Raw genomic sequence first — 54,387 nt, 5'->3', positions numbered from 1 at the left:
CGCACGCGGGCTTCGATGGTCGCCCGGCCGGATGCCGGTATCGATCCGTCCGGGCGTGACGCCGAGCTCGACGAGCTGCTGGCGGAGTTCTTCGCCAACCTTGGGAAGACGCTCAAACCCCGCGGGAATAGGATTGCTGGCGCGTTGCCGCACCCGGCCACGGTCGGTCACCAGCGGCCGGTCGACCGCATGGTCGAGCGCGTCCGCCAGCCGCACCGCCGCCGGCCTGGTCGCTTGGGCGATCTTGAACGCCGCGCGCTCGCGCAGGATCAGCGCGAGGTTGATCGCCTGCGCCGCGAACAGCGCGATCGCCAGCAGCAGCGCAAGCTGCCCCGACAGGTTGCGAGGAAAGCGCAGGATCACTGGCGGGTCACAGCCGCGTCACTTCCGCGGCGAGCGTATAACCGCCGCCCCACACCGTCTTGATGAGCTGCGGATTGCGCGGATCAGCCTCGATTTTCTTGCGCAGGCGGCTGACCTGATTGTCGATCGCGCGATCGAACGCCGCCGCCTCGCGACCCTGCGTCAGGTCGAGCAGCTGGTCACGGGTCAGCACCTGGCGTGGCCGGGTGACGAGCGCGTGAAGCAGGTTGTATTCGCCGGTCGACAGCGGCACGGCCACGCCCTCGCGGTCGACAAGCGTTCGCTCGCCGGTCTTCAGGATCCAGTCGGCAAAGGCGTAAGCGCCTGCCTCCGGCGCATGCTGGCGCGCGCCGCCTGCCTGCACACGCCGCAGGACCACCTTGATCCGGGCAGCAAGCTCACGCGGGGAGAAGGGCTTCACCATATAATCGTCGGCGCCCATCTCCAGCCCGACGATCCGGTCGGTTTCCTCGCTCTTGGCGGTGAGCAGGATCACGGGGATGTCGCTGGTCGCGCGGATATGGCGGCACAGGCTCAGCCCGTCCTCGCCCGGCATCATGATGTCGAGGATGACGAGATCGATCGCATAGGCGCCCAGCCGCATCCGCGCAGCCTCGGCATCGCCGACCTGCGTGACGCGAAACCCCTGTTTGACCAGATATTGCGCCAGCGGCTCGCGGATTGACCGCTCGTCGTCGACGAGCAGCAGGTGGGGCGTATCGACCATGATGTCGGCATCTAGCATGTCATGCTCCGCCGGAAAGGGCCGGGCGACATGATCGTCGCCCGGCTCCGGTCATCGGTTGCGCGCACGGCGCGGGCTCAGCGCGCCGGGCGAGCCTCGCCGTTCGGGGCACCGCGCATCTTGATCGCGCCGCGGGCGGCCTGCCGCTCGGCCGCGTCGATGCGGCCATCGCGGTTGGTGTCGACGCGGTCGAACATGGCGCCGGCCGCTGCAACGGCTTCGGCCTTGGTCAGCACGCCGTCGCGGTTGGCATCGGCACCCATCATCATGCCCATGCCGCCGCCGCCATGACGACCGCCGCGCTTGCCCTTCCACTTGTCGCGCATCGCCTGGCGCTCGGCCGCATCGATGCGGCCATCCTTGTTCGCGTCCATGCGATCAAAGCGCTGGCCGGCACGTTCACGGAACTGCTCGCGGGTTACCTCCGCCTCAGCGCCGCCACGGCGACCGCGGTGCTCGCCAGCGGTCAGCTTGCCGTTCTTGTCCGCATCGAGCCGGTCGAAGCGGGCATCAGCAGCGGCCAGCGCCTCGGCACGGGTCACCACACCGTCGCGGTTGGTGTCGGCAGCGCCGGGACCACGCTGCGCGGCAGCGGCGGGGGCGGCAGTCTGGGCGATGGCCGCACCGGAGATTGCGGTACCAGCGAGGGCGGCTGCAAAGATAAAGCGTTTCATTGACTTACGGGTCCTTCCTGAAAGAGAAGCTCTTGCTTCCCGTCATGGGACCCATATGCGCACCGATTGTCGCGCGTGTTTGTCAGCGCGCCGCAAAAGTGTCGCAAATTGTCACGGTGCTGCCGCTGCTCCGGCTCACTCGATCAGTCGTTGGCGCAGCGCCTCGCGGCGTGCTGCATCCACGCCCAGCACCGCCTCGGCATATTGCTCGACCGATCCGTGACGCTCCTCGATCGAGCGCGTCGCGGCGTGCAGGTAATCCGCATCGACACCCATCAACGTCACGATCGCGCCGTCGGTGATCTGGTCGCCATAGCGTTCACGGATCGAATCGCCCGCGGCTGCGATCCGGCGCGCCTGATTGCCCGCGACGTTGGTGAGGAGGTAATCCGCCATCACGTCATCCTCGTGGACGCCGAGCAGGCGGTGGAGCAGCGCCGCCGCAAGCCCGGTGCGGTCCTTGCCCGCCAGGCAGTGCAGAAGGCTGGGTCCCTCGCGGGTGGCCAGCGCGTCGAAATACAGGCTCAGCGAGCGGACCAGCACTTCGCGATAGGGCATGTTGACGTAGAGCCGCGTCATCGCCTCCTTCGCCTCCGCCGCCGTCGCGATGCCGCGCCCGGCCTCTTCGTGCGGCGCCAGTTCGGAGCCGACGGTCTCGCCCGCCGCGAACAGCACGACGGCATCGAACGGCTCGGGCCGCAGGCAGGGCATCGACTGCCGCTCGCTGTCGCCACGCAGGTCGATCACCGTCGACAGGCCGATCTGCGCCACGCCGGCGAGGTCGTCGGGGGTGGCGGCGCCATGCTGGCCGGACCGCCAGAGGATCCCGCTCCTCAGCCGGCCATCGCGCGCCGCATAGCCGCCATAGTCACGGAAATTGTGGATGCCTTCGAAGGTACGGACGCGTTCGTTCATGCCCGCCGCGCTACCCCATTTCGATGACAATGTCGCGTCGTTTAATGAAGATGGCTTAGCTGAACGAGCGGCAGTGTTCCCCGCCGATCGTCACGCGGGGTCGCCATCCTTGTACTTCATCTCGAGGAAGCGGCCGCGCGTTTCGAGCGAATCGAGATCACCGCGGGCAAGCTCCTCGCTCATCTGGCCGATCTCGCGCTCGATAAGTTCCAGCCCCTCGATCAGCTGGCGGTCGGGCGTCTTGCCGTTGCGCTCGGTAGCGCGCAGTTCGGGCGGCACGCGTTGATAGTCGCGGACGAAATCGGGCAGCTGTTCGCCGACCAGCCGGCGGATGTCGGCACCGGCGGGCGTTTCGTCGCCGACCGTCTGCAACTGCTTGCCCAGCGTGTCGAGCCGGAGGCCGATTCGGTCGGCGATCTGGACGGCAGGCGCGGGCAGGGCCGGTCGCTGCGCATCGAGCCAGCGCGTCGTCTGCATCGGCAGCGCCTTCAGGTCGCTGCGCGCCAGCTTTTCATGAGTCACCGGGCGGGGGCCGGGTGCAAAGGCGATCGCGAGCGTCACTGCCGCCATCATCATCAGCACCGCCAACGCGCCGAACAGCCCGATCGGCATTATCGCGATGCCGATGATCGCCGCGGCAAACAGGATCGCGGCATTGGCCACGCCGATCGCCGCGACGCGCTTCGCCACGCTGCGCCGTTGCCGCGGCCGCCGGCTGACCGCGCGCGTGCCCGGCAGCGTGTCGAACGATTGCAGCCGCACGCGATCGAGCGTGTTGCGCGCGCTCGACAGCGCCTGATCGGTCTCGTGCGAGGTCACAGCGACTCCAGCTTGAAGGTCTCGGGCGAATTGCCCAGCCGGTTCTGCGCTGCGCCTTCCGCCCGGGCGATATAGCCGCGCGATTTCTCGACCTCGCCCGACAGCGTGTCGACGGTGGTCTTCATCGAATCCAGCGCCTTCAGCTTGAACGTGTCGATCGCGTCCATCGTCTCGTAGATGTTCTGGAACGCGCGCTGCAGCGTCTCAAGCGGGATGGCGGAGCTCGCCGCCTGCTCATGGATGCGCGCGGTGTTGGACCGCAGCAGCTTGCCGGTCGAATCGATGATGTTGGCGGTCGTGGTGTTGAGCTGCGTGATCTGTTCCAGCACCAGTTTCTGGTTGGTCATCGCCTGCGCCACCGTCACCGCGGTGCGCAGCGCCGCGACCGTGGTGGTCGATGCGCGATCGACGCCCTTGATCAGCTCCACATTGTTCTTCTTGACCAGGTCTAGCGCCAGATAGCCCTGCACCGTGACCGCCATCTGGGTCAGCAGGTCCTGTGTCCGCTGCCGGGCGTAGAACAGGGCGGTCTCGCGGATCGCCTTCGCCTTGGCCGGATCGGTCGCGTCCAGCTCGTTCGCCTTGTCCTCCAGCTTCTGGTCCAGCATCTTCGACAGCTGGATCATCTGTTCCAGCTTCCCCATCGCGCTCCACAGATTGGCGCGTTCGGTGTCGATCGACGCATTGTCCATCAACAGCTCGTCCTTGCCCGACGCCAGGCTCTTCAGGATCGAGGCGATGTGCGTCTGGCTGGATTTGTAGCTGTCGAAATAATTGCGCATCTTGTTGCCGAACGGGATGATCCCGAAAAGCTTCTGCGGCGCGGTCAGATTGCCCTTCTTGCCGGGGTCGAGATCCTCGACCACGCGGCGCAGCTGGGCGAGATCCTTGCCGACGCCGGTTTCCTGATCCATCGCCCGAACGGGTCGATCGAGGAAGCGGTTGGACTGGCCCGCCGCATCGCGGATTTCCTTGGCGCCCATGTTGGTGATCGCATCGACCACCTTGCCGAATTCCGGGCTGTTGGCGTCGCGCTCCATCAGCTGCTGAACGGCGTAATCGGCGCGTTCCTCCAGCTTCGATTTCACGCCTTCCTCGACCGGTACAAGTCCCGCGGCCTTCTCCGCCGTCACGGTGGGCACCGGGTCGGGCGGCGTCAGCTTCAGCGCCGTGTCCGTCGCGGTGATCGTTTCAGGGGTGGTCGCCATCTACATCCTCCAGCGTCAGCCTCCACGATGGCGGCTGACGGTGCTTCGTTCAAGTGTACCAGTGATATAATACGCTGGTCGGACACGCGCAAACGTGCCTGATTTCACGCGCTGTCTTTCGATTGGCACGGAAAAGTAACGAAGCTGCCACGACAGGGGCCTAGCGGCCGCTCACCACAGCCAGAACATTCGGGGGAATATCATGAACCGCGCCTTCTCGGGCGGCGTCGTCGCAACGCTGCTCGCCTGTTCTTCGACGGCCGCACTCGCCCAGGCTCAGGTGCCGGGAGATGATGGCGATATCGTCGTCACCGCGCAGAAGGTGGAGCAAAGGATCGAGGACGTGCCGCTCGCGGTCACCGCCGTCACGCAGGAACGGATGCGCGAGATCGGCGTCAATTCGCTTGCCGAGGTGGCGTTGTTCGTCCCGGGCCTGCGCGTGCAGGAGCAGAGCGCGAACAACCCCGGCTTCGTGATCCGCGGCATCACCTCGGACTCCGGCTCCTCGCAGCAGGGCGCGCGCGTCACGCTCTACTATAACGGCGTCGACATCAGCCGGTCTCGCGGGGCGTATCAGGACCTCTTCGATCTCGAGCGGCTCGAGGTGGTCAAGGGCCCGCAGGCGACGCTGTTCGGCACCGCCGCCGCAATCGGCGCGGTCAGCATCGTCTCGGCGAAGCCGCAGCCGGGCTTTTCGGGTGAATTGCTCGCGAGCTATGGCAATTACGATCGCGCGCAGGTGTCGGGCTTCCTCAACGCCGGGAACGATACGCTCGCGGCGCGCCTCGCCTTCGCGTACAAATATCGCGACGGCTATGTCCGCAACATCGCCGGCGATCCGGATGTGCCGAACCAGAACCAGGGCCGTGTCGATCAGGATGATCTGAACGGCCAGGATCAGCGCGGCATCCGCGGCTCGCTGCGCTGGACGCCGTCGGACGCCGTCACCGCCGATCTCGTCCTCACCTATGACGGGCAGCGCAATCCCGGCACCGCCTTCAAGAGCCGTGTGTTCGCGCCCACCGGCGGGCAGACCGGCGACTTCGGCTATGCAGAGCTTTCCGGATCGCCGTTCAGCCAGGAGGTGCTCGGCAAGCGCAAGCTCGGGCTCGACCGCGACGTCTATGACGCGAACCTGACGATCAACGTCGATGTCGCGCCCGGCGTCACCTTCACCACCGTCAACGGCTATCGTCGCTTCAACGCGCTGGAGACGTTCGACGCCGATGGCGGTCCGGCCTGGTACCTCGAATTCGCCGAGGATGCGAAGGGCGACCAGTGGAGCCACGAAGGCCGCTTCAACTTCACCGGGGAGCGCTATCGCGCCTCGTTCGGCTGGAACGCCTTTTTCGAAAACGGCTATCAGCGCGTACCCTTTTCGACCGAGGAGGGCACGTACATCGCCTGTTCCATCGCCGCGCCTTATGCGCAGGTGCGCGCCGCGCTGAACGCCGCTGGCCTGCCGATCGGCACCAACTGCATCGCGCCCAACGGCACCATCCTGGCCGCGCAGGCCACGCAGATCCTGTCCCGCGGTGCCGCGACGGTCGTGCCCTACAGTTCCGAATTCACCAATTATGGCAACAACGACACTTATTCGGTGTTTGCCGACGCCACCTGGATCCCGACCGACGCGCTTGAGGTGACCGCCGGCGCGCGCGTGCTGATCGAGGATCGCCAGTCGGGCTACAGCGCGATCCAGCCCAATTCGGTGCTGCTCGCCCCGCTCGGCGTGCGCACCAGCCTGCTCGGCACGGTCGGCACCGGCGGTGCGAAGTTCGTGGCGGAGCGCAGCTTCGCCGCGGTGCTCCCGCGCGTGAACGCGCTCTACCGTGTGACCAACGACCTCAACGTCTTCGCCACCGTCAGCAAGGGACGTCGCTCGCCCGTGGTGCAGCTCGGCTCCGCCGCCGGCCCGGCCGGTGCGATCCCCGCGCTGCAGATCGTGCCGGAGGAAACCGTCTGGAACTACGAAGCCGGCATCAAGGCGGGCAGCCGCACGTTGTCTGGTACGCTGTCGGTCTTCTACCAGACCTATGACGACTTCCAGGTCAGCGTCACCGATCCCGACGGCCGCGTGACCACGCAAAGCGCCGGCACCGCCAACAACCTTGGCGTCGAGCTGGAGGGCACCTGGCGCCCGACCCGCTTCCTCAGCGTCTTCGGCAGCTTCGGCTATATCGACGGCGGGATCAGCGACAAGCCGCTGCCCGGCGGTGGCACCAACGCCTTCGCCGGCAACCGCTTCCGCCTCCAGCCGGAGGTGATCGCGGCGGGCGGCGCATCGCTTCGCCTGCCGCTGGCGGACGGCGTCACCTTCTACGCCACGCCCTCGGCGAGCTATCAGAGCAAGGTGTTCTTCGAACTGCCCAACCGGGAGGAGATCAGCCAGGACGGCTATACGCTGGTCAACGTGCGTGCCGGGGTGGAGTTTGCTGACGGCCGCTACCGGATCGGCGGTTTTGCCCGCAACCTCACCAACGAACGCTATCTGATCGACGCGGGCAACACCGGTGGCACGTTCGGCACGCCGACCTATATCGCCGGCGAACCGCGCTTCTACGGCATAGAGCTGTACGGCCGTTTCTGATGAGATGATCGGCCGGGCAGGGAACTACATCTCTGCCCGGCTGTTCTGCCGGCTCTAGCCGCAGCGCAGCAAATAGGCTAACGGCGCCTCAACGCCGCGAGGGCCGCGGCCATTCAGGAATTCCGATGCAGTTGCGCAACATCGCCATCATCGCGCACGTCGATCATGGCAAAACTACTCTTGTCGACCAGCTCTTTCGCCAGTCGGGCACCTTTCGAGACAATCAGCGCATCGAAGAGCGCGCCATGGACTCCAATGATCTCGAGAAAGAGCGCGGGATCACCATTCTGGCCAAGCCGACCTCGATTGAGTGGGAAGGCACCCGTATCAACATCGTCGATACCCCGGGCCACGCCGACTTCGGCGGCGAGGTGGAGCGTATTCTCTCGATGGTCGACGGCGTGATCCTGCTGGTCGATTCGTCGGAAGGCGCGATGCCGCAGACGAAGTTCGTGACGGGCAAGGCGCTGGCGCTGGGCCTGCGTCCGATCGTCGTCGTCAACAAGGTCGACCGTCCCGACCAGCGGATCCAGGAAGTGCTGGACGAGGTGTTCGACCTCTTCGTCAGCCTCGACGCCACCGACGAGCAGCTCGATTTCCCGGTTCTCTACGCCTCGGGCCGCAACGGCTACGCCAGCGAGGACCCGGATCGCCGCGAGGGCACGCTGACCCCGCTGTTCCAGAAGATCGTCGATCACGTCCCGCCGCCGGCGCTCGACGTCGACGCGCCGTTCACCTTCCTCGTGACGCTGCTCGATCGTGACAACTTCCTTGGCCGCGTGCTCACCGGCCGCGTCAATTCGGGCACGGTGAAGATCAACCAGCCGATCCACGCGCTCGACATGGACGGCAAGGTGATCGAGACGGGCCGCGCGTCCAAGATCATGACCTTCCAGGGCCTTGAGCGCGTGCCGACCGACGAGGCGCGCGCCGGCGACATCATCAGCCTCGCCGGCCTTGCCGTTGCGACCGTGTCGAACACCATCGCCGACATCACCGTGACCGAGGCGATCCAGGCGCAGCCGATCGATCCGCCGACGCTGTCGATGCGGTTCGCCGTGAACGATTCGCCGATGGCGGGCCGTGAGGGCAGCAAGGTGACGAGCCGCATGATCCGCGACCGCCTGTTCCGCGAGGCGGAATCGAACGTCGCGATCAAGGTGACCGAATCGGCCGACCGCGACAGCTTCGAAGTCGCCGGCCGTGGCGAACTTCAGCTCGGCGTTCTGATCGAGACGATGCGCCGCGAGGGCTTCGAGCTCGGCATCAGCCGCCCGCGCGTGCTGTTCCGCGAGGACGAGAACGGCAAGAAGCTCGAGCCGTATGAAACCGTCATCATCGACGTGGACGAGGAGCATTCGGGCACCGTCGTCGAGAAGATGAACCTGCGTAAGGCCGAGATGACCGACATGCGTCCGTCGGGCGGTGGCAAGACGCGCATCACCTTCTCCGCGCCGTCGCGCGGCATGATCGGCTATCATGGTGAGTTCCTGTCCGACACGCGCGGCACGGGCATCATGAACCGGCTGTTCGAGAAATATGGCCCGCACAAGGGCCCGATCGAGGGCCGCAAGAACGGCGTGCTGATCTCCAACGGCGCCGGCGAGGCACAGTCCTACGCGCTCGGCCCGCTCGAGGCGCGCGGCATCCTGTTCGTCGGCCATGGCGAGGCGCTCTACGAGGGCATGATCATCGGCGAGAACGCCAAGACGGAAGACCTTGAGGTCAACCCGATGAAGGCGAAGCAGCTGACCAACTTCCGCGCATCGGGCGGCAAGGACGATGCGATCCGCCTGACCCCGCCGAAGAAGATGACGCTGGAACAGGCGATTGCGTACATCGATGACGACGAGATGGTCGAAGTGACGCCCAAGACGATCCGCCTGCGCAAGCGCTACCTCGATTCGAACGAGCGCAAGCGCCACAAGCGGTCGGCCGAAGCCGCCTGATCCTTGTTGCCGGACGGGTCGTGATCGGCCCGGACAATTCGACGCCGCTTCGCCGCGGGACGCCAGCGCTGCTGGCACCCCGGCTGAGGCGGCGTTCGTGTGTCTGGCTTTCTCCTGCGCCCATCCCAGCAGGTCGCGACTTGCACTCCCGCGCGTGACAGCGGAGAGAAAAGGTCATGGATGATTGCCGCGTTGCGCTGATCGGCTTCGGCTATGCCGGCCGGGTGTTTCACGCGCCGCTGATTGGCGCCACCCAGGGGCTGCGGATCGCTGCGGTCGCTTCCTCGCGTCCCGATACGGTGCGCGCCGCGCTCGGCGATGTCGCGGTCGAGGCGACGCCCGAGGCGGCGATCGCGCGCGACGACATCGATCTGGTGGTGATCGCCACGCCCAATGATCGTCACGCCCCGCTCGCGATGGCGGCGCTGGACGCCGGCAAGCATGTCGTGGTCGACAAGCCCTTCGCGCTGACGCTCGCCGATGCCGCCGCGGTGGTCGACGCCGCTCGCCGGGCAAAGCGGCTCGTCAGCGTCTTTCACAACCGCCGCTGGGACAGTGACTTCCTCACCGTCGCGGCAGCGATCGCGCGCGGCGACCTGGGGCAGGTTGTCCATTTCGAAAGCCATTTCGACCGTTTCCGCCCGCAGGTGCGCGATCGCTGGCGCGAGCGGCGCGTGCCGGGCGGGGGCATCTGGTATGATCTGGGGCCGCATCTGATCGATCAGGCGGTGCATCTGTTCGGCATGCCCGAGCGGATCGAGGCCGATCTGGCGGTGCTTCGCCCGGGCGGGCAGGCTGATGACTGGGCGCACGCCGTGCTCGCCTATCCCGACAAGCGGGTAATCGTGCACGCTTCCATGCTGTCGGCCGGCGGCAGCCCGCGCTTCGTGGTGCATGGAACGGGCGGTACTTTGGTCAAGGCGATGCCCGATCAGCAGGAGGCGCAATTGCTGGCCGGCATGATCCCGGGCGTGCCGGGCTGGGGGGAAGATCCCGATCCCGCGATCCTCCACGACGGCGCCGGCAGCCGGGCGGTTGCCACGGTCAGCGGCGATCAGCGCCGTTTCTACCGGGGCGTCGTGGCCGCGATCCGCGGGGAGGGGCCCAATCCCGTTCCGCCAGAAGAGGCACTTGCCACCATGTCCTTGATCGAGGCTGGCCTGCGCGCCTCGGCGGAGCGACGCGCGGTCACGCCCGCGCTCCCGGCAAACGTTACAATGTCGTCGGAAACGCCCTGGCGACTGGAAGGCAGGCCGCCGCGCCCATAGGCGTCACCGTTCGTGAAAACGGGAGACTTCATGCGCCTGTCCTGTGCCCTGGTGCCGCTCGCCTTCCTGGCCGGCGCCGCTCATGCCAGCACCTATCCCTCGATCCCCGAGCCGATGATCTTCGACATGGTCCGCCCGCTCGGCGCGGAGCGCGGCGAGCTGGAGGTCAATGTCCTTGCCCAGACCGGCTCGCCCTTCGGCGCGAACGAGACCGAATGGGCGCCAGAGATCGAATATGCCTTTGCCCGGGGGCATGCGATCGAGTTCGAGCTGCCGTTCGACGGCCGCCGGCTGGCAGCCTACAAGCTTGGCCTGCAATCCTCGCTCGGCGTGTCGGCGGACGGGCGCAGCGCGCATGGCGTGCAGTATCTCGGCATCTATCACCGCGACAGCGGCCGCTACACCAACACCTTGCTGTACCTCGCCGGCCACCGCTTCAACGCGCGCTGGAGCACGATGAACATGATCGGGCTCGACGATATCAGCCTGGGTCGGCGGACGGGACGCAATGGCCTGCTGCTCAACCATGCGCTGTTCTACGATGCGCGACCCGGCACGATCCTGGGCGCCGAGCTGAACGTCGCCGGCGGCGCCGAACGCAGCGTCAAGCTCAGCCCGCAGATCCACCGGCGCGTCTCCCACGCCGCCAACGTCCAGCTGTCGCTTGGCGTGGAGAAGCTGCGCGCCCACCGCGCGCGGCCCACCGCGGGCCTGCGCGTCGTGCGCGAGTTCTGACGCTGTTCCCCGCCGCCGGCTGCACGCGTCAGCCGACTGCGCCGCCCAATTCCATCAACACGTCCCACTCCTCGTCGCGAACCGGCGTCACCGACAACCGGCTCTGCCGCAGCACCTCCAGCCTGGCGAGCCGCGGGTCGCTCTTCATCGTCGCCAGCGGTACCGGGTTGGCCAGCCGTTCTACCGGGCGGACCCGCACCTTGGCCCATTGTTCCTTGTCGCCATCGGGTTGCCATGCGCGGATGATCTCCATCACGCCGACCGCGGCCTTTTCCTTGTTGCTATGGTAGAAGATCGCCTGGTCGCCGGGCTCCATCTCCTTGAGGAAATTGCGTGCCGTATAGTTGCGCACGCCGTCCCACTCGGTCTCGCCCTCGCGGACCAGATCATCCCAACCGTAAACGTCCGGCTCCGACCGGAGCAGCCAATAGGCCATGTCTTTTCCCTAAACCCCTTGTGAACGCGACATTCCGAGCCGGTTCAGCCCGAATCGCGCAAGTAGCATGAACGCGCTCGCCGCATCATGCGTTTGCACCGGGAGAGCGGACCGAGCGTAGCTGTATGAGGAGGTTCGAGATGAACGGTTTTCTGATGAAGGCGGGGCTGGGGACGGCGATGGCCGCCACCGCCCTTGCCGCCGCCGCGCCGGCGGAGGCGCAGCGCTGGCGCCCGCGTGGCTATGATCGCGGCGGCGATGTTGCTGCCGGCGCGCTGATCGGCGGCGTCATCGGGCTTGGCCTTGGCGCGGCGATCGCGTCGTCCAACGATCGTGGTCGCTGGGGCGGCTATGGTTATGACGGCTATTACGATCGTTACGACCGCCGTGGCTGGGCGCCGCGCCGGTATTACAACAACTACCGCTACAATTATCGCCCGCGCTGTTTCCAGCAGTGGCGCTACGATCCTTATTACGGCGGCCGGGTGCCGGTGCGCATCTGCCGCTAGGCCGGGGTCCCACCAGCACGCAGGGACCGGCGCGGGGAGCAACGCTTCCCGCGCCGCTTTTTTTGTTGGGCACCGCGATCGGATCGGCTACGCGCGCGGCCATGACCGATACGCCCCCCGACCATCTTTCGATCGATCCTTCGAGCCCGTATTTCGACCAGCCGACGCTGGAACGCGGCATCGGCATCCGGTTCAAGGGTGTCGAGCGCAACGATGTCGAGGAATATTCGATCTCGGAGGGGTGGATCCGCGTCGCGCTGGGCAAGAAGGTCGATCGCCACGGCCGCCCGCTGACGATCAAGCTGAGCGGCCCGGTCGAGGCCTATTTCCAGACCGGCGGCGACACTGTCGCTGACGAAGGCGACGACGCCCAGGCCTAAATCCGGCTGGTGACAAACGCGGGAGGGATCGCCTTCCCGCGTCAATCATCACGTACCATCAGGCGCGGCGCCGGCGACATTCCGGCGCAGCGCCCGATACTCAGGCAGCCGACAGCTGCAGCCGCGCGCGCGCGGCATTATATTCGCGCTCCATGCGGTCGATCCGCTCGGCGACGGTTTCCACCTTCTGCACCGCGCCGATGCCCTGGCCCGATCCCCAGATGTCGCGCCACGCCTTTGCCTTCGCCGGCTCGCCGTTCGAATTCTGGCCGAAGTTCATCGTCTTGTAATCGCCCTGGGGCAGATTGTCGGGGTCCAGCCCAGCCCGCTCGATCGAGCCGCGCAGGTAATTGCCGTGCACGCCGGTAAAGAGGTTGGAATAGACGATATCGGCCGCCTTCCCCTCGACGATGCCATTCTTGTAGCCCTCATCGGCATTCGCTTCGACCGTCGCGATGAAGGGCGATCCGATATAGGCGAAATCGGCGCCCATCGCCTGCGCGGCGAGCACCGCATCGCCGGTCGCGATTGCGCCCGACAGCGCGACCGGGCCGTCGAACCATTGCCGGATCTCGCTGACCAGCGCGAAGGGCGACAGGCGGCCGGCATGGCCGCCCGCACCGCTCGCCACCGGGATCAGCCCGTCGGCGCCCTTTTCGATCGCCTTGCGCGCGAACCGGTCGTCGATCACGTCGTGGAACGTGATCCCGCCCCAATTGTGCACCGCCTGGTTCAATTCCTCGCGCGCGCCGAGCGAGGTGATGGTGATCGGCACCTGCCACTTCTCGCAGGTGGCCAGATCCGCCTCGAGCCGGTCGTTCGACTTGTGCACGATCTGGTTCACCGCGAAGGGCGCGGCGGGGCGATCCGGATTGTCGCGGTTGTGCGCCGCCAGCTCCTCGGTGATGCGGTGCAGCCACTCGTCAAGCAGCCCCTGCGGCCGCGCGTTGAGCGCCGGGAAGGATCCGACGATCCCCGCCTTGCACTGCGCGATCACCAGATCGGGCCCGGAGATGATGAAAAGCGGGGAGCCGATGACCGGCAACCGCAGGCGAGAAAGGATCGCTGGGACAGACATAATTTTGGTTATGTCCTCCCCGAAACTATCTGTCCAGCATGTACCATCGGCTCCCTGAACAATCGTAAAGGACGCTCAGTCCACCCGGCGCAGGTTGTCGCCGGCATCGCGTGCATTCTGCACATAATGCGCTGCCGAGACCTTCAGCGATGCGATCGCCGCCTCGTCCAGCTGCTTCACCGCGCGCGCCGGGCTGCCCACGATCAGGCTGCCGGGCGGGAAGGTCTTGCCTTCGATGACCAGCGCGTTGGCGCCGACGATGCAGTCATCGGGGATGACCGCGCGGTTAAGGACGGTCGCACCCATGCCGATCAGCACGCGGTCGCCGATCGTGCAGCCATGAAGGATGGCATGGTGGCCAATCGTGCAATCCTCGCCGATGGTCAGCGGCGCGCCCGGATCGGAATGGAGCATCGCGCCTTCCTGGATGTTGCTGCGCGCGCCGATCGGGATGGTCGTATTGTCGCCCCGGATCACCGCGCGGAACCACACGCTGCTATCCTCCGCCAGCCGCACGTCTCCGACCAGATCGGCGCTGGGCGCAACCCAGGCGGTCTCGTGACAGACGGGCCGCCGGCCGCGGAATTCGTAAAGGGGCATTTCTCTCTCCTGTATCATCCTTGGACAGTTGCGCACCGCGGTCACGAATGGCGGGTGCGAAAAGGTAAATGCGGCGTTAACCATTGCCTATGGATCGTCAGCCTCCTCCGTCATCCTTCCGCCACCCGATCCGCCAGACGATGGCGCCGCCTACCAAGGGGCGCGATCGGCGCGACGACGATCAGGATCTGAAGCTGTTCGTGCTGAGCTTCACCGCCTTCTTCATCTGCTTCTACACCTTGATGATGTGATCGCCCGTCGCCCGAGCTGACGGTCGCGCCCGCGGGTCAGTCGCAGGCGCGGTGCAGCCGCTGCGCGATCCATGCCGAGACGAGGCACATGCCAGCGACCACCAGCAGCAACTGGCTGGCCGTCGCCCCCAGCGCCGTGATCCCCGCCACCGCGGCCGAGCCGATCGTCATCGCGCCGGCGTTAACGACATTGTTCGCCGCCACGGTGCGAGCGGTCTGGTCCTTGGGCACGGTGGTGGTGAGAAAGGCGTAGAGCGGCACCACGAACATGCCGCCGAATGTCGCCACGAACAGCAACGTCAGCAGGACGAGCGGCGCGCCCGGATGCGTTACGAACGCGGGAATGTCGTACAGCGTCCCCGCAGGCGCGGCATCCCAGCGGGTCGCGACGAACCAGAAGGCAAGCACCGCCGCGCCCATCGCGATGACCGACGCGGGCGAATAGCGCGCCGAGATCTGCCCGCGCAGCATCAGGTTGATCACCACCGATCCGATCGCCACGCCGACCGAGAAGATGGCGAGCACCAGGCTGGCGACGCTGGCGTCCGCGGTCAGCACGTTCTTCACCAGCGGCGGGAAGATCACCACCAGGACCGATCCGATCGTCCAGAAGAAGCTGATCGCGCAGATCGCGAGGAACAGCCGCGGGATGTGCATCGTGCCCGCCACCAGCCGCCACGATGCGCGCAGCGGATGGAAATCGAGCTTCAGCGGCGGGCCGAGGCGCGGGGCGGGGGGCACCAGCCGCGCGGAAATATAGCCCAGCAGCGCAACGAGGAAGGTGGTCGTCGCAATGAGGGCGATCGATTCGTAGATGAACCCGGCCACGATCGTGCCGAGCAGGATCGACAGGTACGTGCCCGCCTCGACCAGGCCCGTGCCGCCCAGCACGTCCTCATCCTCCAGATGCTGCGGCAGGATGGCGTACTTGATCGGGCTGAAGAAGGTCGAATGGATGCCGAGCCCGACGATCGCCAGCAGCATCAGCGCGACCGGCAGCGTCACTTGCCCTGTCCGCGCGAGCAGCAACCCGGCGCAACCGATCGCCATGATCACGAACTCGGCGATTTTCACCAGCCGGATGATGCGCGCCTTGTCGGTCGTATCCGCCAGCTGCCCGGCCAGCGCCGACAAGATGAAATAAGGAAGGATGAAGAGCGCGGCGGCCAGCGCGTTGAAGAAGCTTTCCTGCGTTTCGCTCGCGAAAATTTCGTACGTCGCGAACAGGACCATCGAGGTCTTGAACAGATTGTCGTTAAACGCGCCGAGGAACTGGGTGATGAAAAGCGGCAGGAAGCGCCGCCGTTTAAGAAGCCCGAGGGCATTGATCATGGCGCAAAATGGCCCGGTTGTGGCAGAATGGAGGCGGGCATAGCCGTTGGTCGACGGTCATGCCAACCCTGCGCATAGTACGATCGATGCCGCCCCATGGACCCGATCGGCACGGTGAGCAGGCTTGCACCGGGGCGCTGCCGGTTTAAGTCTGCTGTCGTGTTATCGCTTCCCAACCTTCTCACCCTGTCGCGAATCGTCGCCGTGCCGGCGCTGGTGGCGCTGCTCTGGTGGCCCAGCTGGCACACCGGCTTCGGCCTTGCGTTCGCGCTCTACTGCCTGATGGGCCTGACCGACTATTTCGACGGCTATCTGGCGCGCGCGCAGGGTACCGTCTCGAAACTGGGCGTCTTCCTTGATCCGATCGCTGACAAGATCATGGTCGCGGCGGTCATCCTGATGCTGGTCGGCACGCGGCACAATGACATCGCCGTCATTACCGGCGTTCACATCATCGCCGCGCTGATCATCCTGTTGCGGGAAATCGCGGTCTCGGGCCTGCGCGAATTCCTCGCGGGGCTTCAGGTGTCGCTCCCAGTCTCGCGCCTCGCCAAGTGGAAGACCGCGTTGCAGCTGGTCTCGTTCGGCGCGCTGATCCTCGCCGGCGCGTTGCCCGCGCTCGGCTGGATCAAGCTGGTCGGGCTGGTCTCGCTCTGGGGCGCCGCCGCGCTGACACTGATCACCGGGTGGGATTATCTGCGCGCTGGCCTCCGGCATATGGACTGATCGGCCATGCGGATGGTGTATTTCGCGTGGGTGCGTGAGCAGGTCGGCGTGCCCGAGGAGGATGTCGCCCCACCGGCCGCCGTGGTCACGATTGCCGATCTGGTGGACTGGCTCGCCGGTCGGTCCGAGGCGCACGCCACCGCCTTTGCTCGGCGCGACCGGCTGCGGGCGGCACGTGACCAGAACTTCGTGCCCCTCGATACGCCGATCGACGGCGCGGCGGAGATCGCGATCTTCCCCCCGGTGACGGGCGGATGATCCGCGTCGTGGTCAGCGACGCGCCGATCGATATCGCCGCGGAAATGACGCTGGCCGAGGGCGCGGGCGACACGCAGGGCGGCGCCGTCGCGACCTTCACTGGTCTGGTGCGCGGTGACGATGGCGTCACCGAACTGACGCTGGAACATTATCCCGGCGCCACCGAGAGGGCGCTCGAGGCGCTTGTCGCGGAAGCGTCCGCGCGCTGGCCGCTCGCGGGGGTGACGATCGTGCACCGGGTCGGGCCGATGTACCCCGGCGACCGGATCGTGTTCGTCGCCGCCTGTTCGGCGCACCGCGCCGCCGCGCTCGACGCCTGCGCCTTTCTCATCGACCGGTTGAAGACCGATGCGCCGTTCTGGAAGCGGGAGCGGCTGGGCGCGGAAACGCGCTGGGTCGACGCGCGCAGCACCGATGATGCGGCCGCCGCGCGCTGGCGCGGCTGAGGGGGGCTAGGCCCTCGCCGTCAGCCCATGCGGGGAACGAGCACCCCGTTCACCACATGAACGATCCCGTTGACCTGCTGGACGTCGGGCGTCTCGACATAGCTCTTGCTGCCATTGGCATCGATCAGCGCGATCGCCTGTCCGTCGCTGGTTGCGGTCAGCGGCACGCCCGCGACCGTGGGCAGCTGCACCGATCCCCCCGCGGCGGCGATCCGCCCGCGCAGGTCGGCGAGGGTGATCGTGCCGGGCACCATGTGATAGCTCATGACCCGGTCCAGCGCAGGCCGGTTGGCGGGGGCAAGAAGCTGGTTCACCGCACCGCGGTTCAGGCGGCCGAAGGCGCTGTCGGTGGGCGCGAAGACGGTGACCGGGCTGGCCGCGGACAAGGTCTGGCGCGCGGTGCTCAGGCTGATCGCCCGGGTCAGCATCCGCAGATTGGGGGCGCTGGCGCAATTCTCCGCGATGGTCCGGTTGCCCAGCATCGCGGCGCCGCCGACATAGGGGTTGATCGCAGTGGCGGCGGCAGCGGCGCGCGTCCCCGCGAGGGTCAGCGGCGGTGCAACCGGCGGCGGCTGGTGCGCGATCGCGGTCGGCGCGGGCGGCAGCTGCGCCACCTGCTTCGCCGGCTGGCTGCACCCGGCCAGCACCGCCAGGATGCCGGCCGCTGCCGGCAGGGCGAAGGCTCTCGAACGAAGTGCCATCATCGCGGGTAAACGCGGCAGGCACGGCGTTCGTTGCACGCGGGGCGGGGGGCAGGTGTTGGCCACGGGCTTCCGTATGCGTGTCCGTGCGGCTAGGCGAGGGAAATGATCGAAGATCCCCTGGGCCCGCTCGACCCCGAATTTGCTGCCGCGTTCAAGCGCGACGATCGTCGCCCGCCGTGCCAGCTCTATCTGATCTCCCCGCTCGACGTTGCCGGCGCTTTCCCGGACCGTCTCGCCCGCGCGCTCGACGCTGGCCCCGTGGCCGCGTTCCAATATCGCGTGAAGGACATCAACCAGCATGATGCCGCGCGTCTCGCCGAGCCGCTGCAGCGCGTCTGCGCCGACCGCGACGTGGCGTTCATCGTCAACGACAGCATCTCGCTCGCCAAGCGGCTCGGCGCCGACGGTGTCCATCTCGGCCAGGAGGATGGCGACCCGCGCGAGGCGCGGCAGATCCTCGGCCCCGGCGTCCAGATCGGCGTCACCTGCCACGACAGCCGCCACCTCGCGATGGAGGCGGGGGACGCGGGTGCGGACTATGTCGCCTTCGGCAGCTTCTATCCCACCACCACCAAGCAGGTGAAGCATCGCCCCGAACCCGTGATCCTGTCCTGGTGGTCGACCCTGTTCGAATTGCCCTGCGTGGCGATCGGCGGGATCACCCCAGAAAACGCGCCGCCGCTCGTTGCTGCGGGCGCGGACTTCATCGCCGCGTCGGGCGCGGTCTGGAGCGGTGACGAGGCAGCGGCCGTCCGCGCGTTCAACGCCGCGCTCGGCTGAGCACGACGCTCAGCCGTCGCCCGGCGGGAAACAACCGCCGCCTGATCGGTTTGCCGATGATGAAGGTAGAGGCTCCGGCCCCTGCCTTCTCTTGGTTGGAACCGGCAGGGGAGCCAGGATGCAATGACGCGGCTGGGCGGAACGATCTTGTCCCTCATCCTGCTGGCGGTGATCGGTTTCGCCTCCATGCTGTCCTTCGGGCCAGTCGCTCCTCAGAAGCGGCCAAACTTCTCCGCAGACCGGCCGATACCCCCCGCTGAACCCGCGGTCGCGGCCACGATCGGTATGCCCGTCGCAGGGGTTTCGGCGGATCAGATCGCCGACAGCTGGGGCGACAGCCGCGGCGACGGCACCCGCGCGCACCAGGCGATCGACATCCCCGCCCCGGGCGGAACCCCGGTCCTCGCGGCCGCCCCGGGGCAGGTGGAAAAGCTCTTCGAAAGCGCCGCCGGCGGCACCACGCTCTACGTCCGCTCGCCGGGCCGGGAATGGATCTATTATTATGCGCATCTCGCCGGCTACGCCCCGGGAATCCGCGAAGGATCACCGGTTCAGCGCGGCACGCTGCTGGGATTTGTCGGCGACACGGGCAACGCAGGGGCGGGCAACACGCACCTGCATTTCGCGGTCAACCGGATGGCGCCGGGTGAGCGCTGGCATCAGGGAACGCCGGTCAATCCATACCCGCTGCTTGCCGGATCGGCACTTCGCCGCTAGACGCGCCCATCGCTCTTTCCAGCAGGTATAGACCATGAAGATCAGCGGCGTCGATATCCGTCCGGGTAACATTATCGAGTATGAAGGCGGCATCTGGCGCGCCGTGAAGATCCAGCATACGCAGCCCGGCAAGGGCGGCGCCTATATGCAGGTCGAACTCAAGAACCTGCGCGATGGTCGCAAGAATAACGTGCGTTTCCGCTCGGCGGAAACGGTGGAGCGCGTTCGCCTTGATACCAAGGATTTCCAGTTCCTGTTCGCTGAGGGCGACAGCCTCGTGTTCATGGACAAGGAAACCTATGACCAGGTGACGCTGCCGCGCGATCTGCTTGGTGATGCCGCCGCGTTCCTGCAGGATGGCATGGACGTGGTGATGGAACTCTACGAAGAGGAAGCCATCAGCGTGCAGCTGCCGGATACGATCGAGGCGACGATCGTCGAGGCGGACGCCGTGGTGAAGGGGCAGACCGCCTCGTCCAGCTACAAGCCGGCCGTGCTCGACAATGGCGTGCGCGTGATGGTGCCGCCGCACATCGCAAGCGGCACGCGCATCGTGGTCGACGTGTACGAGCAGACCTACGTCCGCCGCGCCGAATAGTCTTTCCCGCAGGCGGGAGGGGCCAGGGGAGGGCATGTCTCCCGGCGTCGCGTTTTCGTTTCAGGCCCTCCCCTCGCTTCCTCACGGGGAAGCAAGAAAGTAGACGACATGCCAGCTCATTCCGGTCTCTTCACCGTCATCGAACGCGCCGCTCGCAAGGCCGCGCCACGGCTGCGGCGCGACTTCAACGAAGTCCAGCACCTTCAGGTGAGCCGCAAGGGGCCGGCGGATTTCGTGTCCATGGCTGACAAGCGTGCCGAGCAGACGCTGTATGAGGAGCTTTCCAAGGCGCGACCCGACTGGGGCTTCATCATGGAAGAGCGCGGCGAAGTGGCGGGCGACCCCAACAAGCCGCGTTTCATCATCGACCCGCTCGATGGCACCACCAACTTCTTGCACGGCATCCCGCATTTCGCGATGTCGATCGCGGTTGAAGAGCCGATGCCCAACGGCAAGCGTGAGATCACGACCGCGCTGATCTACCAGCCGCTGACCGACGAAAGCTTCTGGGCGGAGAAGGGACGCGGGGCGTGGTTGCAGGACCAGCGCCTGCGCGTATCTTCTCGTCGTGAGCTGACCGAGGCGGTCGTCGCGACCGGCATCCCGTTCATGGGCCATGGTGACTTTGCCGAATGGACCCGCATCTTCGGCTCCATTGCGCCGCAGGTGGCGGGTATCCGCCGGTTGGGCTCGGCGGCGCTTGATCTTGCCTGGGTCGCGGCCGGCCGGTTCGACGGTTATTGGGAATCAAAGCTGCACATCTGGGACGTCGCCGCCGGCATGTTGCTGGTCAAGGAAGCCGGCGGCTTCGTGACCGATTTCCGCGGTGGTGATCGCGCGCTGGAACGCAACGAGTTCCTCGCCGCCAATGACGGCCTGCACTCCAAATTGCACAAGCTGCTGGCTGGTGCGCTCCGCTGAGTTGACGCTGCTCGGGAATGTTTGCGCGTGCCCGTTCAAGGCGCGCGCGCATGGCTGTCAGAACGTATACACCAGCGACGCCCGGCTGATCGTGTCCGTGGACACGCGGCCCTCGGGCGGCATGCTTTCATATTGTACTGTGTAGCTCACCTGCGCGGAGAGCGGCCCCAGCAGCTTGGCGGCCATCGCGGTCGTGCTGCTGACGGTGGAGTTGAACTGCTGCAGATAGGCCGATGCGTCCTGCCGCAGCGTCAGGCCGGGGGTCAGTTTCCAGTCAAAGTCCACGCTCCCGCGCGCTGCGATGCTGCTCTCCACCGTTGCATCGGTGAATTCCGTGTGACGGAAGGCAGGGCCCAGTTCCAGGTTCAGCGTCACCTTGGGTGACTGGATCGCGCTGTAACCCGCACCGGCCGATGCCGAATAACGATCGGAATAGCCCAGGAAGCGATCGCTTTCATACTGAAGCGCGCCATAGACATAGCGACGGGAATCGAGTTTCCAGTTGGGCTCATAAGCGGCGAGATAATGTTCGCGCGTGGTGATGCCGAGGCTGCGCTGGTAATCGATCCGCCCGCGTAGCTTGTGCCGCCACTCCAGCCCTTCGCGCGTCAGGTCCAGCACGCCGGTTGCGCCCGCCGTGTTGGAATTACCGGTCGTGATGAAGCCTCCCACCTCGGCGCGCCCGACCCACAGGTCGGTCCAGCCGGCCCGGACGATCCGCGTCTGGCGATCCTTGGCGCGCACCTCGCGCCATTCGTCCGCGATCCGCAGCACAGCATCGCCGCTCGCCGGATCGGCGGCGCGGGCATATTTGACGATGGTCGAAACCTCGTTCTCGTTACCCGAGGCGATGGCGGCATCCAGCATCGCGCGGATCGGCGGCGGAATGACGATCCGCTCCTCATCCTGCGTGGCGCCTCCATCAGCAGCAGCTGTCGCAGCGATCAGGAGGAGCGGGTAGATCACGATGCAGTCATACCTAAAAGCGTGAAGCGGGTGAACGGAAGGCCGGTGGGCAGTGGGTCAACCGAGGTGAGTTGAAAAGGCGCCGAGCACTTCCCGATAGAGCGTGCGCTTGAACGGAACAATGATGGTCGGCAAGTCTGCGGGGTCTGCCCATTTCCAGGCGCGGAATTCGGGATGCTGCGTGTCGATCCGGATGTCATTGTCCGAGCCGAGGAAGCGGAAGAGGAACCAGCGCTGGACTTGCCCGCGGTAGCGGCCCTTCCATACCTTCCCAATGAGCTCAGGCGGAAGGTCGTAGCGGAACTCCTGCGGCGCCTCGGCGATCAGGGAGACGTGCTCTGGCCGGATACCGGTTTCCTCGCCCAGTTCGCGCAGCGCCGTTTCCAGGGGTTGTTCGCCCGGGTCGATGCCGCCTTGGGGCATCTGCCAAGCCTCCAGGGTAGTATCCAGCCGCTGGCCGACGAATACCTTGCCGCTGCCATTGAGCAGCATGACGCCCACGCAGGGTCGGTACGGGAGATCGGCCGTAGACATGAAAAGCTACCCTCTGTTCTGCGCGTGGGCGAGGACCTCATACGCCATCACCGCAGTCGCGACAGCCGCATTCAGGCTGTCCGCTTTCCCAAGCATCGGCATTTTGACGAGGAGGTCGCATTCCGCCTCGATCTCCGCCGGCAGGCCTTGCGCTTCGTTGCCCGTCAGAAGGAACGTGGGCGTTTGATAATCTGCATGACGGTAATGGTTGTCGGTGCGCAGGCTCAGGCCGACCAACTGGCCGGGCCCGCTTCGCAGCCAAGGCAGGAACTGGTCCCACGATGCGCGCACCAGTGGCACGGTGAACAGCGCCCCCATGCTGGCCCGCACTGCTTCGGTCGAGAATGGATCGACGCTGTCGCCGATCAGGACCAGTCCGCCCGCACCCACCGCATCTCCCGTGCGCAGGATCGTGCCGAGGTTGCCGGGATCTCGGAGCCGTTCGGCGACAAGCCAGATCGGGCTGGCGGTGCGATCAAGATCCTCGAGACGCGAATCGAACGTGTCGAACGCACCGACCACGGCCTGGGGATTATCCTTGCCCGACAGCTTCGAGAGGATCGCTTCGCTGGTCTCGATCGCTTCGCCGCCGCTGCCTTCGACCGCATCCACCAGTGCGGATACGAGCGGATGCCGGGCGCTGGGGGCGGCAAAGAACAGATAGCGCGGAACACGGCCTGTCTCGCGCGCCTCAGTCAGGATGCGCAGCCCCTCGGCAAGGAAGAGGCCTTCTTCGCGGCGATGACGCTTGTCGCGCAGCGATTGGATCCGCTTGACCAGCGGATTGGAAAAAGCGGTGATGGTACGCGGCATCTCTGATCCGTTGTCAGTCTTCGCCGAACTTCTCTTCGACAAGGGCGCACATCGTGTCGACCACCTGAGCGGCATTGTCGCCCTGCGCGCTGATCGTGATCGTGTCGCCCTTCGCGGCGCCCAGCATCATCAGTCCCATGATCGACGTGCCCGTCACGGTAGCACTCCCCTTCGCGACCTGCACCGCGATCGGCTGCTGCGTTGCAAGGGTGACGAACTTCGCGCTGGCCCGTGCGTGGAGCCCACGGCGGTTGGAAATGAGAACCTCGCGCGAGACCGTCACGCGACCGCTTCGCCCATACCCAGAACCTCGGAGGCGACAGAAATGTACTTTCGCCCTGCCTCTCGCGCGGCTGCGACCGCGGCGGCAACCCCCATCTTGCGACGCGCCGACTCAAGCCGGATCAGCATGGGCAGGTTGATGCCTGCGATCACCTCGATGTGGCCGCGCTCCATCAACGAAATGGCGAGGTTGGAGGGCGTGCCGCCGAACAGGTCGGTCAGGACGATGACGCCGCGCCCGCCGTCAACATCGGCGATCGCCTGGCGAATATCCGCGCGGCGCGCCTCCATGTCGTCGTCAGGGCCGATCGCGACCGTGCGCACCTGCTCCTGCGGCCCCACCACATGTTCCATTGCCGTCACGAATTCATCGGCCAGCCGGCCGTGCGTAACGAGCACCAGCCCGATCATCTGTGTCGTCAATCCGTTCATTGCCCGTCAGGCCGATCCTCGAACGTACCCTGCTGCAGTGCGGCAAGATCCCGATGGACCACCGTGGGCGAAAATGCCGCGCTGCGCAACCGCGCCGCCACGCGCTCCGCCACATGGACCGACCGGTGTCTTCCGCCGGTACAACCGAAAGCGATATTGATATAGGATTTTCCTTCGGCGCGGTAGCGGGGCAGCAACAGCAGCAGAAGGTCCTCGATCCGCGACACGGCAGGCTCATAGGCAGGATCTTGCGCAACATAGTCCGCGACCGGCGCGTCGATACCCGTGCCCGGACGCAACGCGGGATCCCAATGCGGGTTGCGCAAAAACCGCATGTCGAAGACGAGATCGGCGTCCCGGGGCAAGCCCCGCGAGAAGCCGAAAGACATGACCGTGATCGCGGGTTCTCCCAGACCCGGGTGGAAGAACCGGCGCCGGATAGCCTGTGCGAGATCGGCACTGGTGTAGTAGCTGGTGTCAATCAGGCCCGCCGCCCAGCGGCGCAGTGGATCGACAAGGGCACGCTCCCGCTCGATCCCTTCCCGTGCGGGGCGGTCGGCGGCGAGGGGGTGGCGACGGCGCGTTTCATCATAGCGCCGGGCAAGCTCGTCGGATGCGCAGTCAAGGAACAGGACGCTGATGTCGTGCCGACCGGCGGACCGAAGCCGATCGACCAGTCTCACGATCGCTTCCGCATCGAAGTCCCGCGTGTTCGCGCCGATGCCGATGGCAAGCGGACGTGACGTCTCATCACGACCAAGAGCCGCCTCGGCACTAAGCAGGCGATCGAGCAGGAACAGGGGGAGATTGTCGACGATCTCCCATCCCAGATCCTCCAGCGTGTTCAGGGCGGTGGATTTGCCTGCTCCGGACATCCCGGTGACCAGCAGGATTTGGGAAGGAGGCGTCATGGGAAATCGTGTCTCAAGGCATATTCGATGACGAGTGGTGCGGAGGTCGGTCGTGGATCAAGGTTCACGAGCCGAACCGCTATTCCAGCGAACGTCTCGACCAATCGTTCCGGCATACGCTCGGGCGCGGGCATGTTGTCCCGGAGAAGCCGGACGGCCAGCGCGACGGGCACGTCATCAACGTGGGGAACCGGCACAATCCCGAGGCCGCGAATTTCCAGGCGCCCGCCAATGGTCATTGGCGCACTGGCGAGCAATGCCGAGGGCGTCGGTGTGAGCCGGGTATAGTCATCGGACACCAGCAACGCCCCCCGATCGATCAGGCGAAGCGCGAGATCGGATTTACCCACGCCTGATGGACCCATCAGCATTATCCCCCGCCCGTCGATCGCAACGGTCGAGGCGTGAATAGTCTCAATGCCAGGCATGTTATTGATAACCGGGGAAGGGGAGGCGGAGGACGAAGCGGGCGCCACTTAATCGATCCTCCCGCGACTCGACGTGAATTGTCCCGCCATGCGCCTCCACGATCGTCCGGGCAATCGCCAATCCCAGGCCGGAGTGCCGCCCGAAATCCTCGCCGTCGGGACGGATCGACTGAAATCGACGGAAGATGGCTTCGCGCGCGTCCTCGGGCACGCCTGGCCCTTCGTCCTCGAAGCGCAGCTCAAGCTTCCCCGCACGGACTGCGGGCGCGATCGACACGACACCGCCCTGCGGGGAAAACGAGACCGCATTGTCGATCAGATTCTCGAACACCCGCTCAAGGCGCGCGCCTTCCCCAAGGATGACGAGCGGCGTTGCGCCGGCATCATCGAACCGAAGGCGAACGTCACGGTCGATACCGCGCTCCTGATGATGGGCAATGATCGCCTTCAGCATCGCGCCGATATCGACGGGTTCGAATTTTGCGCGGCTGAGCTGCGCGTCCAGTCGCGAGGCATCCGAAATGTCGCTGATCAAACGATCCAGGCGGTGCACGTCGTCCCGAACGATCGCCAACAGGCGCTCCTGAAGTTCGGGATCCTTGACGCTGGCGAGGCCGTCAACGGCGGAGCGGAGGGAGGCGAGGGGGTTCTTCAATTCGTGCGTGACGTCGGCTGCGAATGCCTCGGTCGCGTCGATGCGTGCCCGCAGCGCGAGGCTCATGTCCGACAGCGCGCGCGCCAGCATGCCGATTTCGTCCCGTCGATCCGGCAGGCGCGGCACCACCACCTCGCGCGCACGTCCCAAGCGGACGCGAACCGCCGCCCGCGCGAGCCGGCGGAGCGGCCGGACGATCGTGCGCGCGAGGAAGAGCGACAGGAGGATCGACACCAGCGTCACGACGGCCAGGACGACGCTCAGCCGGAAACGCTCGACCCGTACGGTCTGGGTAATGTCTCGCGCGTTGATCGTGGTCATCAGGGCGGCGTTACCGTTCGGCTGCCGCGCGGCTGCGGTAATGACCGGGGTGCGATCGGGCGCCCGCCAAACCGTGCCCGATGGGTAACCGGTCAGCGCGCTCTTCACGTCCGTCCAGTCCAGCCCATCGTCACGCTCACGATACAATGGCGGGCGTTTGGCTCCGACGACGGTGTCGATGCCGGCGTCGAGAAAGCGCGCAATTCGCTGGCCGAGGCCGTCCTTGTCTGGATCGCGCAGCAGGAAGTTGCGCTCGCCCAAGGCGCGGCTGTCGTAGAGCAGGTCGCCATTGGCAGCGAAAAGGCGGATGCGTGTGCCCGTATCGCGCGCAAACAGGCGAATGAGCGGCGCGCGCGAAGCCGCCGGGGCGACGGCCAGAGCCTCCGCCATGAGGCGCGCCTCCCGGATCGCCTGCTCCGTTCGGCTGTCGAGGATCCTGCTGCGATAGGAATCGAGGTAAAAGAACCCGCCTGCCAGAAGCAGGAGGGCGAACACATTCACCGCGAGGATCCGGCGGGTAAGCGATACCCGCCCGGACCAGCGAAGCGTCAGGTCGCTGGAGTCATTCTTCTGAGAAACGGTATCCGGCGCCATATAAAGTCTCGATGGCGTCAAAGGCCGGATCAACCTGTCGGAACTTGCGACGAACGCGCTTGATGTGGGAATCTATCGTGCGGTCATCGACGTAGATGTCGTCCTGGTACGCCGCGTCCATCAACTGATTGCGGGTCTTCACGATGCCAGGGCGCTGCGCCAGCGTCTCCAGGATCAGGAATTCGGTGACCGTCAGCGTGACCGGTTCACCCTTCCACGTCACCTTATGCCGCGCGGGATCCATCGAGAGGTGCCCGCGGTCGAGCGCCGCCGCAATCTCAGCCTCGCCAGGCTCGCTCGCCAGCGCGAGGTCGGTGCGGCGCAAGATGGCGCGGATACGCGCGATCAGCAGCCGCTGGCTGAAGGGCTTGGCAATATAATCATCCGCGCCCATCGCGAGGCCAAGCGCCTCGTCGAGTTCATCATCCTTGCTCGTCAGGAAGATGACCGGAACCTGGCTGCGCTCACGAAAGCGCCGAAGGAGCTCCAGCCCGTCCATTCGCGGCATCTTGATGTCGAAGATTGCGAGGTCCGGCGGATTATCCACCAGAGCCTTCAGCGCTGTCTCACCATCCGAATAGACCCGCGTCAGAAACCCTTCGGTCTGAAGCGCGATAGACACGGAGGTGAGGATATTTCGGTCGTCGTCGACGAGCGCGATCGTTGCCGTCATGGAACGGAGCGATACTGCAAAGCGGCTGATGTCTCAATGGTGTGTGACAAGAGTGATGCTGCAATGCAGTGGAACCGCGGCTCCTCAAGGTCGCTTGTGCTGGCATGAGGATCGAGTGGACTGGCTGGGAGGTGCCGTCGCTGATCGCCAATGTCGCGATCGCGGCCGGGGCGGTGTTGGTCGGGCTCGTTGTTCACGCGCTCTTCATGGCGGTCGGCCGGCGTCTGGCCGCACGCACACCAGATTCGATTGACGACGCCGCGTTGGCGCTCGCGAAGCGACCGCTGCGCTGGATCGCAGCCGCAATTGCGCTCGCGGCGAGCCGACGCTTCCTCGATCTGCCATCCTGGGCCAACGAGCTGTGGGGGCTCGCCGCGGGTTTCATCGTCCCCGGCCTGATCGGGTGGCTGCTGATCACGATCGTTCGGGTATATGCGCGGGCGGTCGAGATCCGATACGACATCGCGGTCGAAGACAATCTTCGTGCCCGCCGCCGGCGCACACGAACCACGATCCTCAGCCGGATCGGCGTCATTGCCATCGCGCTGATCACCATCGCCTTGATGCTGTTGTCTATCCCCAGCATCAGGAGCATCGGGATCACGCTCATGGCATCCGCCGGCCTTGCCGGTCTTGCAGTGGGTGCCGCAGCGCAGCCTGCGCTCAAGAACCTGATCGCCGGCGTCCAGCTTGCCTTTACCGAGCCGATCAGGATCGACGATGTGCTGATCATCGAGGGTGAGTGGGGAAGGGTGGAGGAGATCCGCCTCACCTATGTGGTGGTTGCTCTTTGGGATGAGCGCCGATTGGTTGTTCCGGTATCCCGATTTCTCGAGATGCCGTTCCAGAACTGGACCCGCAACACGAGCCAGTTGCTTGGCAGCGCCTTCTTCTGGCTGGATCCGACCGCCGACATTCCCAGGCTTCGCGCACATTACGAACAGGTCGTCCGTGCGAACCCGCGCTGGGACGGTCGCGCCTTTGTTCTTCAGGTAACCGATACGAGGCCCGACGCGATCGAGGTGCGTGTCCTCGCGACCGCCAAGAATGCGGCCACCGCCTTCGACCTGCGGTGCGATCTTCGGGAAGCCATGCTCGCCTTCATTCGCGACGAAATGCCCGAGGCGCTGCCGCGCCGTCGCCTTGTTCAGGTGGATGATGTGCTTGCCGCTGATCACCCGGCCCGGGCCTAGACCTTCTCCACTACCGCAGTGACGCCATCGAATTTGACGATGCGCACCGTCGCCCCGGCCGGGCTGTCAGGTCCAGTGGCAGGCCATTCGCCGTCGCCGATCCGGACACGGCCCCGGCCGGAAACGATCGGCGCGGTGACGGTCACATGCTGGCCGACGAGCCGGGCCGCGCGATCATTCAGGTGCGGATCGCTCGAATCCACCGGATAATCGCGGTACCAGCTTTGGCCGATCATCACGGTCATCACGCTCCAAGTTGCAAATACGGCGAGCTGCACCGCGATCGGCAAATCCGGAAACGCGAAGGTCACCGCCGCCAGCACCGCGGCCGCAATGGCAACGAAGATCAGGAAGATGCCGGGAACGAGCAGCTCCGCAATCGCCAGAAGCACCGCGCCGATGAGCCACACCAGCGCCATGTTGGAGAGGATGCCGTCCAGCATCATTCAGGTCCGCGTTCGCGAACACGAGGCACCGTCTGGCGCGCGGCGGAAGGTGGCGGGTTGGTCGCCACGCCGGCTTCAGCAAGTGCAGCCTTGGCCAGTTCGCCAATCCCGCCCAGCGTGCCGACCAGTTGGGTGGCCTCTACTGGGAAGAGGATCGTCTTGGCATTCGGACTCGTCGCGAATTTGCCGACCGCCTCGACGTACTTTTGCGCGATGAAGTAATTGAGGCTCTGCGTCCCGCCCTGCGCGATGGCGTCCGATACGACCTGTGTCGCCTTCGCCTCGGCCTCAGCGCCGCGCTCGCGCGCTTCAGCTTCGCGGAATGCGGCTTCGCGGCGGCCTTCTGCTTCGAGGATTCGGGCCTGCTTCTGGCCTTCAGCGCGCAGGATTTCGGAAGCGCGCATGCCTTCTGCCTCAAGGATATTGGCGCGTTTTTCGCGTTCCGCCTTCATCTGGCGTCCCATGGCATTCACGATATCGGCGGGCGGGCGGATGTCCTTGATCTCGACGCGGGTGATCTTGACGCCCCACGGTGTCGTCGCATGGTCGACTACCGCGAGAAGCCGCGCGTTGATCTCGTCACGTTTGGACAGCGTCTCATCGAGATCCATCGATCCCATGACAGTGCGCAGGTTGGTGGTGGTCAGCTGCAGCAGCGCCGTATGCATGTCGGAGACTTCATAGGCGGCCTTGGCGGCGTCCAGCACCTGGAAAAAGACGACCCCGTCGGTGGAGATCATCGCATTGTCCTTGGTGATGATCTCCTGCCCCGGAATGTCGATGACCTGTTCCATCATGTTCACCCGGCGGCCAACGCGATAGAAGAAGGCCGGATAGAAATTGAACCCCGGCGCCGCCGTGGTGGTGTACCGGCCGAAATGCTCGATCGTGTATTGATAGCCCTGGCGCACGATCTTGATGCTGATCATCAGGTACAGAAGGACCAGCACCAGAACGAGCGCCGCGGTGAGAAGTGCCATTCGCCTCGATCCTCTCGCTTTTCGTTCAATAGCCTAGCAGTCGGATGCGAGGGGGCCTAGCGGATTGGCGCCCGCGCGGTTACATGGCCCGCCACTTCCCTGCGCAACGGAAACGGCATCTCATGGATATTCGGCTCGGCCTCACCTTCGACGACGTACTGCTCGTCCCCGGCGCTTCCGAGGTGTTGCCGAGCGGAGCGGATACCCGCACGCGGGTAACGCGGGACATCGCTCTTAATATCCCGATCCTCTCCTCCGCGATGGATACAGTGACAGAGGCGGACATGGCGATCGTCATGGCGCAGCTGGGCGGCATGGGGGTGCTGCACCGCAATCTGACCATCGAAGAACAGGTTGCGGCGGTGCGTCAGGTGAAGCGCTTCGAAAGCGGAATGGTGGTTAATCCGATCACGATCAGCCCCTGGGCGACATTGGCCGAAGCGCAGGCGCTGATGGCGCAAAACCGGATCAGCGGCATCCCGGTCGTGGAGGCGAACGGCCGCCTAGTCGGCATCTTGACCAACCGCGATGTCCGCTTTGCCGAAAACCCGATGCAGCCTGTGTCCGAGCTGATGACGCGCGAGAACCTGGCGACGGTGCGCGTCGGCGTCGGGCAGGAAGAGGCGCGGCGCCTGCTTCACCAGCGGCGGATTGAGAAGCTGATCGTCGTTGATGAGGATTATCGCTGCGTCGGCCTGATCACGGTGAAGGATATCGAGAAAGCCGTCACCTATCCGGACGCCACGAAGGATGCGGCAGGCCGGCTGCGCGTGGCGGCGGCGACGACCGTGGGGGACAAGGGTTTCGAGCGCACCGAGGCGCTGGTCGACGCCGAGTGCGATCTGGTGGTGATCGACACGGCGCACGGCCACAACCGTGATGTGGCGCGCGCGGTCGAGCGGGTGAAGAAGCTGTCCAACTCGCTCCAGGTGGTGGCCGGCAACGTAGCCACCGCCGAGGCGACCCGATCGCTGATCGATGCCGGCGCGGACGGGATCAAGGTCGGCATCGGCCCGGGTTCGATCTGCACCACCCGTGTCGTCGCCGGCGTGGGCGTGCCGCAGCTGACCGCCGTCATGGACTGCGCCGAGGCTGCACGGGGTAGCGGCGTGCCAGTGATCGCCGACGGTGGGCTGCGCACCTCGGGTGATCTCGCCAAGGCGCTCGCCGCTGGCGCCGCGACCTGCATGGTCGGATCGTTGCTGGCCGGTACAGAAGAGGCACCTGGCGAAACCTTCCTGTACCAGGGCCGTGCGTACAAGTCGTACCGCGGCATGGGCAGCGTTGGCGCGATGGGCCGCGGCTCTGCCGACCGCTACTTCCAGGGCGACATCAAGGATCAGCTGAAGCTCGTGCCGGAGGGCATCGAGGGACAGGTGCCGTTCAAGGGGCCCGCGCGTGACGTGATCCACCAGCTGGTCGGCGGGATCAAGGCAGCGATGGGCTACACCGGTGCCGCAACCATCACCGAACTGCGCGATCGCGCCAACTTTGTCCGCATCACCGGCGCGGGACTGAAGGAAAGTCACGTTCATGACGTGACGATCACGCGCGAAGCCCCCAATTACCCGACGCGCTGATCTCCCGTGACGCCCGCTGCACGCACCCAGGCTGCGATCGAGCTCCTCGACGCGATCATTGCCGCAGCGCGCGAGGGCGGGGCGGCGGCAGATACGCTGATCGCGCGCTACTTTGCCACGCGGCGCTATGCCGGGTCGAAGGACCGGCGTGCTGTGCGAGAGCTGGTATATGCCGCGATCCGCAGCTGCGGCGAGGCTCCAGCCTCCGGCCGTGCCGCCATGTGTCTGCTCGCGAGGGCGGATGAGCAGCTTGCCGCGACCTTCGACGGCTCAGCTCATGGTCCTGCGCCTTTATCAACCGACGAGCCAGTGGCGGTTCCGGGAACGGTACCGGGCTGGATCGGCGAGGCGCTCGAACGCGCCGGGATCGGTCCGGACGAATGGCCCGCACTGGTTGAGCGGGCGCCGCTGGACGTGCGTCTGCGCAAGGATGTGGGCCATGCAGAGGTGCTCGCACATTGGCCCGATGCGCAGGTGATCCCGGGATTGCCGCAGGGGCTGCGATTGCCCTCGGGAACCGATGTCGCGTCGATGGCGGGCGCGGTGGAGGTGCAGGACGCTGGCAGCCAGGCGGTGTCGCTCGCCGCAGCGGCGTCCGCAGGCATGACGGTAGTGGATCTGTGCGCGGGAGCTGGCGGCAAGACGCTGGCACTGGGCGACGCGATGGGCGGTGAAGGTCGCATCGTCGCCTGCGATGTTGATCGCGCACGTCTCTCGCGTCTGGCGCCGCGCGCCGCCCGGGCGGGGCTTTCGATCGTGGAGACTCGCCTCCTCAACCCTAATCGGGAGCTGGAGGCGCTTGCCGACCTGCAGCGCACCGCAGACGTGGTATTCGTCGACGCGCCCTGCTCGGGGACGGGGACTTGGCGGCGTAACCCCGAGGCACGGTGGCGCCTCACGCCGGATCGGCTTGCTCGACTGACCGCGACCCAGGCGCACGTGCTCGAGGTGGCAGAAACGCTGGTGCGGCCGGGCGGGGCGCTAGTCTATGTGGTCTGCTCGCTCCTTGACGAGGAGGGGAGCAACCAGGTGGATGCGTTCCTGCGCGGTCATGCCGGCTGGAGCGCCGCTCCCATCGATCTTCCCCTTGGCGCTGCTCTCGGCAATGGCCATCGGCTGACCCCGGCGCGTGACGGCACGGACGGTTTTTTCGTCGCGCGGCTGCTGGCGCCATGCTAACTCGTTGACGTCGTGCCGAAGCTGGAGCCCTTGATGCGTTACACGTCCGTCGCCGTCGCAGCCGCTCTCGCGATGGTTTCGATCTCGACGTCGCTGCACGGCGCGCGGCCGGACGACCAGATTGATGCAAAGTCGATGGCGTTGCTGGAGCAGGGCCGTGCAGCCCGGGCTGCAGGCAATGTCGAGGGCGCGATCGACCTCATTGAAACGGCGGTCGTCGTTGATCCGCGCAATCGGCAGGGCTTCATCGAGCTGGCCGAATTGTCGCGGGCGCGTGGCCTGCCGGGCAAGGCGATCCGGCTTTATCGCGAGGCGTTGCTGCTGGAGCCCAATGACGTGAACGCCCTTCAGGGCCAGGGCGAAGCCTTGGTGGCGAAGGGCGCGGTCGAGCGGGCCAAGGCAAATCTGGCGCGGGTAAAGACCCTCTGCAAGACCGCTTGTCCGCAGGCCAACGCGCTGGCGAGTGTGATCGCCAAGGGGCCGCCGGTTGCGACCGCCAGCACGGTGCCGGTGAAACCTACCGCAAAGGACTGATCGCCAAGCCGCGGAGGGCGTTTAGCTGAGCCGGCGAGCCACAGCGACGAACTCCGCCACGCTGACTGTCTCGGCGCGTCGGGTTGCGTCGATACCCTCCGCCTCCAATGCCTCGAGCGCGCCGGGAAGGCTGCGGAGGCTCTGGCGCAGCATCTTTCGACGCTGGCCGAATGCGGCGGCGGTCAGCGCTTCCAAGCGGCGCAGGTCTACGCCCTCCGGCGCTTCTTTCGGCACTATGTGAACGACCGCAGACATCACCTTTGGCGGCGGCGTGAACGCCGAGCGATGAACGGGCATCGCGATCCGCGGAACGCTGCGCCACTGCGCCAGCACCGCCAGCCGCCCGTAGGCGTCGGTGCCCGGTGCAGCCACGATGCGATCGGCAACCTCGCGCTGGAACATCAGGGTAAGCGATTGCCACCACGGAAACCACTCTGCCGACAGCCAGCCGACGAGAAGCGCGGTTCCGACGTTGTACGGAAGGTTGGCGGCGATGTGCGGCTTGCCCTTGAACAGCGGTCGAGGGTCGATCGCCAGCGCATCGCCCTCGATGACCGACAACTGGCCGGGGAACGCGACGCTCAGTTCGTCGAGCGCAGGGATGCAGCGACGGTCGCGCTCAATGGCGGTCACGTTCGCGCCAGCTTGCAGCAAGGCACGCGTCAGCCCGCCCGGCCCGGGGCCGACCTCCAGCACCTCGGCGCCAGCAAGGTCGCCCGGAATACGCGCGATGCGGGCGAGCAGCTGCGCGTCGAACAGGAAGTTCTGACCAAGCGCCTTTGACGCGCTCAATCCATGCCGCGCGATCACGTCGCGCAGCGGCGGCAGTTCCGTCATAGATTTGGGCAGGCAGCCCGGTGGGCAGCAGCCTCTGCGGCCATCAGGATCGCGGCAATCATGGCGCCCGGCTCCGCCTGGTTCTGGCCAGCGAGCGGGAAGGCGGTGCCGTGATCCGGCGAGGTGCGAACCACGGGCAGCCCCAATGTGATGTTGACGCCATCATCGAAATGGAGCGCCTTCAGCGGGATCAACGCCTGATCATGGTAGCAGCACAATGCAGCGTCATAATGGCTGCGCGCACGCGCATGGAACATCGTGTCGGCCGCAAACGGGCCCACCGCGGCGATACCCTCCTCGCGCAGAATCGCGATGGCAGGCTCGATCACCTCGATCTCCTCGCGCCCCAACGCGCCGGATTCTCCGGCGTGAGGATTGAGGCCGGCGAAGGCGAGGCGCGGCTTTTCGATGCCGAAGTTGCGGCGCAAGCCCCTGGCCGTCGCGCGGGCCTTCGCAACGATCAGGTCGATCGAGAGCAGCCCGGGTACGTCCGCCAATGCCACATGGGTGGTCATCGGCACGACCCGCAGCGATGGGCCGGCGAGCATCATCACGGCATTCTCGCGCGCGACGCCGAACCGCTCGGCCACGAACTCCGTCTGACCGGGATAGTTGAAGCCAATATCGTAAAGCTGCGCCTTCGACACCGGTCCGGTGACAAGCGCACGCGCAGCGCCCGATCGTGCAAGCCCCACCGCCAGTTCCAGCGAGTGCAGCGCACATCGCGCACCGTCGGCGTCCGGCTCTCCCGGGGTAATCTCGCCGGCATCCTCGACGGTCAGGACCGGCAGCGCCTGATCGAACGCCGCGTCCACCTCACGCAGATCGTTGATCTTGGCGACCGGCCCTTTCCACACCCGCTCGATCGCGCGCGCATCGCCCACGGCGAAGAAGCGGGGCAGGGCGGCGATCGAACGTGCAGCCCAAGCTTTGGCGATCACCTCTGGCCCGACGCCAGCTGGATCGCCCATCGAAACGGCAAGTGGTGCTAGGCTCGCGATGTCAACGATACTCCACGATCGCGTCACGCCGCAGGTCGCGCAGCGCCTGCTGCGCACGCAGATTGACGCGCTGCTGTTCGAGCTGGCTCTGGATCTGCTCCGAGCCCGGAAGCTGGGCAGAGGCGCTGTCGTCGCGGCCGCAAAGGACCAGCGTGCGCACGCCTTCCTCAGGGTTGCCGAAGGGCGGCGTCGCCTGGCCGACCTGCAAATTGACCATGATGTCCTGCAGCGGCGCCGGAAGATCGCGGATCCGGATCGCGTCGTTCTGGACGACCTCGGCGTTGATCGTCGCGGCCACCTTCTCAACCGAGCCGCAGCCCTGAAGCTGGCGGATCGTGTCGGCGAATTTCGCCGTGCGCTGGGTTGCCTGCGCCTGCGTCGTGCCGGCCGGGAACTTTATCGTCATCTGCTTCAGGCTGAGCCGCGCATCGCGCGCGTTCGCCATGAGGACCTGACGCTTGTCGACGAGATACAGGATGGAGAAGCCACCCGGGACTGCCACCGGGCCGACCACCTGACCGACCTGCATCTGGCCCGCGGCTTCGGCCAGTTCAGCCGGCAGCTGCGCAGCGCGCACCCAGCCAAGGTCGCCGTTCACGCCGCGTGTCGACGCTTCGGAAAAGTTGCGGGCGAAATAGCCGAACGGAGCCTGGCCCTTCTGGATCTCACCGATCAACTGACGAGCCGCGCCATACACCTCCTCGGTGCGGTCAGGCGTGGCCGACAGGTAAATCTCGTTCAGGTGATATTCGTCGGTGCCTTTGGCAGCTTCCAGACGATCCAGGATCGCCTTCACCTCTTCCTCACCGACGTTGACGTACGGCTCGACGCGGCGACGCAGATACCGCTGCCATGCCAGTTCGCCCTCGATCTGCCGCTTGATCGACCGTTCCGAGGAGCCCTGCTGACGCAGGAATTCGCGGAACTGATCCGGGGTACGGTTGAAGTTCTGCGCGACGCGCGCGAAGCTCTGGTTCAGCTCGTCATCGGTGATCGTGATATCAGCGGTCTTTGCCTGCTGGATCTGGAGCACTTCGTCGATGAGTTGGCGTAGGACCTGAAGGCGCAGGCGGTCCATATCCTCCGGGCTGAGGTCCACGTTGTTCGCTGCGCGGATCAACGCCACGCGCTGGTCCACATCGGTACGCGTCAGCACATTGTCGTTCACGATCGCTGTCGCCTTGCGGACGTTCGGATCGACATTGCCGAAGATCTGCAGGTTCTGTGGGATGTTCAGGCCCGTTTCCGGAACTGCTTGATCCTCAACAGTCGTGCTTCCGGTCTGGCCGGTCGCTGCTCCTGCAGCAGCGACAGCCAGAACCAAGCCTGCGAGCCGGCCGAGTCGTGCCGCCTTGTTGCCCATCGTCGTCACTCGTTCCGGAATCCCATCTTGCACGCCATGGTGCCCATCACGGCACATGCATATCCGTAGCTGAACCGCGGCTTAGCGTCCGAGGTTCTTGAATGCCAGCGTCAACAGATAGCTGCTGCCCCGGCGTGCGTCGCCCGTGGTCCGATAGTCCCGGCGCCAGGTCAGGCCCAAAGTGAGGCAGTCATCCTCGTACTGGACGCCGAGCCTGTGCCGGATCGGGTCGAACCCGTCCGCGACCGAGAATACGTCATCGCTGCGATCGGTGAGATCGATCAGGCCCGACGCGAACGCCGACCAGAAGCGCGCGAACTGCACGCGGCCACCAACGCGGACTTCCTCGCGGTCCTGAAGGTCCTCGAGCTCGTCGATGTCACGGTTGAGCCTCAGGTACCCGACGACCACGTAGGTGGACCGAGATCCGACCGTGGCGTCGATTTCATTGCGCCGGACCGCCAGGCTGTCCTTGTCGACGCGGTAGCGATGCGTGAAGGACACGAAATCGCGGAAGCGAAGTGTGGTGCGGCCGACGATGTCGGAAAACCGGTCGCTCAGCCCTGTACCGGACGGGAAGATCGCGACGCGATCTGACAGGCGATAGCTTTGTCCGATGTTGGCCGTCGCGCTGAAGCCCGGAAGATCTAGAGCATACTCAAAGCCATAGGTCGCGCGGGTCGAGTCTTCCCAGCGATCATAGCCGTTGAAGCGGTTGAGCGCGAAGAGGTTCGAATCCTCCAGGTCGATCGATCGTGCGTCCTCGTTGGGAATATCGAGATTCTTGATCCTCGGCGAGGCGACGATCTGGAGGCGGGGCGAGATGCGTTGCGTGCCATTGCCGACCGCTCCAACAAACGGCCAGCGCACGTCCACCGCCAGGGCACCGATGGCGCGTGTGTGGAAACCGTCCAGCCCGCGATAGCTCGCGATCCGCGTCGCCGCCGTGTCGCTGGTGTTATAGGCGTCGCCCCGTGCGAATGCCGTAAAGGTGACTTCCTGGCCCCAGTTGGTCAGGCGCCTGAGATCCCATCGCGCGCTGGCGAAGGCACGCTGGGTATCCTGGCCGGCCTTGCGCCCGATCGCGAGTGTATTGACGTGCAGCTGCACCGTCCCGCCCAGCACATTTTCCTGCAGGCGCCGGCGATAGTCCATTTCCGGCAAGGCAACCGGCTGCATACCCTGGCGTTCACCGACGCGAAGTGTCTGGGTCGCCCATCCGGCAAGCGAGAAGTAGCTATCCTGATCGATCCGCTCCAGCGCCGCGGTCGTCCGCAGACGATCGGCGTTCGAGATGTCGTATCGGCGCAAGAACGTGCGATCGGTTGCCAGCCGCAGCGATCCGGAAAGGCTCCAATTCTCGTTGAACTGAAAACGTCCGACACCGTCGAGATAGCCGCGGAATGCCTGTTCGGTCGAAGAATTGAAGCCACTTGCCAGATCGTCGCTCCGCCGGCTGACCGTCCCGTAGCCGGTCACGCTGAAGGCGCCCAGTTCGTCCAACTGCTCATAATTGGCCTGCATCATCGGCAACACCGCCGAATAGACGTGCGGTGTCACCGTCAGCTTTCGGTTGGGTGCGAGGCTGAACAGATAGGGTGTGGCCACTTCCAGACCGTTGACCCGGTCATAGCGGATCGTGGGCGAGAGCAGCCCGCTCGCGGTCGCTTCTCCAACTGGATGCGAGAACTTGGGGAGCGGGATCGACGGCAGCCCAAACAGATGAACCTGGGCGCCGACGTAATAGACTCGCTCCCGATCGGGGCGGTAGGTTACGCGGACCGCCGTGACCTTCCACGTCGGCTCCTTCGGGCAGCCATCCGAGCTGACGACCGAACAGGCCGTGTAAGCCGCACGATCGAGCGAGATCGTCCCGTTTTCCTGCCGTGTCCCCCGCTCCGCCGCGAGCCGCCCGCCACGCTCCAGCACGACGAGCATGTTGTCGATGACGCCGTCTTTCAGCGAGTCGGTCAGTTCGATCGAGTCGCCATAGGCAGTGTCGCCTTCGGGGCTGGTCACGGCGATGTTGCCGCTCGCCACGACCCTGCCGGTCTTTCGGTTCCAGACCACCTTGTCCGCACGCAGCCGCTGGCCGGCGCGGAACATCCGCACATCGGTCAGCGCGGTAACCACATCGGCTTCATAGTCATATTCGAGCGAGCCGGCGCTGAAGTCGATCTGATCCTCGTCAGCCGGCTGCGCTGAAGGGCTCGCCACCGCTTGCGGAGGCGGGGGCGGCACGGTGCGATCCTGCAGATCCTGTGCGCTGGCTGTGCCGGCGAGCAGGGCTAGCGAAAACGCGCAACTGGCCAAAAGCTCGAGACGCGTCACTCGATTACTCGCAAAACTGGAAACCCCTTTCCGAAGCCCGTCGGGGCACCGGTAGAAAGCCCTATCGCATCGTGCGCGAGCCGCTGCAACGCTTTGCCACCGGCAGGGTCAGTCCCTATCTGCGTCGCGAAACAAGAGGAAGAGCCATGAACGTCACCTTTGCCGACTCCCGCCCCACGGCATCGCCGGTGCTTGCATTCCCCGTGAAGAAGGATGCGGCCGGGACGATCTCGCTGCCTGGCATGGATGCCGAAGCAAGCGCGATCATCGCTGCTGCCGCTGCGGGGCAGCGGTTCAAGGGTGAAGCGGGTTCGGTTGCCGAGGCCTATGTAAGCTCCGGCCGGATATTAATGCTGGGCGTGGGTGAGGGCGACGACGCGGGCTATGAGCGGGCGGGAGGCGCGCTGACCGCTCGCCTGCTGACGTCAGGTGTGACGGAGGTGACCGCCGACCTCTCCGGAAGCACGGCCGTTGCCGCAGCACGGTTTGCAGCGGGTGCCGCTCAGCGGGCGTGGCGGTATGACGTTTATCGCACGAAGCTTGCCGAGGATGCGAAGCCGTCGCTCGCCAATGTCACCATCGTCGGCGCACCGGCCGATGCAAAGGAGGCGTGGGTGGCGCGTGATGCGGTTACGCAGGGTCTCGCGCTGACGAAGACGCTCGTCACCCTTCCGCCCAACATTCTTTACCCCGAAAGCTTCGTCGACCTGGCGACGAAGGAAGTCGACGGGCTCGGCCTTGAAGTGACCGTGCTGGACGAGGCGGCGATGCGGGAACTCGGCATGGGTGCGCTCCTTGGCGTGTCGCAAGGCTCCCGGAGCGAGGCGCGGCTACTCGCCTTGCGCTGGAACGGCGCGGGCGAAGGTGACCCCGCACTTGCGCTGGTCGGCAAGGGCGTAACGTTCGACACTGGCGGCATCTCCATCAAGCCTGCGGCCGGTATGGAGGACATGAAGTGGGACATGGGCGGTGCGGGCGCCGTCGCGGGCGCAATGAAGACGCTGGCGCTGCGCAAGGCAAAGGCGAACGTCATCGGCGTCATGGGCCTGGTGGAGAATATGCCCGACGGTAATGCGCAGCGGCCGGGTGACGTGGTGACGTCGATGTCGGGGCAGACGATCGAGGTCATCAATACCGACGCAGAAGGCCGGCTGGTCCTGTGCGACTGCGTGACCTGGGTACAGCGCACCCACAAGGTGAAGACGATCGTCGACCTTGCAACGCTGACCGGCGCGATGATCATCAGCCTCGGCAACGAACAGGGCGGCCTCTTCGCCAACGATGATGGGCTGGCGGATCAGTTGCTGTGCGCGAGCAAGGCCAGCGGGGACGCCCTGTGGCGATTCCCGATGGGGCCTGCCTACGACAAGCTGATCGACAGCGCGATCGCCGACATGAAGAACGTCGGGCCGCGTGGCGGTGGCTCGATCACGGCCGCGCAGTTCATCAAGCGGTTCGTCGAGGACGATGTTCGCTGGGCCCATCTGGATATCGCCGGCATGGTATGGTCCGAGAAGGATGGGCCGACATGGGGCAAGGGCGCGACCGGCTTTGGTGTCCGGCTGCTCGATGCCTTCGTTGCCGAAAATTTCGAGAAGTGATGGTCTGAGCGCGGTGCAGGTCGACTTCTATCATCTGACCAGCATGCCGCTTGAGCGCGCGCTGCCGCGGATTGCGGAGCGCGTGCTCGAAAGCGGTGCCCGCCTGCTCATCGTGGCCGGCGACGATGCGCAGCGTGCCGCGCTCGATCGGTTGCTGTGGGAATATTCCAGCGACAGCTTCCTGCCGCACGGCTGCGAAGGCGGGGAGGAAGATGCTGACCAGCCCATCCTGATCGCGGGGGATGTGAATGCCGCAAACAATGCCCAGCATGTCGCTCTCGTAGACGGAAACTGGCGCGACGATGCGCTCGATTTCGACCGGGCCTTTCACTTCTTCGATGAGGAGCGGATTGCCGAGGCACGGGCTGCTTGGCGATCGCTGGGCGAACGTGACAATGTCGAGCGGCGTTACTGGAAGCAGAATGACGCCGGGCGCTGGGAGCAGGCGGCATGACCGCGGAGCTTGGTCGGGTCTGACGTCCCTGCGCGTCGGCGATCATCCCGACAGTTGCGCTGAACGCCGCTCACGGGTAACGGCGCCGCTGTTTCCGCACATCTTCAACTACAGGAGCGACCATCATGGCCGCCAATCGCACGTTTTCGATCATCAAGCCGGACGCCACCCGCCGCAACCTGACCGGCGCTGTCACCAAGATGCTGGAAGAGGCCGGGCTTCGCGTCGTCGCATCCAAGCGCATCCAGATGACCAAGGAGCAGGCAGAGGGCTTCTACGCGGTGCACAAGGAGCGCCCGTTCTTCAACGACCTGGTGTCGTTCATGATCTCGGGTCCGGTCGTCGTACAGGTTCTCGAGGGTGAGAACGCCGTGCAGCGCAACCGTGACATCATGGGCGCGACCAACCCGGAGAACGCAGCGCCGGGCACGATCCGCAAGGAACTCGCCGAGTCGATCGAAGCCAATTCGGTTCATGGTTCGGACTCGGATGAGAATGCGGCGATCGAGATCGCCTATTTCTTCAAGCCCGAAGAGATCGTCGGCTGAACTGATGACCGGGAACTGGCGGCTTCGTCGCGCCACTGCGGCTGATGCACAGGCCATGGCGATGATCGCGGCCGCCAGCTTCCTTGAAACGTTCGCCGGCATTCTGCCCGGCGCCGATATCGTTGCGCATTGCGCGCGCAACAGCTCGCCCGAGAAGTTCTCAGGATGGGCCGAAGATCCCGCAAGCATCTTGACCTTGGCAGAGCATCCCCAGGGGTTCGCGCCGGTCGGCTATACGGTCCTGACCACCCCGGACCTTCCCGTTGCGCAAACGCCCGGCGACATCGAGCTGCGCCGGATCTACGCCCTGTCGATCACGCGCGGAACCGGGCTTGGACATCATCTGATGGCTACCGCGATCGCTGATGCCCGTGCTTTGGGCGGACGACGCCTCCTGTTGGGCGTGCTGGACCGCAACCATCGCGCACGCACCTTCTACGAACGTGAGGGGTTCAGCCCAGTTGGTACCCGCCGCTTCAGCGTAGGTGCGGGCTGGTGCGATGACGTGATCTACGCGCGCTCGCTCTGACGTTTCAGTTCGTCTGCCCACAAGCGATCAACCGCTTTCGACGTTCCGCCGAGTTCGCGAACCCGCGCCGCCTCAAGCGAAAGGCTCCGCCCGCGCAGCAGGTTGCCACGGGTACGCCAGACGACCTCCACGATGGCGCTGCCGCTTCTCATTTCATTACCTGAGCGATAGCTGGCTGTCACGAGCACAGGCAGCCGCCCTTCACGACTGTCGGCGCCGCCATCCATCGCCTGCAGCACGGCGTCGGCAAACCAATCCTTCTCGATGCGTGCAGTGGCGGGGCTATTCGGGACGACTTTCAGTTGCGATGGAAAAGTGATTGTGGTCTCGAGCAGGTCGTGCCGGGGATCGACCAGTTCCACTTCGCTGCCATCGCGATTGAGCGACGCTTGCAAGGAGAAGCGCGCTTCCGCTGCGTTGGCCGCCACACGCTCGGCGGCCTTCTCTGCCGCAGAATGTCGCTTGTCGCTCCAGTTCATCCACAGCGTGAGCGCGCCGATGATGAGGCCGGAGACGGCGACCAGCTCCGCGAGCGAAATCCATCGCCGGCGAGTTGCAGCCTGATCCGGGGTTTCGCTCAACGCCCGCCCATTTCCAGCAGGCGTCGTGGCGCCGCCAGCTCCCAGCTCTGCGCGACTCGGTCCGCTACGCGCTCCCAATCCGTATCCGAACCGCAGACCCACAACGCGACCCAGCCCGACGGGCCAAGATACGCCGGCTTGTAGTATAGGGCAGGATCGTTTTCGATCAGCATGGCCTGTTCATCGAGGCCGCTGGTCTTCACGATCACTGCCGTCTCACCATCCTGATGATGATCGTGCCAGAAATAGGCGAAGAACTTGCCGCCCTCGATGTAGAAGCCTGGGGAGCCGTGCGGCGGGCGCTCGGCAGCCTCCGGCAGAGCGAGCGCGATGCCGCGCACCCGCTCAAGAGCCTCTTCAGATGGGGTCAGCGTGTCAGCCATTCCGCCAGAACGCGCGGATAGAGCCGATGCTCCTCGTCGAGGACGCGCGCCGCCAATGTCTCCGGTGTGTCGCCGGATTTGATCGGTACACGTGCCTGACCCAGAACCGCCCCGCCATCCAGTTCTTCGGTGACGATATGCACGGAACAGCCCGCCTCCGCATCTCCTGCGGCAATGGCGCGGGCATGAGTGTCCAACCCCTTATACTTCGGCAGCAATGACGGGTGGATGTTGATGATCCGGTCGCGCCAACGGGCAACGAAGTCGTCGGAAAGCAGGCGCATATAGCCAGCCAGGGCGAGATATTCGGCGCCTGCCTCCCGCAACGCGGCGTCCAGCGCGGCCTCATAGGCTTGCTTGCCGACTTCCTTGGGCGACAGGGCGAATGTGGGGATGCCCTGCTCACGCGCCCAGACCAGCCCTTCCGCAGACGGGCGGTTCGATGCGACAACGACGACCTTATATGCCTCCGTCGCGTTGGCGACGAGCGACCGCATGTTCGATCCCCGGCCGGAGATCAGAACGCCGACGTTGGCAGTCACGCGTCGTGGCTCGCCCGCCACGGCGCGCGCGCGCTCCATGTTCCGGTCGACCCCGTCACGGTGCAGCCGCGCTCACCATTGATGATGCGCCCGATCTGGAACACCTGCTCACCGGCAGCGGTCAGTTCGGCCGCGACGGCATCGGCGGCTTCTGGCGCGGCGACGACCACCATGCCGATGCCGCAGTTGAAGGTGCGGGCCATTTCTTCCGGCTCGATCGCGCCTTGTGCCTGGAGAAAGGCCATCAGTCGGGATTGCGGCCATGCATCGGCATTCACCTCGGCGCGAACACCTTTCGGGAGGACGCGCGGGATATTCTCCAGCAAACCGCCGCCGGTGATATGCGCCAGGCCCTTCACGCGCCCAGCGCGCAGCAGCGGAAGAAGACTGCGGACATAGATGCGAGTCGGAGCCATCAGCGCATCGATCAGCAGCACCTCGGGATCGAACAATGCCGGTCGATCCAGCTTCCACGACTTGTCCGCCGCCAGACGCCGCACAAGGGAGAAGCCGTTCGAATGGACGCCGGAGGATGCGAGACCCAGCATCACGTCACCCTCCGCGATATCGCGGCCGGTGAGCACATGATCACGTTCCACCGCCCCGACGCAGAACCCCGCGAGGTCATAATCTCCATCGGCGTACATGCCGGGCATCTCGGCCGTCTCGCCGCCGATCAGCGCGCAGCCCGCGATCTGGCAGCCCTCCGCGATCGACGCGATGACCTGCTCCGCAACCTTCGAATCCAGTTTTCCCGACGCGTAATAATCCAGGAAGAACAGCGGCTCGGCACCCTGGACGATGAGGTCGTTGACGCACATCGCAACGAGATCGATGCCGACGCCGGCATGCCGGTTGTAGTCGATCGCCAGCTTCAGCTTGGTGCCGACGCCGTCGTTCGCCGCCACCAGCAGCGGATCGCTGAAGCCCGCCGCCTTCAGGTCAAAGAACCCGCCGAAGCCACCAAGGTCGGCATCGGCGCCCGGTCGCCGGGTGGCGCGCGCCAGCGGCGCGATGGCCCGGACCAGTGCGTTGCCGGCGGCGATCGACACGCCCGCTTGCTCGTATGTGTACCCGCTGTCGCTCATGTGGAGCCGCCTAGCCACAACGCGCTTGGATTTCCACGCCTCCTTCGCCAAAAGACGCGTGATTATGCGTTTGAAGCCCTTGTTCCTCGTTCCTGCTGCCGCGGCGCTCGCGCTTGGTGCGGGGGTCGGTGTCGCCCAGATCGAGGGTGGCGGCAGAGGCGTGGCGCCCGTCGACAGCTCACGCGACTATGAGATTTCCGGCATTCGCGTTGATGTCGCGGCGAAGGATGCGGATGCCGCGCGCCTTGGCGGCTGGCGGGTGGCCCAGCGGAAGGCTTGGGCACAATTATCCCAGCGGCTTGGCGGCGGAAGCCGCACGCTCCCGGATTCGACGCTCGATTCGATCGTGAGCGGCATTGTTGTCGAGAATGAACAGATCGGGCCGACGCGCTATGTTGCCCGTCTGGGCGTGTTGTTCGATCGCAATCGAGCCGGCGCGATTCTCGCCATCTCCAATTACGTGATGCGTTCGCCGCCGATGGTGGTCATCCCTATTGTGTGGTCGGGCGGCGTGGCGACGGGATTTGAACAACGCACGCTCTGGCAGGAAGCGTGGGCGCGCTATCGAACTGGGGCGAGCGCGATCGACTATATCCGCCCGACCGGTAGCGGGCCTGATCCGCTGCTGCTGAACCTCGGCCAGACCCAGCGACCCGCCCGCGGATGGTGGCGTGCCGTTCTCAATCAATATGGCGGGTCGGACGTACTGATCCCGACGGTGAAGCTGTACCGCCAGTGGCCGGGTGGGCCGGTGGTTGGGGTGTTCCAGGCCCGCCAGGGCCCCGACAATCGGCTTCTTTCGCAGTTCAGCCTGCGCGTCGGCAGCGTGGCCGGCGTTCCCGCCTTGCTTGATGCGGGTGTGAAGCGGATCGACGAGATCTACCAGCAAGCACTGCGCGGCGGGCTTCTCCGCAGCGATCCCGGCCTCTCCTACGTGCCACCGGAAGAGGTGCCGCAGGACGACGATGAAGCTGGCGAGACCGTCGTCACAGATACGCCGGTGGTCCCCACGGCCAATGTCTCGGTCCAGTTCGATACGCCCAATGTGGCGGCTGTTACGGCGACTGAGGCGGCGCTGCGCGGCGTGCCGGGCGTTTCCGCGGCGACGACCAGCAGCCTTGCGCTGGGCGGGGTATCGGTGATGACGGTTGGGTATGTCGGGCCGCCTGAGGCGCTCAAGGCGGCGCTGGAGGCGCGTGGCTGGCAGGTATTCGGGTCGGGAATGACCATCCGCATCCGCCGCGCGCCGCGTCTGTTGCCGCAGGAGCTGGTGCCCGACAATGCGACCGCCGGATGAGGAATCGGCGACCAGCGGTGGTCGCATGATGAGCCAAATCGCCTTGCCGCTCGTCTGGCCGGCCGATCCGCGCGACGATGAGTTCCTGGTCACCGAATCGAACGCCCGCGCCGTCAGCGCGCTGGATCACTGGGCGACGTGGCCGGTCATGACGTCGTTGCTGGTCGGCCCGCGCAAGTCCGGCCGCAGCCTCCTGGCCCGCATATTCGCGGCCAAGAGCGGGGGAATGATCATCGACGACGCGCCGTTGCGCGCGGAGGACGAGCTTTTCCATGCCTGGAACGATGCGCAGGCATCCCGTCGCCCGCTGCTGCTGGTAAGCGATGCCGCGCCACCCGCGTGGGACATCGCCTTGCCCGACCTGCGGTCGCGGATAGCGGCAACGCCGCTCGCGGTGATCGGGCCGCCCGACGATGCGCTGCTTCGTGCGCTGCTGGAACGTGAATTCGCGCGTCGCGGCGTGGACGTGCGGTCTGACGTGCTCGACTGGTTGGTTATACGGATTGAACGCAGTCACGTGGCTGTCATGCGCACGGTCGATGCGCTTGATCAGGAGGTGATGGAACGCCGGAAGCGGTTGTCCATTCCCTTGGCCCGGGAGACGTTGCTGGCTGCAGCGTTGATCCCCTCAACACCGGAGCCGTGATGACCCGTTCCCTTCGCCAGGCCCGCCTCGACTCGGACGATGATCCCTTCGAGGAGCGCGACAATGAGCGCTATTTCAATCGCGAACTGTCGTGGCTGGCGTTCAATCGCCGCGTGCTGGAGGAGGCGTGCAACACCGAGCATCCGCTTCTCGAGCGGTTGCGGTTCCTGTCGATCTCTGGATCGAACCTCGACGAATTCTTCATGGTGCGCGTCGCCGGGCTGAAGGGGCAGCAACTGCTCGACGTGGAGGCCAGGTCAGCCGATGGCTTGACGCCCTCGCAGCAGCTGAGCGCGATCACGACGGAGGCAGACGCGCTGCTCGCCAGCCAGCAAAACGTATGGCGCGACATTCGTCACGCGTTGTCGGCGAGCGACATTGAGGTTCTTTCCTCCAGCCACATGGATTCGCGGCTCTCGCCCGAGGACATGGCATGGCTGGAGACGCATTTCCGCGAGCAGATTTTCCCCGTCATCACACCGCAGGCGCTCGACCCCGCGCATCCGTTCCCGTTCATTCCCAATGCCGGCCTGGGAGTGATGTTCGATCTGGTGCGCCTGTCAGATGACGAACCGATCCGCGAACTCGTGATCGTCCCCAACGGGATGGCGCGCTTCGTCAGGCTGCCTGGGGAGTCGGCACGCTATATTGCGGTCGAATCGATGCTGAAGCGGTTCTCGATCATGCTGTTCCCCGGTTACCGGGTGGACGGCGCCGCGGAATTTCGGGTGTTGCGAGACAGCGACATCGAGATCGAGGAGGAAGCGGAAGATCTCGTCCGCTATTTCGCCAATGCCATCAAGCGGCGGCGACGCGGGCGGGTCATCCGTCTGGAGCTGGAAACGGGCATGCCGGAATCGCTAGCCCGGGTACTGAAGGAAGAACTCGGCGAGCAGGCGCTCGTTACCGAATCCGGGTCGTTCCTGGGTATCGCTGATCTCGGCAAGATCGTTGACGAGGACCGCCCGGACCTGAAGTTCGTGCCCTTCACGCCACGGTTTCCCGAAAGAATTCGGGAGTTTGGCGGGGATTGCTTCGCGGCCATCAGCGCCAAGGACATCATCGTCCAGCACCCATATGAGACGTTTGACGTCGTGCTCGCCTTTCTGAAACAGGCGGCGAACGACCCCGATGTCGTTGCCATCAAGCAGACGCTGTACCGTGCGGGCAAACAGTCCGCCGTGATCAACGCGCTGATCCAGGCGGCTGAGGCGGGCAAGTCAGTGACCGCGGTGGTGGAGTTGAAGGCGCGGTTCGATGAGGAGCAGAACCTGCTCTGGGCGTCCGCGCTGGAGCGCGCCGGGGTTCAGGTGGTCTACGGCTTCATCGACTGGAAGACCCATGCGAAGGTCTCCATGGTGGTTCGTCGCGAGGCCGGGCAATTCCGGACCTACTGCCACTTTGGGACGGGCAATTATCACCCGGTCACGGCAAAAATATATACTGATCTCAGCTTCTTCACAGCCAATCCTGCGGTCGGACGGGATGCGGCCCGCCTATTCAACTACATCACTGGCTATGTCGAGCCGGAGGACATGGAGCGCATCGTATTGTCGCCGCGCTCACTCCGCGCCCGTTTGATCGAGGAGATCGACGCCGAGATCGCCCATGCACGCGCCGGACGACCGGCGACCATCTGGGCGAAGATGAACAGCCTGGTGGACCCAGCGATCATCGAGAAGCTCTATGAAGCGAGCGGGGCAGGGGTCCAGATCGACCTCGTCGTACGGGGCATCTGTTGCCTGCGCCCGCGCGTACCGGGGCTTTCCGAAAATATTCGGGTAAAATCCATCATAGGCCGTTTCCTTGAACACAGCCGTATCGCGGTTTTCGGGAACGGGCAGACCCTCCCAAACGATGATGCGCATGTCTTCATTTCGTCAGCGGACTGGATGCCGCGCAACTTTGACCGCCGGGTCGAATATATGCTGCCGCTGGAGAGTGGCACCGTTCACGATCAGGTTCTCGATCAGGTGATGGTTGCCAATCTCATCGATACCGAACAAAGCTGGGACCTGTACGCCGATGGCAGCTATCAGCGCACAAGTATCGGCGATAAGCCGTTCAACCTTCATCGTTATTTCATGACGAACCCCTCCTTGTCAGGGCGTGGGGCCGCCCTTGCCGAAGGGGGCGAGGTACCGAAGCTCTCGCTGCGGCGCTGATGGTGAGGGAAGCGCGAACCGCCATCATCGACATCGGGTCGAACTCGATCCGTCTGGTCGTTTATCAGGGGCCTCGGCGCCTGCCGACCGTGCTGTTCAACGAGAAGGTGCTGGCGGGTCTCGGGCGCAGCCTCGCGAAGACAGGGGCTATCGACGGGCAGGCGATGGCGCTTGCTGGCACCGCGCTGTCGCGATTTGCGGCGCTGGCGCGTGAGATGGAGTGCGATGAAGTGCGGACCGTTGCGACTGCAGCGGTGCGTGATGCCGCCAATGGTGCGGAGTTGATCGCACTGGCGGCGAAAAACGGCTTGCCCGTCGAACTGCTATCGGGTGAAGAAGAGGCACGATCGGCCGGTTATGGGGTACTTTCGGCCATTCCCGATGCTGACGGCATTGTCGGTGATCTGGGGGGCGGCAGCCTTGAACTGGTGAGGGTCTGCAAGGGCCGTGTAGATGAGCATGCCTCTTTCCCGCTCGGGGTTCTTCGTCTTGCTGATCTGCGCGCAAAGGAAGGCTTTGATCGCCGCGTGGGCGCCGTCCTGCGTGATGCGGGTTGGTCGAATGCGGGTGCCGGCAAGCCATTCTACTTGGTCGGCGGGTCGTGGCGATCGCTGGCGAGGGTAGACATTCGGGATCGGGGTTATCCGCTGCCGATCCTTCATGGCTATGCCATGCCTCCCGCGCGCATTTCGTTGCTGCGGCGCAAGCTGCCCACGCTGGAGAAAGGCTGGTTCAGAAGCGTGCCGCATCTCTCGGGTGGTCGCGTCCCGACGCTTGGCGCCGCCGCTGATCTGCTTGATGTATTGCTGCCGGTGATTGGATCACGCGAGACCGTGGTGTCGGCTTTCGGGCTGCGCGAAGGCCTGTTGTATCGGCAATTGTCCCCGGCCGAGTCTCGACTGGATCCCTTGATTGTTGCCGCACGTGACGAGGGCCGGCACCGGGGACGGTTTCCCGAGCATGGCGATCTTCTGAACAACTGGATCTCACCCCTGTTTGTGGATGAGTCGCCAGCGGATGGGCGCTTGCGCCATGCGACATGCCTGCTGGCGGATACGAGCTGGCGGGCCAACCCGGAGTTCCGGGTTGCGCTGGGGATCGAGACAGCCCTGCATGGCAATTGGGTAGCGGTCGACGGGCGCGGGCGCGCCATGATGGCGGCCGCGCTGGCCGCGAGCCTGGGTGCGCAGCCGCCTTATCCTGATCCACTGCCCGCGCTCGCAAGCCCTGACGATCTTCAGCGGGCAACGTGCTGGGGGCTTGCGATCCGGCTGGCACAGCGACTGTCGGGCGGGGTCGCGGGCCCGCTCAACCGCAGCAGCATTCGCCGCGCGGAGGGCGCGGTCGAACTGGTCTGGCACGACGCAGACCGCGCGCTGTGCGGCGAATCGGTCGAGAAACGGCTGAAAGGGCTTGGTGCCGCGCTTGGGTTGCCGGTCGGGAGCCGACTAGCGGCTGCAGGCGCCTAGGTCGATCCTGCGTTAGCCGCAGGACACCTGGGTGATAATACCCTCGGGAGTGGTCTCGATGTTCAGACGATCCTGCCGAAAATCCATCGTGAGCGCCGAGCCCGTGATGTAGGTCCGCACGACGCGAGCACCCGCCGCACGTTGAGCAGCTTCCTGGTTTCCTTCAAGCGGCCGGCCCACGAACTTCTCCGCCGCGTTGGCGTTGCACATTGCACCCTCGGCTGAAGAGGATCCAGACGTACCGGTGGCACATCCGGAAAGCAGGACGGCCGCTGCCAGGATCGCTCTCATGCCTCATTCTCCGTTCGCGTCATCTTGAGCTTGCCGCCCAGAACAGCGAAACCAAGCCGACCCTCGACAAGATCCAGCGCGTCGCGCCCGAACTGATCAAATCGCCAGCCCTCAAGGATCGCCAGGTCGTGACGCACGCCAGCGGCGAGCGCCTCCAGCTCCTCGCTGCGGGCGAGCAATCGCGGCGCAACATCGATGTCGCGCGCGCGGATCTTGAGCAGCAGCTTCAACAGGTCCGCGACCAGCGAGCCATCCTTGCCAAGTCCAGGCTTGCGATCCTCGCGCAGCGGCATTTCGCTGGCGGGCAGCGGCTCCGCCGCTTCGATAACGCTCATCAGGCGCCGGCCGATATCGTTGCTCGCCCAGGTGGCCGAGAGGCCGCGCACCTTGGCGAGGTCGCTCTGCCGCTTGGGGGGATGGCCTGCGAGATCGGCCAGAGTCTCGTCCTTGACGATGCGGCCGCGGGGCAGGTCCTTTGCCCGCGCTTCCACCTCTCGCCAGCGGGCGATCGCCTTCAGCCGACCGAGAACGTCGGCGCGCCGGCCCGAAATGCGCACGCGCTTCCACGCGAGGTCGGGATCGTTGGCGTAGTTGGCGGGATCGGAAATGCGCTCCATTTCCTGATCGAGCCACGCCCCGCGCCCGGTCTTCTTCAGACGCTCCAGCATGCGCGGAAAGATCTTTGACAGATGGGTGACGTCACCGATCGCGTAATCGACCTGTCGCTGATCGAGCGGGCGGCGCGACCAGTCGGTAAAGCGCGCGCCCTTGTCGATCTGAATACCGAGCCAGCTGTCGACCAGGTTGGAATAGCCAATCTGCTCCCCCTGGCCGAGCGCCATCGCCGCGACCTGGGTGTCGAACATCGGATGCGGGGTCTTGCCGGTGAGATTGTAGATGATCTCTATGTCCTGCCCGCCGGCGTGGAAGACCTTCAGCACGTCCTCGTTATTGACCAGCAGATCGAGCAGCGGCTGCATATCGAGCCCAGGCGCCTTGGGATCGATCGCCGCGGCCTCTTCCGTGTCGGCGATCTGGATCAGGCAGAGTTCGGGCCAATAGGTATTCTCTCGCATGAATTCTGTGTCGACGCATACGAAGGGAGCATCGGCGAGGCGCGCGCACAGATTGGCGAGGGTGGCGCTGTCGGTAATTAGCGGGTGAACATGCATAAGTGCCGCCCCATAGCGGGGAGCGACCGGGTTGACAAAGAGAGGTTGGAAGGGGAGGGGCGCGGACCTCCAAACAAGCTTTTTCAGAGATTGCGGCCATGCACGCCTATCGCTCGCACACTTGCGCCCAGCTCAACGCCAACGACGTTGGCGCTGAAGTTCGTCTGTCCGGTTGGATCCACCGGAAGCGAGATCACGGCGGCGTGCTGTTCGTCGATCTTCGCGACCATTACGGCATCACCCAGATCGTCGCCGACAGCGACTCCCCGGCACTGCCGACGCTGGAATCGCTGCGCGTCGAGTCGGTGATTACCATCGACGGCGTGGTGAAGGCGCGGTCGGACTCGACCATCAATCCGAACCTGGCAACGGGCGCGATCGAGGTGTTTGCGCGCGGCGTGACGGTGCAAAGCCAGGCGCAGGAACTTCCGATGCCGGTTGCCGGTGAGCAGGAATATCCCGAGGATATCCGCCTGCGTTACCGCTTCCTCGACCTGCGTCGCGAAAAGCTGCACGCGAACATCATGCTGCGGTCGAGCGTCATCTCCTCGATCCGCCGCCGCATGGTCGACCAGGGCTTCACCGAGTTCCAGACGCCCATCCTGACCGCGTCGTCGCCGGAAGGCGCGCGCGACTATCTGGTCCCGAGCCGCGTGCATCCGGGCAAGTTCTATGCGCTGCCGCAGGCGCCGCAGATGTTCAAGCAGCTGCTGATGGTCGCCGGCTTCGACCGCTATTTCCAGATCGCGCCTTGCTTCCGCGACGAGGATGCGCGCGCCGATCGCTCGCCTGGCGAATTCTATCAGCTCGATTTCGAAATGAGCTACGTCACGCAGGACGATGTCTTTGCGGCGATCGAGCCGGTGCTGCACGGCGTGTTCGAGGAATTCGCCAACTGGCAGGGCAAGGGCCGCACGGTCAGCCCGCTGCCGTTCAAGCGCATTCCGTACCGGGAATCGATGCTGAAGTACGGCAACGACAAGCCCGATCTGCGAAACCCGCTGATCATCTCTGACGTCAGCGGATTTTTCTCGGGTTCCGGATTCGGGCGCTTTGCCTCGATCGTTGAGGCCGGCGATGTCGTGCGCGCGATCCCGGCGCCGAAGACGGCGGACAAGAGCCGCAAGTTCTTCGACGACATGAACGCCTGGGCGCAGTCCGAAGGGTTCGCCGGCCTTGGCTACGCAACCCGCAAGGGTGGCGAATGGGGCGGGCCGATCGCCAAGAACCACGGTGACATCGGTATGCGCGAACTGGCCGAGGCGCTCGGCCTTGGGCCGGATGATGGCGTGTTCTTCGCCGCCGGCAAGGAAGCACAGGCGGCGAAGCTCGCCGGCCTGGCGCGCACCCGCATCGCCGAGCAGCTGGACCTGATCGACAAGAACCGCTTCGAGTTCTGCTGGATCGTCGACTTCCCGATGTTCGAATATGACGAGGAAGCGAAGAAGGTCGACTTCAGCCACAATCCCTTCAGCATGCCGCAGGGCGAACTGGAGGCGCTGGAGACCAAGGATCCGCTCGACATCCTCGCCTACCAATATGACATCGTCTGCAACGGTATCGAGCTGTCCTCCGGTGCGATCCGTAATCACCGGCCGGAGATCATGTACAAGGCGTTCGAAATCGCCGGGTACACGCAGGCTGATGTAGACACGAACTTCGCCGGCATGATCAATGCGTTCAAATATGGCGCGCCGCCGCACGGCGGCTCGGCCCCCGGCATCGATCGTATCGTCATGCTGCTGGCTGACGAGCCGAACATCCGCGAAGTGATCGTCTTCCCGATGACGCAGAAGGCGGAGGATCTCATGATGGGCGCGCCCAACTTTGCCACTGCCAGGCAATTGCGCGAACTCAACATCCGCGTAACCGCGGATACGGCGAAGGACACAAGCAAGCTGGTGGCGCCCGACGCGGGCTAAGGGAACCGCGCGCGGTGGTAAGCGCTGAAAGCCTATGTCGCTTACCGCCTCGCGAGCCGCACTTCTCCATATCGCGCTTCAGGATCTGCGTGCCGGCAAGCAATTGCTGGTCACGCGGCTGGAGCCGCTGGCGGATGCGGCCAGCGATCCGGCGCTACAGGAAGTGATTGAGCGGGACCGCTTCAATGCGAAGCGCCACGCTGCCCGATTTGATGAGATGGCGACGCTGGATGGCGCGCCGGAAAACCTGTGGATGACCGGGATCCTGAACGATGCGGATCGCGATGCGCAGTCGCATCAGCGCGGGCCCTTGCTCGACACGGCGCTGATCGGCGCGTTGCGCAAGGCGAAGGCCGCGGAAATCGTTTCGATCGAAACCGCAATGGCGCTGGCGGCGAGCGAGGCGCCGGCGATGATGCCGGCGCTCACCGCCAATCATGCCGAGGACCGCGCGGTAGAGATGCGGCTGGCGCGTCTCCTGGGAACGATCGGCGGTCACATACCGGTGATTTGAGGCAGAGGCGTCAGCTCGCCGGCGCGAAGGCGCCGTCCTCCCCCATCACCCACAAGACGCCTTCCTTGATCGAGAACCAGGCACCGTGGAGCGATAGCTGCCCGGCATCTTCCGCAGCCCGCACGAACGT

Annotated in this window: 60 protein-coding genes (2 of these 60 cut by a window edge); 27 read left to right on the top strand and 33 right to left on the bottom strand. The window is 65.4% G+C overall.

The features are described 5' to 3' along the window. The 6 genes from CA236_RS06435 to CA236_RS06410 all read right to left on the bottom strand — a co-directional run. Nucleotides 1-360 carry the beginning of an ATP-binding protein gene (locus CA236_RS06435; RefSeq protein ID WP_125945080.1) on the bottom strand. 957 nt of this gene lie to the left of the window's left edge, so 360 of the gene's 1,317 nt are visible here — the first part of the coding sequence; its start codon is at nt 358-360; the stop codon falls past the left edge of the window. A gap of 10 nt (nt 361-370) precedes the next feature. Beyond that, entirely contained in the window at nt 371-1,090 is a 720-nt protein-coding gene (locus tag CA236_RS06430) for a response regulator (RefSeq protein WP_125945079.1), read from the bottom strand. Nucleotides 1,091-1,185: 95 nt separating this feature from the next. Beyond that, on the bottom strand, nt 1,186-1,782 hold the full coding sequence (locus CA236_RS06425) for a hypothetical protein (RefSeq protein WP_125944989.1): 597 nt from the start codon (nt 1,780-1,782) through the stop codon (nt 1,186-1,188). 135 nt (nt 1,783-1,917) lie between these two features. Continuing rightward, nucleotides 1,918-2,697 (bottom strand): tyrosine-protein phosphatase, encoded by a 780-nt coding sequence (locus CA236_RS06420; RefSeq protein ID WP_125944988.1) that lies wholly within the window; start codon nt 2,695-2,697, stop codon nt 1,918-1,920. Nucleotides 2,698-2,787: 90 nt separating this feature from the next. Further along, nucleotides 2,788-3,516: a hypothetical protein gene (locus CA236_RS06415; RefSeq protein ID WP_052742597.1), complete on the bottom strand. Its 729-nt coding sequence runs from the start codon at nt 3,514-3,516 to the stop codon at nt 2,788-2,790. Then, nucleotides 3,513-4,724 (bottom strand): toxic anion resistance protein, encoded by a 1,212-nt coding sequence (locus tag CA236_RS06410; protein ID WP_046410673.1) that lies wholly within the window; start codon nt 4,722-4,724, stop codon nt 3,513-3,515. Before CA236_RS06410 ends, CA236_RS06415 begins: the two co-directional genes overlap by 4 nt. A gap of 202 nt (nt 4,725-4,926) precedes the next feature. Here CA236_RS06410 and CA236_RS06405 point away from each other — a divergent pair, with 202 nt between their 5' ends. From CA236_RS06405 to CA236_RS06390, 4 genes are all read left to right on the top strand, one after another. Beyond that, entirely contained in the window at nt 4,927-7,314 is a 2,388-nt protein-coding gene (locus CA236_RS06405) for a TonB-dependent receptor (protein WP_125944987.1), read from the top strand. A gap of 125 nt (nt 7,315-7,439) precedes the next feature. Further along, the gene (typA, locus tag CA236_RS06400) at nt 7,440-9,263 is read left to right on the top strand and encodes a translational GTPase TypA (protein WP_046410670.1); all 1,824 of its coding nucleotides are present in this window, start codon (nt 7,440-7,442) and stop codon (nt 9,261-9,263) included. A 176-nt stretch (nt 9,264-9,439) separates the two neighbouring features. Next, nucleotides 9,440-10,531, top strand: a complete 1,092-nt coding sequence (locus CA236_RS06395) for an oxidoreductase (RefSeq protein WP_125944986.1) — start codon at nt 9,440-9,442, stop codon at nt 10,529-10,531. Between the two features lie 30 nt (nt 10,532-10,561). Further along, nucleotides 10,562-11,266 carry a hypothetical protein gene (locus tag CA236_RS06390; protein WP_241212542.1) on the top strand — a complete coding sequence of 235 codons (705 nt, stop codon included), beginning with the start codon at nt 10,562-10,564 and terminating at the stop codon, nt 11,264-11,266. 28 nt (nt 11,267-11,294) lie between these two features. Here CA236_RS06390 and CA236_RS06385 read toward each other — a convergent pair whose 3' ends face one another. Then, on the bottom strand, nt 11,295-11,702 hold the full coding sequence (locus CA236_RS06385; protein ID WP_046410665.1) for an EVE domain-containing protein: 408 nt from the start codon (nt 11,700-11,702) through the stop codon (nt 11,295-11,297). Between the two features lie 140 nt (nt 11,703-11,842). Between CA236_RS06385 and CA236_RS06380 the strand changes: the two genes are divergently transcribed. Both CA236_RS06380 and CA236_RS06375 read left to right on the top strand, forming a co-directional pair. Beyond that, entirely contained in the window at nt 11,843-12,211 is a 369-nt protein-coding gene (locus tag CA236_RS06380) for a hypothetical protein (RefSeq protein ID WP_125944985.1), read from the top strand. Nucleotides 12,212-12,312: 101 nt separating this feature from the next. Then, nucleotides 12,313-12,591, top strand: a complete 279-nt coding sequence (locus CA236_RS06375) for a DUF3297 family protein (RefSeq protein ID WP_125944984.1) — start codon at nt 12,313-12,315, stop codon at nt 12,589-12,591. Nucleotides 12,592-12,691: 100 nt separating this feature from the next. Here CA236_RS06375 and CA236_RS06370 read toward each other — a convergent pair whose 3' ends face one another. From CA236_RS06370 to CA236_RS06360, 3 genes are all read right to left on the bottom strand, one after another. Continuing rightward, nucleotides 12,692-13,669, bottom strand: a complete 978-nt coding sequence (locus CA236_RS06370) for a nitronate monooxygenase family protein (RefSeq protein ID WP_046410661.1) — start codon at nt 13,667-13,669, stop codon at nt 12,692-12,694. A 75-nt stretch (nt 13,670-13,744) separates the two neighbouring features. Continuing rightward, nucleotides 13,745-14,269: a gamma carbonic anhydrase family protein gene (locus CA236_RS06365; RefSeq protein ID WP_125944983.1), complete on the bottom strand. Its 525-nt coding sequence runs from the start codon at nt 14,267-14,269 to the stop codon at nt 13,745-13,747. A gap of 287 nt (nt 14,270-14,556) precedes the next feature. Further along, nucleotides 14,557-15,852 (bottom strand): MFS transporter, encoded by a 1,296-nt coding sequence (locus CA236_RS06360; protein ID WP_125944982.1) that lies wholly within the window; start codon nt 15,850-15,852, stop codon nt 14,557-14,559. Between the two features lie 159 nt (nt 15,853-16,011). Here CA236_RS06360 and pgsA point away from each other — a divergent pair, with 159 nt between their 5' ends. Genes pgsA through CA236_RS06345 form a run of 3 tightly spaced genes read left to right on the top strand, consistent with a single transcriptional unit; the run spans nt 16,012 to nt 17,282 of the window. Then, nucleotides 16,012-16,578 carry a CDP-diacylglycerol--glycerol-3-phosphate 3-phosphatidyltransferase gene (pgsA, locus tag CA236_RS06355; RefSeq protein ID WP_125944981.1) on the top strand — a complete coding sequence of 189 codons (567 nt, stop codon included), beginning with the start codon at nt 16,012-16,014 and terminating at the stop codon, nt 16,576-16,578. A 6-nt stretch (nt 16,579-16,584) separates the two neighbouring features. Further along, nucleotides 16,585-16,836: a molybdopterin converting factor subunit 1 gene (gene moaD, locus CA236_RS06350; RefSeq protein ID WP_125944980.1), complete on the top strand. Its 252-nt coding sequence runs from the start codon at nt 16,585-16,587 to the stop codon at nt 16,834-16,836. Next, nucleotides 16,833-17,282 carry a molybdenum cofactor biosynthesis protein MoaE gene (locus CA236_RS06345; RefSeq protein WP_125944979.1) on the top strand — a complete coding sequence of 150 codons (450 nt, stop codon included), beginning with the start codon at nt 16,833-16,835 and terminating at the stop codon, nt 17,280-17,282. Before moaD ends, CA236_RS06345 begins: the two co-directional genes overlap by 4 nt. A 20-nt stretch (nt 17,283-17,302) precedes the next feature. Here the strand turns inward: CA236_RS06345 and CA236_RS06340 are convergent, their stop codons facing one another. Further along, nucleotides 17,303-17,983 carry a fasciclin domain-containing protein gene (locus CA236_RS06340; protein ID WP_164518884.1) on the bottom strand — a complete coding sequence of 227 codons (681 nt, stop codon included), beginning with the start codon at nt 17,981-17,983 and terminating at the stop codon, nt 17,303-17,305. 105 nt (nt 17,984-18,088) lie between these two features. Between CA236_RS06340 and thiE the strand changes: the two genes are divergently transcribed. The 4 genes from thiE (at nt 18,089) to CA236_RS06320 (ending at nt 21,002) form a co-directional block, all read left to right on the top strand. Continuing rightward, a complete protein-coding gene (gene thiE, locus CA236_RS06335) occupies nt 18,089-18,766 on the top strand; it encodes a thiamine phosphate synthase (protein WP_125944977.1) in 678 nt (225 codons plus the stop codon). Nucleotides 18,767-18,889: 123 nt separating this feature from the next. Beyond that, on the top strand, nt 18,890-19,483 hold the full coding sequence (locus CA236_RS06330) for a M23 family metallopeptidase (protein ID WP_125944976.1): 594 nt from the start codon (nt 18,890-18,892) through the stop codon (nt 19,481-19,483). A gap of 34 nt (nt 19,484-19,517) precedes the next feature. Beyond that, complete coding sequence (gene efp, locus CA236_RS06325) at nt 19,518-20,081, top strand: elongation factor P (protein ID WP_046410650.1); 564 nt, start codon at nt 19,518-19,520, stop codon at nt 20,079-20,081. A 108-nt stretch (nt 20,082-20,189) separates the two neighbouring features. After that, nucleotides 20,190-21,002, top strand: a complete 813-nt coding sequence (locus tag CA236_RS06320; protein ID WP_125944975.1) for an inositol monophosphatase family protein — start codon at nt 20,190-20,192, stop codon at nt 21,000-21,002. A gap of 57 nt (nt 21,003-21,059) precedes the next feature. Here the strand turns inward: CA236_RS06320 and CA236_RS06315 are convergent, their stop codons facing one another. The 9 genes from CA236_RS06315 to CA236_RS06275 are packed head-to-tail and all read right to left on the bottom strand — an operon-like array spanning nt 21,060 to nt 27,611. Beyond that, the gene (locus tag CA236_RS06315; RefSeq protein WP_231621995.1) at nt 21,060-21,968 is read right to left on the bottom strand and encodes a DUF481 domain-containing protein; all 909 of its coding nucleotides are present in this window, start codon (nt 21,966-21,968) and stop codon (nt 21,060-21,062) included. A 57-nt stretch (nt 21,969-22,025) separates the two neighbouring features. Beyond that, nucleotides 22,026-22,502, bottom strand: a complete 477-nt coding sequence (locus CA236_RS06310) for an RNA pyrophosphohydrolase (RefSeq protein WP_046410647.1) — start codon at nt 22,500-22,502, stop codon at nt 22,026-22,028. Between the two features lie 6 nt (nt 22,503-22,508). Then, on the bottom strand, nt 22,509-23,315 hold the full coding sequence (locus CA236_RS06305) for an RNA methyltransferase (protein ID WP_125944974.1): 807 nt from the start codon (nt 23,313-23,315) through the stop codon (nt 22,509-22,511). A gap of 13 nt (nt 23,316-23,328) precedes the next feature. Next, entirely contained in the window at nt 23,329-23,598 is a 270-nt protein-coding gene (locus CA236_RS06300) for an HPr family phosphocarrier protein (protein ID WP_046410643.1), read from the bottom strand. After that, nucleotides 23,595-24,008: a PTS sugar transporter subunit IIA gene (locus tag CA236_RS06295; protein WP_046411740.1), complete on the bottom strand. Its 414-nt coding sequence runs from the start codon at nt 24,006-24,008 to the stop codon at nt 23,595-23,597. Before CA236_RS06295 ends, CA236_RS06300 begins: the two co-directional genes overlap by 4 nt. Nucleotides 24,009-24,025: 17 nt before the next feature. After that, nucleotides 24,026-24,940, bottom strand: coding sequence for an RNase adapter RapZ (gene rapZ / locus CA236_RS06290; protein ID WP_046410642.1), 915 nt, complete (start codon nt 24,938-24,940; stop codon nt 24,026-24,028). After that, nucleotides 24,937-25,368, bottom strand: coding sequence for an HPr kinase/phosphatase C-terminal domain-containing protein (locus CA236_RS06285; RefSeq protein WP_125944973.1), 432 nt, complete (start codon nt 25,366-25,368; stop codon nt 24,937-24,939). Before CA236_RS06285 ends, rapZ begins: the two co-directional genes overlap by 4 nt. A 1-nt stretch (nt 25,369) precedes the next feature. Then, nucleotides 25,370-26,938, bottom strand: coding sequence for a stimulus-sensing domain-containing protein (locus tag CA236_RS06280; protein ID WP_125944972.1), 1,569 nt, complete (start codon nt 26,936-26,938; stop codon nt 25,370-25,372). Continuing rightward, nucleotides 26,907-27,611 (bottom strand): response regulator transcription factor, encoded by a 705-nt coding sequence (locus CA236_RS06275; protein ID WP_046410638.1) that lies wholly within the window; start codon nt 27,609-27,611, stop codon nt 26,907-26,909. The genes CA236_RS06280 and CA236_RS06275 overlap by 32 nt, the downstream gene beginning before the upstream one ends. Nucleotides 27,612-27,715: 104 nt before the next feature. Here CA236_RS06275 and CA236_RS06270 point away from each other — a divergent pair, with 104 nt between their 5' ends. After that, nucleotides 27,716-28,804, top strand: a complete 1,089-nt coding sequence (locus CA236_RS06270) for a mechanosensitive ion channel domain-containing protein (RefSeq protein WP_125944971.1) — start codon at nt 27,716-27,718, stop codon at nt 28,802-28,804. Here CA236_RS06270 and CA236_RS06265 read toward each other — a convergent pair. Together CA236_RS06265 and CA236_RS06260 are read right to left on the bottom strand one after the other, a co-directional pair. Next, complete coding sequence (locus CA236_RS06265) at nt 28,801-29,250, bottom strand: NfeD family protein (RefSeq protein WP_346962764.1); 450 nt, start codon at nt 29,248-29,250, stop codon at nt 28,801-28,803. The two genes, CA236_RS06270 and CA236_RS06265, sit on opposite strands and share 4 nt — an antisense overlap. After that, on the bottom strand, nt 29,247-30,230 hold the full coding sequence (locus CA236_RS06260; protein ID WP_046410634.1) for an SPFH domain-containing protein: 984 nt from the start codon (nt 30,228-30,230) through the stop codon (nt 29,247-29,249). Before CA236_RS06260 ends, CA236_RS06265 begins: the two co-directional genes overlap by 4 nt. A gap of 122 nt (nt 30,231-30,352) precedes the next feature. Here CA236_RS06260 and guaB point away from each other — a divergent pair, with 122 nt between their 5' ends. From guaB to CA236_RS06245, 3 genes are read left to right on the top strand one after another with little or no spacing between them, the layout of a single operon-like run. Then, on the top strand, nt 30,353-31,810 hold the full coding sequence (gene guaB / locus CA236_RS06255; RefSeq protein ID WP_125944970.1) for an IMP dehydrogenase: 1,458 nt from the start codon (nt 30,353-30,355) through the stop codon (nt 31,808-31,810). A gap of 6 nt (nt 31,811-31,816) precedes the next feature. Next, nucleotides 31,817-32,989 (top strand): RsmB/NOP family class I SAM-dependent RNA methyltransferase, encoded by a 1,173-nt coding sequence (locus CA236_RS06250; RefSeq protein ID WP_125944969.1) that lies wholly within the window; start codon nt 31,817-31,819, stop codon nt 32,987-32,989. A gap of 33 nt (nt 32,990-33,022) precedes the next feature. Beyond that, on the top strand, nt 33,023-33,523 hold the full coding sequence (locus CA236_RS06245) for a hypothetical protein (RefSeq protein WP_125944968.1): 501 nt from the start codon (nt 33,023-33,025) through the stop codon (nt 33,521-33,523). Between the two features lie 21 nt (nt 33,524-33,544). Here the strand turns inward: CA236_RS06245 and rsmA are convergent, their stop codons facing one another. From rsmA to lptD, 4 genes are all read right to left on the bottom strand, one after another. Next, the gene (gene rsmA / locus CA236_RS06240) at nt 33,545-34,360 is read right to left on the bottom strand and encodes a 16S rRNA (adenine(1518)-N(6)/adenine(1519)-N(6))-dimethyltransferase RsmA (protein ID WP_125944967.1); all 816 of its coding nucleotides are present in this window, start codon (nt 34,358-34,360) and stop codon (nt 33,545-33,547) included. After that, on the bottom strand, nt 34,357-35,361 hold the full coding sequence (gene pdxA / locus CA236_RS06235; protein ID WP_125945076.1) for a 4-hydroxythreonine-4-phosphate dehydrogenase PdxA: 1,005 nt from the start codon (nt 35,359-35,361) through the stop codon (nt 34,357-34,359). The genes rsmA and pdxA overlap by 4 nt, the downstream gene beginning before the upstream one ends. A 1-nt stretch (nt 35,362) precedes the next feature. After that, nucleotides 35,363-36,724, bottom strand: coding sequence for a peptidylprolyl isomerase (locus CA236_RS06230; protein ID WP_046410625.1), 1,362 nt, complete (start codon nt 36,722-36,724; stop codon nt 35,363-35,365). Between the two features lie 81 nt (nt 36,725-36,805). Continuing rightward, the gene (lptD, locus tag CA236_RS06225) at nt 36,806-39,055 is read right to left on the bottom strand and encodes an LPS assembly protein LptD (RefSeq protein ID WP_125944966.1); all 2,250 of its coding nucleotides are present in this window, start codon (nt 39,053-39,055) and stop codon (nt 36,806-36,808) included. Nucleotides 39,056-39,201: 146 nt separating this feature from the next. Here lptD and CA236_RS06220 point away from each other — a divergent pair, with 146 nt between their 5' ends. From CA236_RS06220 to CA236_RS06205, 4 genes are all read left to right on the top strand, one after another. Further along, the gene (locus tag CA236_RS06220) at nt 39,202-40,656 is read left to right on the top strand and encodes a leucyl aminopeptidase (protein WP_125944965.1); all 1,455 of its coding nucleotides are present in this window, start codon (nt 39,202-39,204) and stop codon (nt 40,654-40,656) included. Between the two features lie 13 nt (nt 40,657-40,669). Continuing rightward, on the top strand, nt 40,670-41,110 hold the full coding sequence (locus CA236_RS06215; RefSeq protein ID WP_046410621.1) for a DNA polymerase III subunit chi: 441 nt from the start codon (nt 40,670-40,672) through the stop codon (nt 41,108-41,110). Between the two features lie 125 nt (nt 41,111-41,235). Beyond that, on the top strand, nt 41,236-41,658 hold the full coding sequence (gene ndk / locus CA236_RS06210; protein ID WP_046410620.1) for a nucleoside-diphosphate kinase: 423 nt from the start codon (nt 41,236-41,238) through the stop codon (nt 41,656-41,658). Nucleotides 41,659-41,713: 55 nt separating this feature from the next. After that, a complete protein-coding gene (locus CA236_RS06205; protein ID WP_241212539.1) occupies nt 41,714-42,187 on the top strand; it encodes a GNAT family N-acetyltransferase in 474 nt (157 codons plus the stop codon). Here CA236_RS06205 and CA236_RS06200 read toward each other — a convergent pair. Genes CA236_RS06200 through purM form a run of 4 tightly spaced genes read right to left on the bottom strand, consistent with a single transcriptional unit; the run spans nt 42,169 to nt 44,781 of the window. Beyond that, on the bottom strand, nt 42,169-42,768 hold the full coding sequence (locus tag CA236_RS06200) for a hypothetical protein (RefSeq protein WP_125944963.1): 600 nt from the start codon (nt 42,766-42,768) through the stop codon (nt 42,169-42,171). The two genes, CA236_RS06205 and CA236_RS06200, sit on opposite strands and share 19 nt — an antisense overlap. Next, nucleotides 42,765-43,151 (bottom strand): MmcQ/YjbR family DNA-binding protein, encoded by a 387-nt coding sequence (locus CA236_RS06195; RefSeq protein ID WP_125944962.1) that lies wholly within the window; start codon nt 43,149-43,151, stop codon nt 42,765-42,767. Before CA236_RS06195 ends, CA236_RS06200 begins: the two co-directional genes overlap by 4 nt. Next, nucleotides 43,136-43,732, bottom strand: coding sequence for a phosphoribosylglycinamide formyltransferase (gene purN, locus CA236_RS06190; protein ID WP_125944961.1), 597 nt, complete (start codon nt 43,730-43,732; stop codon nt 43,136-43,138). The genes CA236_RS06195 and purN overlap by 16 nt, the downstream gene beginning before the upstream one ends. Continuing rightward, on the bottom strand, nt 43,690-44,781 hold the full coding sequence (gene purM, locus CA236_RS06185; RefSeq protein WP_125944960.1) for a phosphoribosylformylglycinamidine cyclo-ligase: 1,092 nt from the start codon (nt 44,779-44,781) through the stop codon (nt 43,690-43,692). Before purM ends, purN begins: the two co-directional genes overlap by 43 nt. Before the next feature lie 64 nt (nt 44,782-44,845). Between purM and CA236_RS06180 the strand changes: the two genes are divergently transcribed. The 4 genes from CA236_RS06180 to CA236_RS06165 are packed head-to-tail and all read left to right on the top strand — an operon-like array spanning nt 44,846 to nt 50,358. Next, nucleotides 44,846-46,078, top strand: a complete 1,233-nt coding sequence (locus tag CA236_RS06180; protein WP_125944959.1) for a heavy-metal-associated domain-containing protein — start codon at nt 44,846-44,848, stop codon at nt 46,076-46,078. 28 nt (nt 46,079-46,106) lie between these two features. Continuing rightward, nucleotides 46,107-46,724: a DnaA/Hda family protein gene (locus tag CA236_RS06175; protein ID WP_046411734.1), complete on the top strand. Its 618-nt coding sequence runs from the start codon at nt 46,107-46,109 to the stop codon at nt 46,722-46,724. Beyond that, the gene (locus CA236_RS06170; protein WP_046410610.1) at nt 46,724-48,889 is read left to right on the top strand and encodes an RNA degradosome polyphosphate kinase; all 2,166 of its coding nucleotides are present in this window, start codon (nt 46,724-46,726) and stop codon (nt 48,887-48,889) included. Before CA236_RS06175 ends, CA236_RS06170 begins: the two co-directional genes overlap by 1 nt. Beyond that, nucleotides 48,889-50,358, top strand: a complete 1,470-nt coding sequence (locus CA236_RS06165) for a Ppx/GppA family phosphatase (protein WP_125944958.1) — start codon at nt 48,889-48,891, stop codon at nt 50,356-50,358. The genes CA236_RS06170 and CA236_RS06165 overlap by 1 nt, the downstream gene beginning before the upstream one ends. Before the next feature lie 12 nt (nt 50,359-50,370). Here CA236_RS06165 and CA236_RS06160 read toward each other — a convergent pair whose 3' ends face one another. Both CA236_RS06160 and rnd read right to left on the bottom strand, forming a co-directional pair. After that, entirely contained in the window at nt 50,371-50,649 is a 279-nt protein-coding gene (locus CA236_RS06160) for an I78 family peptidase inhibitor (RefSeq protein ID WP_125944957.1), read from the bottom strand. Beyond that, on the bottom strand, nt 50,646-51,821 hold the full coding sequence (gene rnd, locus CA236_RS06155; RefSeq protein WP_125944956.1) for a ribonuclease D: 1,176 nt from the start codon (nt 51,819-51,821) through the stop codon (nt 50,646-50,648). Before rnd ends, CA236_RS06160 begins: the two co-directional genes overlap by 4 nt. A 98-nt stretch (nt 51,822-51,919) precedes the next feature. Here rnd and aspS point away from each other — a divergent pair, with 98 nt between their 5' ends. Further along, nucleotides 51,920-53,743, top strand: a complete 1,824-nt coding sequence (gene aspS, locus CA236_RS06150) for an aspartate--tRNA ligase (protein WP_125944955.1) — start codon at nt 51,920-51,922, stop codon at nt 53,741-53,743. A 34-nt stretch (nt 53,744-53,777) separates the two neighbouring features. Next, a complete protein-coding gene (locus tag CA236_RS06145; RefSeq protein ID WP_046410604.1) occupies nt 53,778-54,257 on the top strand; it encodes a DUF892 family protein in 480 nt (159 codons plus the stop codon). A 10-nt stretch (nt 54,258-54,267) separates the two neighbouring features. On the opposite strand, the gene CA236_RS06140 is transcribed toward CA236_RS06145, so the two are convergent. Further along, nucleotides 54,268-54,387, bottom strand: partial view of a carbonic anhydrase gene (locus CA236_RS06140; protein ID WP_046410602.1) — the 3' portion only. 513 nt of this gene lie beyond the right edge of the window; the window shows 120 of its 633 coding nt (coding positions 514-633); the start codon falls outside the window, past its right edge — the gene reads right to left on this strand; it ends in the stop codon at nt 54,268-54,270.

Source organism: Sphingomonas sp. ABOLG, from assembly GCF_003950435.1.
GTDB classification, from domain to species: domain Bacteria; phylum Pseudomonadota; class Alphaproteobacteria; order Sphingomonadales; family Sphingomonadaceae; genus Sphingomonas; species Sphingomonas panaciterrae.
The sequence above is the reverse complement of the archived record's forward strand: the minus strand, read 5'-3'. Positions and strand labels throughout refer to the sequence as shown.

Bases quoted from the DNA above. Each gene is read 5' to 3' on its own strand.
- CA236_RS06430 (WP_125945079.1), bottom strand. From the start codon at position 1,090: ATGGTCGATACGCCCCACCTGCTGCTCGTCGACGACGAGCGGTCAATC.
- CA236_RS06425 (WP_125944989.1), bottom strand. From the start codon at position 1,782: ATGAAACGCTTTATCTTTGCAGCCGCCCTCGCTGGTACCGCAATCTCC.
- CA236_RS06420 (WP_125944988.1), bottom strand. From the start codon at position 2,697: ATGAACGAACGCGTCCGTACCTTCGAAGGCATCCACAATTTCCGTGAC.
- CA236_RS06410 (WP_046410673.1), bottom strand. From the start codon at position 4,724: ATGGCGACCACCCCTGAAACGATCACCGCGACGGACACGGCGCTGAAG.
- CA236_RS06405 (WP_125944987.1), top strand. From the start codon at position 4,927: ATGAACCGCGCCTTCTCGGGCGGCGTCGTCGCAACGCTGCTCGCCTGT.
- typA (WP_046410670.1), top strand. From the start codon at position 7,440: ATGCAGTTGCGCAACATCGCCATCATCGCGCACGTCGATCATGGCAAA.
- CA236_RS06395 (WP_125944986.1), top strand. From the start codon at position 9,440: ATGGATGATTGCCGCGTTGCGCTGATCGGCTTCGGCTATGCCGGCCGG.
- CA236_RS06390 (WP_241212542.1), top strand. From the start codon at position 10,562: ATGCGCCTGTCCTGTGCCCTGGTGCCGCTCGCCTTCCTGGCCGGCGCC.
- CA236_RS06385 (WP_046410665.1), bottom strand. From the start codon at position 11,702: ATGGCCTATTGGCTGCTCCGGTCGGAGCCGGACGTTTACGGTTGGGAT.
- CA236_RS06380 (WP_125944985.1), top strand. From the start codon at position 11,843: ATGAACGGTTTTCTGATGAAGGCGGGGCTGGGGACGGCGATGGCCGCC.
- CA236_RS06375 (WP_125944984.1), top strand. From the start codon at position 12,313: ATGACCGATACGCCCCCCGACCATCTTTCGATCGATCCTTCGAGCCCG.
- CA236_RS06370 (WP_046410661.1), bottom strand. From the start codon at position 13,669: ATGTCTGTCCCAGCGATCCTTTCTCGCCTGCGGTTGCCGGTCATCGGC.
- CA236_RS06365 (WP_125944983.1), bottom strand. From the start codon at position 14,269: ATGCCCCTTTACGAATTCCGCGGCCGGCGGCCCGTCTGTCACGAGACC.
- CA236_RS06360 (WP_125944982.1), bottom strand. From the start codon at position 15,852: ATGATCAATGCCCTCGGGCTTCTTAAACGGCGGCGCTTCCTGCCGCTT.
- moaD (WP_125944980.1), top strand. From the start codon at position 16,585: ATGCGGATGGTGTATTTCGCGTGGGTGCGTGAGCAGGTCGGCGTGCCC.
- CA236_RS06345 (WP_125944979.1), top strand. From the start codon at position 16,833: ATGATCCGCGTCGTGGTCAGCGACGCGCCGATCGATATCGCCGCGGAA.
- CA236_RS06340 (WP_164518884.1), bottom strand. From the start codon at position 17,983: ATGGCACTTCGTTCGAGAGCCTTCGCCCTGCCGGCAGCGGCCGGCATC.
- thiE (WP_125944977.1), top strand. From the start codon at position 18,089: ATGATCGAAGATCCCCTGGGCCCGCTCGACCCCGAATTTGCTGCCGCG.
- CA236_RS06330 (WP_125944976.1), top strand. From the start codon at position 18,890: ATGACGCGGCTGGGCGGAACGATCTTGTCCCTCATCCTGCTGGCGGTG.
- efp (WP_046410650.1), top strand. From the start codon at position 19,518: ATGAAGATCAGCGGCGTCGATATCCGTCCGGGTAACATTATCGAGTAT.
- CA236_RS06320 (WP_125944975.1), top strand. From the start codon at position 20,190: ATGCCAGCTCATTCCGGTCTCTTCACCGTCATCGAACGCGCCGCTCGC.
- CA236_RS06310 (WP_046410647.1), bottom strand. From the start codon at position 22,502: ATGTCTACGGCCGATCTCCCGTACCGACCCTGCGTGGGCGTCATGCTG.
- CA236_RS06305 (WP_125944974.1), bottom strand. From the start codon at position 23,315: ATGCCGCGTACCATCACCGCTTTTTCCAATCCGCTGGTCAAGCGGATC.
- CA236_RS06295 (WP_046411740.1), bottom strand. From the start codon at position 24,008: ATGATCGGGCTGGTGCTCGTTACGCACGGCCGGCTGGCCGATGAATTC.
- rapZ (WP_046410642.1), bottom strand. From the start codon at position 24,940: ATGACGCCTCCTTCCCAAATCCTGCTGGTCACCGGGATGTCCGGAGCA.
- CA236_RS06285 (WP_125944973.1), bottom strand. From the start codon at position 25,368: ATGCCTGGCATTGAGACTATTCACGCCTCGACCGTTGCGATCGACGGG.
- CA236_RS06280 (WP_125944972.1), bottom strand. From the start codon at position 26,938: ATGGCGCCGGATACCGTTTCTCAGAAGAATGACTCCAGCGACCTGACG.
- CA236_RS06275 (WP_046410638.1), bottom strand. From the start codon at position 27,611: ATGACGGCAACGATCGCGCTCGTCGACGACGACCGAAATATCCTCACC.
- CA236_RS06270 (WP_125944971.1), top strand. From the start codon at position 27,716: ATGAGGATCGAGTGGACTGGCTGGGAGGTGCCGTCGCTGATCGCCAAT.
- CA236_RS06265 (WP_346962764.1), bottom strand. From the start codon at position 29,250: ATGATGCTGGACGGCATCCTCTCCAACATGGCGCTGGTGTGGCTCATC.
- CA236_RS06260 (WP_046410634.1), bottom strand. From the start codon at position 30,230: ATGGCACTTCTCACCGCGGCGCTCGTTCTGGTGCTGGTCCTTCTGTAC.
- guaB (WP_125944970.1), top strand. From the start codon at position 30,353: ATGGATATTCGGCTCGGCCTCACCTTCGACGACGTACTGCTCGTCCCC.
- CA236_RS06245 (WP_125944968.1), top strand. From the start codon at position 33,023: ATGCGTTACACGTCCGTCGCCGTCGCAGCCGCTCTCGCGATGGTTTCG.
- rsmA (WP_125944967.1), bottom strand. From the start codon at position 34,360: ATGACGGAACTGCCGCCGCTGCGCGACGTGATCGCGCGGCATGGATTG.
- CA236_RS06230 (WP_046410625.1), bottom strand. From the start codon at position 36,724: ATGGGCAACAAGGCGGCACGACTCGGCCGGCTCGCAGGCTTGGTTCTG.
- CA236_RS06220 (WP_125944965.1), top strand. From the start codon at position 39,202: ATGAACGTCACCTTTGCCGACTCCCGCCCCACGGCATCGCCGGTGCTT.
- ndk (WP_046410620.1), top strand. From the start codon at position 41,236: ATGGCCGCCAATCGCACGTTTTCGATCATCAAGCCGGACGCCACCCGC.
- CA236_RS06205 (WP_241212539.1), top strand. From the start codon at position 41,714: ATGGCGATGATCGCGGCCGCCAGCTTCCTTGAAACGTTCGCCGGCATT.
- CA236_RS06195 (WP_125944962.1), bottom strand. From the start codon at position 43,151: ATGGCTGACACGCTGACCCCATCTGAAGAGGCTCTTGAGCGGGTGCGC.
- purN (WP_125944961.1), bottom strand. From the start codon at position 43,732: ATGGAGCGCGCGCGCGCCGTGGCGGGCGAGCCACGACGCGTGACTGCC.
- purM (WP_125944960.1), bottom strand. From the start codon at position 44,781: ATGAGCGACAGCGGGTACACATACGAGCAAGCGGGCGTGTCGATCGCC.
- CA236_RS06180 (WP_125944959.1), top strand. From the start codon at position 44,846: ATGCGTTTGAAGCCCTTGTTCCTCGTTCCTGCTGCCGCGGCGCTCGCG.
- CA236_RS06175 (WP_046411734.1), top strand. From the start codon at position 46,107: ATGAGCCAAATCGCCTTGCCGCTCGTCTGGCCGGCCGATCCGCGCGAC.
- CA236_RS06170 (WP_046410610.1), top strand. From the start codon at position 46,724: ATGACCCGTTCCCTTCGCCAGGCCCGCCTCGACTCGGACGATGATCCC.
- CA236_RS06165 (WP_125944958.1), top strand. From the start codon at position 48,889: ATGGTGAGGGAAGCGCGAACCGCCATCATCGACATCGGGTCGAACTCG.
- CA236_RS06160 (WP_125944957.1), bottom strand. From the start codon at position 50,649: ATGAGAGCGATCCTGGCAGCGGCCGTCCTGCTTTCCGGATGTGCCACC.
- rnd (WP_125944956.1), bottom strand. From the start codon at position 51,821: ATGCATGTTCACCCGCTAATTACCGACAGCGCCACCCTCGCCAATCTG.
- aspS (WP_125944955.1), top strand. From the start codon at position 51,920: ATGCACGCCTATCGCTCGCACACTTGCGCCCAGCTCAACGCCAACGAC.
- CA236_RS06145 (WP_046410604.1), top strand. From the start codon at position 53,778: ATGTCGCTTACCGCCTCGCGAGCCGCACTTCTCCATATCGCGCTTCAG.